The organism is Novipirellula galeiformis, from assembly GCF_007860095.1.
Classification (GTDB): Bacteria; Planctomycetota; Planctomycetia; order Pirellulales; family Pirellulaceae; genus Novipirellula; species Novipirellula galeiformis.
On the sequence record NZ_SJPT01000001.1, the window covers coordinates 488,569 to 546,239 of the forward strand.

The 57,671-nt window shown below is 55.6% G+C and carries 43 protein-coding genes, 1 CRISPR repeat array and 1 riboswitch (2 of these 45 only partly in view); of the genes, 14 read left to right on the top strand and 29 right to left on the bottom strand.

From position 1 onward, the window contains the following. On the bottom strand, positions 1–723 hold the 5' portion of the coding sequence (locus tag Pla52o_RS01690) for a CTP synthase (protein WP_146592849.1). It extends 897 nt beyond the left edge of the window; only the first 723 of its 1,620 coding nucleotides appear in the window; it begins with the start codon at positions 721–723; its stop codon lies off the left edge, out of view. Between the two features lie 59 nt (positions 724–782). After that, positions 783–1,643 (bottom strand): 3-deoxy-manno-octulosonate cytidylyltransferase, encoded by an 861-nt coding sequence (locus tag Pla52o_RS01695; protein ID WP_390620827.1) that lies wholly within the window; start codon positions 1,641–1,643, stop codon positions 783–785. A gap of 135 nt (positions 1,644–1,778) precedes the next feature. Further along, positions 1,779–2,067: riboswitch (cobalamin riboswitch) on the top strand. Positions 2,068–2,286: 219 nt separating this feature from the next. On the opposite strand from Pla52o_RS01695, the gene Pla52o_RS01700 reads away from it, so the two are divergent. The 3 genes from Pla52o_RS01700 to Pla52o_RS01710 all read left to right on the top strand — a co-directional run bounded on the left by Pla52o_RS01700 (position 2,287) and on the right by Pla52o_RS01710 (position 9,620). Next, entirely contained in the window at positions 2,287–3,165 is an 879-nt protein-coding gene (locus Pla52o_RS01700) for a DUF1559 domain-containing protein (protein ID WP_146592850.1), read from the top strand. A gap of 122 nt (positions 3,166–3,287) precedes the next feature. Next, a complete protein-coding gene (locus Pla52o_RS01705; protein WP_146592851.1) occupies positions 3,288–9,407 on the top strand; it encodes a DUF4465 domain-containing protein in 6,120 nt (2,039 codons plus the stop codon). Between the two features lie 6 nt (positions 9,408–9,413). Beyond that, the gene (locus Pla52o_RS01710; protein WP_146592852.1) at positions 9,414–9,620 is read left to right on the top strand and encodes a DUF1289 domain-containing protein; all 207 of its coding nucleotides are present in this window, start codon (positions 9,414–9,416) and stop codon (positions 9,618–9,620) included. Positions 9,621–10,143: 523 nt separating this feature from the next. Continuing rightward, a CRISPR array of direct repeats spans positions 10,144–12,396; the repeat unit is 36 nt; unit sequence GTGCTCAACGCCGGTTGGCGTTATCGGATCAATCAC. Positions 12,397–12,659: 263 nt separating this feature from the next. On the opposite strand, the gene cas2 is transcribed toward Pla52o_RS01710, so the two are convergent. From cas2 to Pla52o_RS01760, 10 genes are all read right to left on the bottom strand, one after another. Next, positions 12,660–12,959 (bottom strand): CRISPR-associated endonuclease Cas2, encoded by a 300-nt coding sequence (gene cas2 / locus Pla52o_RS01715; protein WP_146592853.1) that lies wholly within the window; start codon positions 12,957–12,959, stop codon positions 12,660–12,662. A gap of 14 nt (positions 12,960–12,973) precedes the next feature. Continuing rightward, on the bottom strand, positions 12,974–14,665 hold the full coding sequence (locus tag Pla52o_RS01720; protein WP_146592854.1) for a type I-MYXAN CRISPR-associated endonuclease Cas4/Cas1: 1,692 nt from the start codon (positions 14,663–14,665) through the stop codon (positions 12,974–12,976). Then, the gene (gene cas5, locus Pla52o_RS01725) at positions 14,662–15,330 is read right to left on the bottom strand and encodes a type I-MYXAN CRISPR-associated protein Cas5/Cmx5/DevS (protein WP_146592855.1); all 669 of its coding nucleotides are present in this window, start codon (positions 15,328–15,330) and stop codon (positions 14,662–14,664) included. Before cas5 ends, Pla52o_RS01720 begins: the two co-directional genes overlap by 4 nt. Further along, the gene (gene cas7i, locus Pla52o_RS01730; protein WP_146592856.1) at positions 15,327–16,235 is read right to left on the bottom strand and encodes a type I-B CRISPR-associated protein Cas7/Cst2/DevR; all 909 of its coding nucleotides are present in this window, start codon (positions 16,233–16,235) and stop codon (positions 15,327–15,329) included. Before cas7i ends, cas5 begins: the two co-directional genes overlap by 4 nt. 50 nt (positions 16,236–16,285) lie before the next feature. Beyond that, on the bottom strand, positions 16,286–17,938 hold the full coding sequence (gene cas8a1, locus Pla52o_RS01735; protein WP_146592857.1) for a type I-MYXAN CRISPR-associated Cas8a1/Cmx1: 1,653 nt from the start codon (positions 17,936–17,938) through the stop codon (positions 16,286–16,288). Then, positions 17,922–18,563: a type I-MYXAN CRISPR-associated protein Cas6/Cmx6 gene (gene cas6 / locus Pla52o_RS01740; RefSeq protein ID WP_197168937.1), complete on the bottom strand. Its 642-nt coding sequence runs from the start codon at positions 18,561–18,563 to the stop codon at positions 17,922–17,924. Before cas6 ends, cas8a1 begins: the two co-directional genes overlap by 17 nt. 72 nt (positions 18,564–18,635) lie before the next feature. Next, complete coding sequence (gene cas3 / locus Pla52o_RS01745; protein ID WP_146592859.1) at positions 18,636–20,966, bottom strand: CRISPR-associated helicase Cas3'; 2,331 nt, start codon at positions 20,964–20,966, stop codon at positions 18,636–18,638. A gap of 513 nt (positions 20,967–21,479) precedes the next feature. Further along, a complete protein-coding gene (locus Pla52o_RS01750) occupies positions 21,480–23,531 on the bottom strand; it encodes a PTS sugar transporter subunit IIA (RefSeq protein ID WP_146592860.1) in 2,052 nt (683 codons plus the stop codon). A 97-nt stretch (positions 23,532–23,628) separates the two neighbouring features. Further along, entirely contained in the window at positions 23,629–24,129 is a 501-nt protein-coding gene (locus Pla52o_RS01755; protein WP_146592861.1) for a hypothetical protein, read from the bottom strand. Positions 24,130–24,174: 45 nt separating this feature from the next. After that, entirely contained in the window at positions 24,175–24,369 is a 195-nt protein-coding gene (locus tag Pla52o_RS01760) for a Flp family type IVb pilin (protein ID WP_146592862.1), read from the bottom strand. Between the two features lie 316 nt (positions 24,370–24,685). Here Pla52o_RS01760 and Pla52o_RS01765 point away from each other — a divergent pair, with 316 nt between their 5' ends. The 3 genes from Pla52o_RS01765 to Pla52o_RS01775 are packed head-to-tail and all read left to right on the top strand — an operon-like array spanning position 24,686 to position 28,808. Further along, the gene (locus Pla52o_RS01765; protein WP_231612017.1) at positions 24,686–26,593 is read left to right on the top strand and encodes a hypothetical protein; all 1,908 of its coding nucleotides are present in this window, start codon (positions 24,686–24,688) and stop codon (positions 26,591–26,593) included. Then, on the top strand, positions 26,590–27,870 hold the full coding sequence (locus Pla52o_RS01770) for a CNNM domain-containing protein (protein WP_231612018.1): 1,281 nt from the start codon (positions 26,590–26,592) through the stop codon (positions 27,868–27,870). Before Pla52o_RS01765 ends, Pla52o_RS01770 begins: the two co-directional genes overlap by 4 nt. Continuing rightward, entirely contained in the window at positions 27,867–28,808 is a 942-nt protein-coding gene (locus Pla52o_RS01775; RefSeq protein ID WP_146592863.1) for a CNNM domain-containing protein, read from the top strand. Before Pla52o_RS01770 ends, Pla52o_RS01775 begins: the two co-directional genes overlap by 4 nt. Before the next feature lie 59 nt (positions 28,809–28,867). On the opposite strand, the gene Pla52o_RS01780 is transcribed toward Pla52o_RS01775, so the two are convergent. Together Pla52o_RS01780 and Pla52o_RS01785 are read right to left on the bottom strand one after the other, a co-directional pair. After that, on the bottom strand, positions 28,868–29,155 hold the full coding sequence (locus Pla52o_RS01780; RefSeq protein ID WP_146592864.1) for a hypothetical protein: 288 nt from the start codon (positions 29,153–29,155) through the stop codon (positions 28,868–28,870). Between the two features lie 253 nt (positions 29,156–29,408). Further along, positions 29,409–30,338, bottom strand: coding sequence for a tetratricopeptide repeat protein (locus Pla52o_RS01785; RefSeq protein WP_146592865.1), 930 nt, complete (start codon positions 30,336–30,338; stop codon positions 29,409–29,411). Between the two features lie 249 nt (positions 30,339–30,587). Between Pla52o_RS01785 and Pla52o_RS01790 the strand changes: the two genes are divergently transcribed. Then, positions 30,588–31,016, top strand: coding sequence for a hypothetical protein (locus tag Pla52o_RS01790; protein ID WP_146592866.1), 429 nt, complete (start codon positions 30,588–30,590; stop codon positions 31,014–31,016). Between the two features lie 223 nt (positions 31,017–31,239). Here the strand turns inward: Pla52o_RS01790 and Pla52o_RS01795 are convergent, their stop codons facing one another. The 3 genes from Pla52o_RS01795 to Pla52o_RS01805 form a co-directional block, all read right to left on the bottom strand. Next, on the bottom strand, positions 31,240–31,767 hold the full coding sequence (locus Pla52o_RS01795; RefSeq protein ID WP_197168938.1) for a Fur family transcriptional regulator: 528 nt from the start codon (positions 31,765–31,767) through the stop codon (positions 31,240–31,242). 184 nt (positions 31,768–31,951) lie between these two features. Next, entirely contained in the window at positions 31,952–32,224 is a 273-nt protein-coding gene (locus Pla52o_RS01800) for a flagellar biosynthesis anti-sigma factor FlgM (protein WP_231612019.1), read from the bottom strand. A gap of 626 nt (positions 32,225–32,850) precedes the next feature. Beyond that, positions 32,851–34,947 carry a fused MFS/spermidine synthase gene (locus Pla52o_RS01805; RefSeq protein WP_146592868.1) on the bottom strand — a complete coding sequence of 699 codons (2,097 nt, stop codon included), beginning with the start codon at positions 34,945–34,947 and terminating at the stop codon, positions 32,851–32,853. Between the two features lie 96 nt (positions 34,948–35,043). On the opposite strand from Pla52o_RS01805, the gene Pla52o_RS01810 reads away from it, so the two are divergent. Further along, positions 35,044–36,087: a cation diffusion facilitator family transporter gene (locus Pla52o_RS01810; protein WP_146592869.1), complete on the top strand. Its 1,044-nt coding sequence runs from the start codon at positions 35,044–35,046 to the stop codon at positions 36,085–36,087. A gap of 88 nt (positions 36,088–36,175) precedes the next feature. Here the strand turns inward: Pla52o_RS01810 and Pla52o_RS01815 are convergent, their stop codons facing one another. The 3 genes from Pla52o_RS01815 to Pla52o_RS01830 form a co-directional block, all read right to left on the bottom strand. Further along, positions 36,176–37,468 carry a porin gene (locus Pla52o_RS01815; protein ID WP_197168939.1) on the bottom strand — a complete coding sequence of 431 codons (1,293 nt, stop codon included), beginning with the start codon at positions 37,466–37,468 and terminating at the stop codon, positions 36,176–36,178. Between the two features lie 2,135 nt (positions 37,469–39,603). Continuing rightward, positions 39,604–40,179, bottom strand: a complete 576-nt coding sequence (locus Pla52o_RS27270) for a PhnA domain-containing protein (RefSeq protein ID WP_146592871.1) — start codon at positions 40,177–40,179, stop codon at positions 39,604–39,606. Between the two features lie 463 nt (positions 40,180–40,642). Next, positions 40,643–42,478, bottom strand: a complete 1,836-nt coding sequence (locus Pla52o_RS01830) for a TIGR03960 family B12-binding radical SAM protein (protein ID WP_146592872.1) — start codon at positions 42,476–42,478, stop codon at positions 40,643–40,645. Between the two features lie 143 nt (positions 42,479–42,621). Here Pla52o_RS01830 and Pla52o_RS01835 point away from each other — a divergent pair, with 143 nt between their 5' ends. Then, on the top strand, positions 42,622–42,936 hold the full coding sequence (locus Pla52o_RS01835) for a Rieske (2Fe-2S) protein (RefSeq protein ID WP_146592873.1): 315 nt from the start codon (positions 42,622–42,624) through the stop codon (positions 42,934–42,936). A 101-nt stretch (positions 42,937–43,037) separates the two neighbouring features. Here the strand turns inward: Pla52o_RS01835 and Pla52o_RS01840 are convergent, their stop codons facing one another. After that, the gene (locus Pla52o_RS01840) at positions 43,038–43,724 is read right to left on the bottom strand and encodes a metal-dependent hydrolase (protein ID WP_231612020.1); all 687 of its coding nucleotides are present in this window, start codon (positions 43,722–43,724) and stop codon (positions 43,038–43,040) included. Between the two features lie 34 nt (positions 43,725–43,758). Beyond that, entirely contained in the window at positions 43,759–44,985 is a 1,227-nt protein-coding gene (gene trpB, locus Pla52o_RS01845) for a tryptophan synthase subunit beta (RefSeq protein WP_146592874.1), read from the bottom strand. A gap of 134 nt (positions 44,986–45,119) precedes the next feature. Between trpB and mutM the strand changes: the two genes are divergently transcribed. Together mutM and Pla52o_RS01855 are read left to right on the top strand one after the other, a co-directional pair. After that, positions 45,120–45,983, top strand: coding sequence for a bifunctional DNA-formamidopyrimidine glycosylase/DNA-(apurinic or apyrimidinic site) lyase (gene mutM / locus Pla52o_RS01850; RefSeq protein WP_146592875.1), 864 nt, complete (start codon positions 45,120–45,122; stop codon positions 45,981–45,983). Between the two features lie 311 nt (positions 45,984–46,294). Continuing rightward, entirely contained in the window at positions 46,295–47,341 is a 1,047-nt protein-coding gene (locus tag Pla52o_RS01855) for a prenyltransferase/squalene oxidase repeat-containing protein (protein ID WP_146592876.1), read from the top strand. A gap of 334 nt (positions 47,342–47,675) precedes the next feature. Here the strand turns inward: Pla52o_RS01855 and Pla52o_RS01860 are convergent, their stop codons facing one another. From Pla52o_RS01860 to Pla52o_RS01880, 5 genes are all read right to left on the bottom strand, one after another. Next, entirely contained in the window at positions 47,676–48,995 is a 1,320-nt protein-coding gene (locus Pla52o_RS01860) for a PQQ-binding-like beta-propeller repeat protein (protein ID WP_146592877.1), read from the bottom strand. Positions 48,996–49,199: 204 nt separating this feature from the next. After that, positions 49,200–50,009, bottom strand: a complete 810-nt coding sequence (locus Pla52o_RS01865) for an RDD family protein (RefSeq protein ID WP_146592878.1) — start codon at positions 50,007–50,009, stop codon at positions 49,200–49,202. 153 nt (positions 50,010–50,162) lie between these two features. Continuing rightward, positions 50,163–52,109, bottom strand: a complete 1,947-nt coding sequence (locus Pla52o_RS01870) for an ABC transporter ATP-binding protein (protein WP_146592879.1) — start codon at positions 52,107–52,109, stop codon at positions 50,163–50,165. 76 nt (positions 52,110–52,185) lie between these two features. After that, entirely contained in the window at positions 52,186–53,067 is an 882-nt protein-coding gene (locus Pla52o_RS01875) for an ABC transporter permease (RefSeq protein WP_146592880.1), read from the bottom strand. Between the two features lie 4 nt (positions 53,068–53,071). Further along, entirely contained in the window at positions 53,072–53,959 is an 888-nt protein-coding gene (locus Pla52o_RS01880) for an ABC transporter permease (protein ID WP_146592881.1), read from the bottom strand. A 198-nt stretch (positions 53,960–54,157) separates the two neighbouring features. On the opposite strand from Pla52o_RS01880, the gene Pla52o_RS27275 reads away from it, so the two are divergent. The 3 genes from Pla52o_RS27275 to Pla52o_RS01890 all read left to right on the top strand — a co-directional run bounded on the left by Pla52o_RS27275 (position 54,158) and on the right by Pla52o_RS01890 (position 55,965). Then, positions 54,158–54,565: a hypothetical protein gene (locus Pla52o_RS27275; RefSeq protein WP_231612021.1), complete on the top strand. Its 408-nt coding sequence runs from the start codon at positions 54,158–54,160 to the stop codon at positions 54,563–54,565. Beyond that, positions 54,565–54,795, top strand: coding sequence for a hypothetical protein (locus tag Pla52o_RS27280; RefSeq protein ID WP_231612022.1), 231 nt, complete (start codon positions 54,565–54,567; stop codon positions 54,793–54,795). The genes Pla52o_RS27275 and Pla52o_RS27280 overlap by 1 nt, the downstream gene beginning before the upstream one ends. Positions 54,796–55,047: 252 nt before the next feature. Further along, positions 55,048–55,965 (top strand): alpha/beta hydrolase, encoded by a 918-nt coding sequence (locus tag Pla52o_RS01890; protein WP_231612023.1) that lies wholly within the window; start codon positions 55,048–55,050, stop codon positions 55,963–55,965. On the opposite strand, the gene Pla52o_RS01895 is transcribed toward Pla52o_RS01890, so the two are convergent. Continuing rightward, positions 55,955–57,397: a sodium/glutamate symporter gene (locus Pla52o_RS01895; protein WP_146592882.1), complete on the bottom strand. Its 1,443-nt coding sequence runs from the start codon at positions 57,395–57,397 to the stop codon at positions 55,955–55,957. The genes Pla52o_RS01890 and Pla52o_RS01895 overlap by 11 nt on opposite strands. Before the next feature lie 63 nt (positions 57,398–57,460). Continuing rightward, positions 57,461–57,671 carry the end of a FliO/MopB family protein gene (locus Pla52o_RS01900; RefSeq protein WP_146592883.1) on the bottom strand. Its footprint extends 491 nt past the window's final position, so 211 of the gene's 702 nt are visible here — the last part of the coding sequence; its start codon lies beyond the right edge, outside the window — the gene reads right to left on this strand; it ends in the stop codon at positions 57,461–57,463.

Genomic DNA, 57,671 nt, shown 5'->3' on the forward strand with positions numbered 1-57,671 from the left:
CTTGTCCTTTTCTTCGATCACGGCCTCGACCGGAACGTTGCAGAACAAGGCAATCTTTTCGCGGTCATCGCGGCTGATCGAGTGTTCGCAGCGACAAACCAGAACGTCGGGTTGGATGCCAATTTCACGCAGTTGACCCACGGAGTGCTGAGTCGGCTTTGTTTTCAGCTCGTCAGCGGCCTTCAAGTAGGGCACCAACGTTAGGTGCATGTACAGGCAATTTTCCCGCCCTACATCGAGCGAAAATTGGCGGATCGCTTCGAGGAACGGCAAACTTTCGATGTCGCCTACGGTGCCGCCGATCTCGGTGATGACCACGTCGACATCATCCCCCCCCATGCGCTTGATCACGGACTTGATCTCGTTCGTGATGTGGGGAATGACCTGGACCGTTTTGCCCAGGAATTGGCCTTTCCGTTCCTTTTCTATCACCGACAAGTAGATTTGGCCGGTTGTGTAGTTACAGTCTCGCGACAGCCGGCCGGAGGTGAACCGTTCATAGTGCCCCAAATCGAGGTCGGTTTCGCTGCCGTCATCGAGAACGTAGACCTCGCCGTGTTGGTAGGGACTCATCGTCCCTGGGTCGACGTTGATGTAGGGATCCAGCTTTTGCATGCGGACCCGCAAACCACGCTGCTCGAGCAGCATTCCCATCGAGGCGCTCGTTAGCCCTTTGCCAAGCGAACTAACAACACCACCGGTTACAAAGATATGTTTCGTCATGGAACGAAATCATAGCGAAATGAGCCCAAGACGGAAGTCGTCACAATTGACGAAGCGGGCTATTGGATCCGTTGGGCAAATGCTTGGAAATCGGCTTCGGTGTCGATGCCCGATGCGGCCGTTTCGACCCGGGCGACCACGATTCGCTTCCCCGCTTCGATCGCCCGCAGTTGTTCGAGCCGCTCGGATTGCTCCAGCGGACTCGGGGGTTGGGTGGAAAACCAGTCAAGAAATTCTCGTCGATAGGCATATAATCCGACATGGTGCCAATACAGGGGGGGCTCCATCGCCAGCGTTTCTGCGGTGATGCCCCCGCGGAAATGGGGGACCGGTTCGCGGCTGAAATAGATCGCCTTTCCCGCCAGACTACCCGGATCGTGGCGTTCGCCCCTGCGTTTATCTGCGGCGGTGGCTCCCAGGGCGAACCCGGCTCGCTGGGCGGATTCACCCTCCCCTGCCCTGCTCCGCCCCGTTGCGATCACGATTTTGACACAGCCGGGGTCCTGCAAGAGAGATTCCGCTCGAATGGGGGTTCCAATCGTGGCGATGTCGGCCTTGCTGTCATTGAGCAAGAGCGATCCGACCCGATTGATCGCCTCGGGATCGATCTCGGGCTCGTCCCCTTGGACGTTGATGAACACGTCAAAATCGGGGAATTGAGCCGCGACTTCGGCAATCCGATCGGTACCGCTCGGGCAATCGACGCTCGTCATCACCCAACGGCCACCAAATGCATCGACTTCATCGGCAAGTTTTTGGTCATCGACGGCGATTACCACTGCATCGGCGATTTCGGCCTTGCAGGCGGCGTTCCAGGTATGCTCGAGGATCGACTTTCCCTTGGCTCGGCGGAGCAATTTTTCGGGTAGCCGCGTCGAGGCTAAGCGGGCAGGAATGACGATCATACAGCGGTGGTTCATCGGGGGGGCGAGTCCTGATCAAGAGGGGGCGTTGAACTTCATGCCCCTCATGATCCCGTCAAAAGCCCGCTAAGGTAAGCGGGGGCAACGTTGAGGATGGGGCGTTTGACAACGATTTGGCAAGCCGATAGAGTCGTGCGCTAACGGTGAGCGGTGCCGCAAAGTCTGTGGATCTTGGATTTTGCGGAAACAGGGAACTTCGGTGAGATTCCGAGACGGTCCGGCCGCTGTATCGGATGTTGTTTGCTGAAAGCGTCACCGCGTGTGATTCATATTCGAACAGTCATCTCCCCACTCTTTCGTGCCATTGTTCTGCTGTTTGCGTTCCTTGCCAAACCGGCTTGATGCAACTCGCAGAATGAGAAGGCGGAGGGGGATGGCGTGCATCCTAAGTCAGAAGACCTACCGCGTCACCGGATGCTTTGGAATGCGTTGCTCGCAGCGTTTCTTGAAAAACCTTCTTGGATAGGGTTAGCGTCACAAATTTGCCGTCTCGCTGTGCAAAAGGCTTTTTGCAGTGGGCGGATATTAATTGGTTTCCATTTCCATGGCTGCGACCTCTCCCCTTTCCGTTGCATCGGCGATAAGCCAGGCAAAATCGTGGAGACGTGCACCAAGCCTTTGAATCGTTGGCGACAAGTCGATGAGGTTTCTCGATTGCAAACGAGTGACGCAGTTGTGCGATAGGCCTGCGGTCTGTTCGACGCACTTCATTCGCCCTACCCGCATATCCGCTCGATGCCGATCGCGATCCCGCGGCTTCACGTTGGTGGAATTGTTGGTCGTGATCTCGATCATTGGCGTGCTTGTCGCTCTGTTGCTGCCGGCGGTCCAGGCCGCTCGCGAAGCGGCTCGGCGAATGCAGTGTCATAACCGGTTGCACCAGATTGGGTTGGGGTTACAGAACTATCATGCGGCGTTCAACCAATTCCCGATGGGGGTGATCGAGCCTCGCCCGCTGTGGCCACAGGGAAAAGAGTTTGCTTGGTCGGCCTCGGTGTTACCGCAAATGGAGCAGACCGCGGTATGGGAACAGATCGATTTTGGGGTCGCCTACGACGATCCAAAAAATGCCGCCGCCGCGGCGGTCGTGATCTCTACCTTCCTCTGCCCTTCGACACCTCGGAGTGACAATCGGCGGCAAGGACGTGGGGTGACCGATTATGGAGGCATCTACGGTGAGCGAATTGTGTCCACCAACAATCCACCCTCGGGAGTGATGATTCACGACCGAGCAATCCGCTTTCGCGACATTTTGGACGGAACCTCGATGACGGTGATGGTTTCCGAGGATGCTGATTTTCCGGATGGTCAATGGATCAGTGGAAAGAACTTGTTCGATCAAGCCTTTGCGATCAATCAGGCGCCCCGTTTTGAAAACGACATGCGTAGTTTTCATCCCCAAGGCGTCAATGCTTCCTTTGCGGATGGTTCGGTTCGCTTTCTGAATGAAAGTATGGATTTGAACGTGCTGGCGGCGATTTGCACGCGGGCCGGTAAGGAAGTGGTCTCCGAATTTTGAAAACTGAATTGAAACAACGTGTGACGCTCGAGACTCGAGCCTGCACGATTCCGTGAAAGACGGAAGTGATTTTTGGCAGTTCCTAACGTCACATCGATACTCCCACAAGCTGAATAACTGATATGCGTCAACGAAAAAATCAACTCCGCAACCGTCGCCGATTGACCACCGAACGGTTGGAAGATCGCCGTTTGTTGGCAAGTGGTCCCTACGCACCCGCTGCGGGGCAGCCCAGCAGTACCGCGATCGCGATGGACGATCCGGCGATCGTGGCGTGGGCGACCGATTGGAGCCAATATGCCGTGGGTTCGGATGTCAGCGAGACGTTCCAGACGCCTGAAAAAGCGTTAGGCCCAGCCCAGGGAACCAGCTTCGACATCGTCTCGCTCGGCCGTGCCGGCGAGATCACGTTGCAGTTTGAGATTCCCATTCGTGATGGACTCGGTGCCGATTTTGCGATTTTCGAAAACAGCGTGACGGACAACTTTTTGGAGCTCGCCTATGTCGAGGTTTCCTCCAATGGCGTCGACTTCGTTCGTTTTGACACCGATTCGTTGACCGCGTCTGCCGTCGGTCCGTTTGGCAGCATCGATCCGACGAACATTGACGGGGTAGCGGGTAAGTATCGTCAAGGATTTGGGACGCCGTTTGACTTGAGCGAATTGGCCGGCGTCAATCCCGCCTTGGACGTCACTGCGGTGACCCACGTTCGCCTCGTCGATATCGTCGGCGACGGTGCACAGAAAGATTCGAGTGGCAAACCGATTTACGATCCCTATCCCACGGTCGGCAGCGCCGGTTTTGATCTCGATGCGATCGGCGTGATCAATCAAGCACCGTACGTGATTGCGTCGGTGGGATTCGAGGACGTGGGCCAGACGCTCTCCACGGAGGCGAGTTGGAGTGGTCACGTTCCCGATGGCACGCCAACCACGGGGCCCTATGGTGATCAGGTCGTGGTTGGGGAATTCCCTAGCGACGACGTCTACTTCCGTAATGCTTATTCGCTCGACTATGGATCTTGGTCGGGGTGGGCGTATTCCAATCAAACCAATACCACGACGGAAGGTTATTTGAACCAATTCAGTGCCATCACCGGTGGTGGTGCGAATGGTTCGGCAACTTACGGTGTTTCCTTCGCGTCGTCCTCCGCTGATGACACCTCCGCGATCCTCACCTTGCCGGACGATGCAGGTCCGTTGCACTCGATGCAAATCACCAACACGACTTACGCGGCGCTGTCGATGCGCAACGGTGACTCGTTTGCGAAGAAGTTTGGAGGTGACTCGGGAACGGATCCCGATTGGTTCCTGTTGACCATCGAAGGAAACGATGATTTAGGTGCAAGTGTCGGAACGGTGGAGTTCTATTTGGCCGATTTTCGCAGTGACGATCCGGCAATGGACTACATCGTCGACACTTGGGTCGATGTTGATTTGAGTTCGTTGTCGGGGGCAAACTCGCTCCGTTTCTCTATCACGTCCTCGGACGTGGGGAGTTACGGAGTGAACACACCGACGTACTTTGCAATGGATGAATTGGCGTGGTTGACCCCCAGTGTCGCGGTCGATGTGTTGGATCACCAGATCGCCGAGGACGCCGGGGCGGCGGCGACTACCGGACGTGTCACGCGTGGTCACGCGGATGTTTCGTCCGCCGTCACGGTCTCGCTCTCGAGTGACACCGCGGATTTAATCGTGCCACCCTCGGTCACCATTCCCGCGGGAGAATCGTTCGTCGATTTTCCGATCGGTGTCAGCAACGACTCGTTCGTCGGCGGTGACCGCCAAGCGTTGATCGCAGCGACGTTAGCGACGGGGACATCCGATCCGCTGCAAGCGACGCGGGCAATCACCATCCTCGAGGATGACGTGCCGACGTTCCATGTGGTCTTGGACGCAGAATCGATCGCCGAAGGATCCGCCGCTACGGCAACGATTTCGCGAGTGGGAGTCGATACGAGTCAAGCGTTGACCGTCGAGCTTTCCAGCGTTTCGCCAGCGATTGCCTCCGTCGGTCCCACGGTCACCATCCCAGCTGGAGCCAGCTCCGCAACCTTCGCGATTCTCGCGATCGAAGACGAGGTCGATCATGGTGGCTTGACCGTTCAATTTACGGCGACGGCGACCGGCTTCGAAACGCTCTCCTTTTCTGCAAACGTGCTCGACAATGATCAACCCTTCATCAGCGTTGTGACAAATGAAGACACGTTCAGCGAGTCCGATGCGATCCCAACGACGCAATTCGAAGACATCGGAGTCCGTTTGGCCGACGAATCTTTTGACAACGGTGCCGATGGCGGTGGTGGATTTGTCAGCGATGGATTGAGGTTGAACAACACCTACGACCCCACCTTTGGCTCTTGGTCGGGATGGGCGATTTCGAACACGACCGATGTGGTGACCCCCAGTTACTTCAATCAATACAGTGCGATTACTGGCGGCGGCGCACACGGGTCGCGCACCTATGCGGTGTCGTCAGGCTATGCGGCGGATCCACCGAGCATCACACGCGAAAGCGATCATGGCGTGGGGTTTCAGGAATTATCGATCACCAATGCAACTTACGCCGCACTCTCGATGGCTCAAGGCGATGACTACGCGAAGCAATTTGGCGGCGCCGATGGATCCGATCCCGATTGGTTCTTGTTGACGATCGAAGGAGTTAACGATCAAAACGAGTCCGTGGGAACGGTCGAGTTCTATTTGGCCGATTATCGTTTCAGCGATGATTCGCTCGATTACATCATCGAAGATTGGACCACCGTCGATGTCTCGTCATTGGTCGGTGCGGTCAAACTCGAGTTTGCCTTGAGTTCCTCGGATGTCGGTGATTACGGGATGAACACGCCAGCCTATTTCGCGGTGGACGATATCGTGATTGCCGAGTCGCCAACGACGAGCCCTGATGCGAAACCGTTTGTTACGGTAACGCGTCAGAAGATGGATTTGTCGGAGCCTCTCGACGTGGTGCTTTCGAGCAGCGATTCACTTCAACTGAGATTGCCCGCCGTGGTCACCATTCCCGCGGGGCAAGCATCGGTGGATGTACCGCTTCGAATCGTTGATGACATCGTCGTCGATGGTGACGCGGTCGTGACGATTACGGCAACGGCCGATTCGCTTTCTGCCAATACCTCGGTCACGGTCCAGGACAATGATCAACCCACGGTTACCGTTTCCCTTGGCTCAAGTGAACTCGACGAGTCGCTTGGCAATGCGCAAGCCGATTTCGAGGATGCCGGACAACGACTTACCGAAGATAGCCACTACAGCGGCCAGGATGGCGCGGGACAATTCCAGTCCGGCGATCTCGTCTTCGACAATCATTACAATCCCACGTGGGGTTCGTGGTCGGGGTGGGCATTGTCCAACGGTACCGACCAAACCACCGCAGGTTATGGGAACCAGTTTAGTGCGTTCGCAGGCAACGGCGCCAACGCTTCGCCAACCTATGCGGTGGGCACCGGGGTAACCGGCAACTCGGCTGCAGCGGTCCGCAAAACCAGTGACGGATTGTTCGATTCGTTGATGGTCACCAATACCACCTACGCTGCGTTATCGATGGCCCAGGGAGACGCGTTTGCGAAAAGGTTTGGTGGCGAATCAGGCGATGATCCTGATTACTTGTTGTTGACGATCGAGGGGTTTGATGCGGCCGACCAAGCGATCGGATCGGTCGAGTTCTACCTTGCTGATTTTCGCTTTGCCGATAATGCGTTGGATTACATCGTCCAGGATTGGACGCGTGTCGACCTGAGTGATGTCGCGGCGGCCGAGCGGCTTGAATTCTCGGTGACCTCGTCCGACGTCGGTAACTACGGAGTCAACACTCCCGCTTACTTTGCCGTTGATGATATCCGCATGAATCCGAGTGCGGCTCTCGTCGGCCAAGGGGTGGTCCATCGCAACGACGACGATTTGTCAAACGCGGTCACCGTGACACTGCAAAGCGATCAACCGGGACGTTTGTTGTTGCCCGCGACGGTGACCATCCCTGCCGGAAGTGCATCGGTCCCGTTTTCGTTTGATGTCGTCGATGACTCTATCGCCAGTGGGCATCAGGTGATTGCCGTCGCTCCGACGGCCGAGGGTTACACGCCGGTCGCGGGGATCGTCAACGTGTTGGATAATGATGAATCCCAACTTGGATTGTGGCTCGATCGGTTGGTGATCGGCGAAGGGGACGGCGCCGATGCAGTAACGGGCGTGGTCTCGCGAAACGATGCCGATTTGGACTCCGCGCTGGAAGTCACCCTCGATGTGGATGCCGCCAGCGGCATTGTATTGCCTGCGACCATCACGATTCCTGCGGGCAGTCGTTCGGTCGCGTTTGTCGGCGACGTTGTCTCCGATGGATTGGTCGGCGAAGATCAAACCGTTCAAGTGACCGCGAGCGCCGCAGGCGGGCTCGTCGATACCGTCGCCCTTCAAGTGACCGAAGCGGATGTGCCAAGTTTGGCGATCGAGTTTTCGCTGGCATCGGTCAGCGAGACGGATGGAGTCGCCGCGGTCAATTTGACGATTTCACGCAATCCGCTTGATATTTCCGAAGCGATCGTGGTGAGCTTGGTGGGCGTTGCGGATTCGAGCCTCCGTTTGCCTGAGTCGATTACGATTGACGCAAACCAACGCTCGGTGACGGTGGCTTTGGATTTGATTGACAATGTCCGTTCGGACGGCGATCGCGAGGAAGTGGTGACCGCGACAGGGGACGGTTTTGCAGACGGAGTGGCGACGATCCAAATCACCGACAACGAATTAGCGGCGATCGAGTTGATGGAGAGCGATGGGGTGACGCGAGTCAGCGAAACCGGGACCTCGGATACCTTTACCCTTCGCTTGACGGCTCAGCCGGAGGCCGACGTGGTGATCTCCGTCTCGGAGTCCGACGCCGGAGATTATCTCGTCAACGCGACTCGGTTTGTGTTTAACGCCGAGAATTGGAACGTTCCACAAACCGTGACGTTGACCGGCGTCGCCGACTTCAACGTCGAAGAAAACGAGTCACATACGATCCAAGTGGCCGTGGTTGCGGACGAGTCAGATCCCGCGTTTGCCGACGCGGAATCAGTCTCGATTGATTTGGCGATCGAGGAGTATGCGGTTGAGAACATCGAATTGGTGTTGCACGATGACAAGCTCGTGATTCGCGATGTGGATCTTGATCACACGTTCTCGATGGTCGGAACGGAAGCCGGGCTGCAATGGGGCGGCGACGATCGTGTTCAGCGGTTGGTGGTGGATGCGGCCACGCTCGGCGAGCAAGCGGTCCGCCTCGATTTAGCCGGCGGTGACGACGTGGTATCGCTAACGAACGTTTCGCTAACCAATCCGGGACCGCTGATGATCGATGGCGGCGACGGATGGGATCGCCTCACGTTGACGTTTTCAGGGGACGAATTGGATCTCGCTGCTTTTCTAGCGAATCAAATTAGCGGGTTCGAGGAAATCGTCATCACGACGACGGAGCCGACGCTGCTAAACCTTGACGCCAATGTGATCGCCCAGGCGTACGGCCAAGACGTCTCGATGACGCTTCGTGTTGGCATGTCCGAGATCATGGCGAGTTCGGATTGGACGCTCGACGCTCCTGCCTTTGTCTCCGGTGCGTTTGCTCAAGTGCTTCGGTTTGAGCATGTTGAAATCATGGTGGTCAGCGATTTGCCGTGGCGCAATGCACGCGATCGTTGGGATGTGAACAACAGTGGTTCGGTGAGCGCTGCGGATGCCCTGGCGATCATCAACCGGTTGCCGCTACAGATCGACGCAAGGCTGCCTGTGATTGAGTCCATCGGCGATTTTGTGGGGATGTACTACGACGTTTCAGGGGACGGAAAGGTGACACCTCTGGATGCACTGAATGTGATCAATCGACTCAATCGAAGCGTGGTGACTGCGCCCGCCGACCTGGACGCGCCCGCCGACCTGGACGCGCCCGCCGACCTGGACGCGCCCGCCGAGCCGGAAGCGCCCGCCGAGCCGAAAACGCCCGCCGAGCCGGAAGCGATCCCCGTGTTGTTGTCGCCCGTCACCGTTGATGCGGGCGAAGCTCGACAAGCCGACCCGCTAGAGTTCGTCGCGGTTGCCGACACGCGAGGCTCGGTAGCGGTTTCCGAAGCGTCGCCGCAACGAATGAGTGTCGTCGCGGGGATTGATGAAGTGATGCGAGAGTTCGAGAGCGATGACGTCGATGGCTTCGATTCGCCGTGGGAGATGCTCGATTATCAATTGCCCGAGTAATTCATCATGAACAATCCCTGCGAAGATGAAGGTCGCTGCGTTGCATCGCCGTGCATCGGAACGTGTGTGCTCGATCAAAGCGATCTTTGTGTCGGCTGTTTTCGCAGCCGGATGGAGATTGCTTGTTGGGGAGCCGCAGCCGAAGTGGAAAAGCAAAGGATCCTTCAGCAAAGCCTGCGGCGTCGCCAAGCACGCGAGTCATCGGCTTCCTAGAGCATTTTGAATTTGAATTTGATTTTGATTTTGATGTCGCTACCGTCGCGTTCGCGGTGGGCCACGTTCTGGGGAGCGCAGCGACGGTTTGAATCCCGCGTCATTTGTCAAAATCGTTCGAGGGGCCTCTCCGATTTTTCAGTCAATGTGTTCTCTCGATCGCCTGCGAGCTTGGGGAATGCTGACGCGATGCAATGTCCTGATAAACAAGGGAAGCGGGAGAGATGCACTTGATCGAGTCATCCCTAGGCGGCACCGTTCGCTATTTTTGTCTTCGGCAAAGGTAGGCGAAGAGCTAGCCTATTCACGGTTACCCAATGGCGGCAGCAGCATATAGACCCGTTTGCAAGCATGGGGGACCTTTGCGCCGGCACGTGCCACAATAGATAAGAAAATGGAGAGTGAGGAAATAGGCAGCCATTCCATTCACACCGCCGGGATCGGTCCCCCATATTTTGGCCCTTCGATATTTCAACCTATCAATCACTCCGCTGACTTCAATGATGACGATGCTGCCCGTAATGTGGTCAACGCCGGTTGGCGTTATCGGATCAATCACGCGAGGGCCACGGCGGAGAGGCATGAGGCCAAGACGTGCTCAACGGCGGTTGGCGTTATCGGATCAATCACCGACGCGGACCACTCAACATTTGCCCACCGCAAATGTGCTCAACGCCGGTTGGCGTTATCGGATCAATCACGCGGCGTTGCTCGTGCCGTAGATGATTTGCTTTTCGTGCTCAACGCCGGTTGGCGTTATCGGATCAATCACCGGATTATTCCGCGATCGGAGAATCAATGCGATTTTTTGTGCTCAACGCCGGTTGGCGTTATCGGATCAATCACGAAACTGTTGATAGTCAAAACTAGTTCGTTGATTTTGTGCTCAACGCCGGTTGGCGTTATCGGATCAATCACGCACATGGCATCCGCGAGGACGTGCCGCGAACATCGTGCTCAACGCCGGTTGGCGTTATCGGATCAATCACACTGTTTGGTTTCAGGAGCCCAGCCTTCTTGGCGTGCTCAACGCCGGTTGGCGTTATCGGATCAATCACCTGGTCGATGGATCAAAGCCGAAGGGCCAAGGGATGTGCTCAACGCCGGTTGGCGTTATCGGATCAATCACTCGTACCCGTCGTGTACGAGGACCAACCGAAAAAGTGCTCAACGCCGGTTGGCGTTATCGGATCAATCACCTTCGGGCAGCACTGGGTCGACATAACCATCGGCGTGCTCAACGCCGGTTGGCGTTATCGGATCAATCACACCGGTTTGGATCGCCTTGTCTTTGGTATCCGAAAGGTGCTCAACGCCGGTTGGCGTTATCGGATCAATCACGCGGAAGAGATCGACGAGTCGAAGGGAGTGGTCTAGTGCTCAACGCCGGTTGGCGTTATCGGATCAATCACCGTTCACGCGATGCGTTCGCGACGCGTCGGGCAAGTGCTCAACGCCGGTTGGCGTTATCGGATCAATCACGGTGAAAACTTATTGGCGCTCGGCAGTCGTTACAGGTGCTCAACGCCGGTTGGCGTTATCGGATCAATCACCGATCCGTTGACGTTCGACGTTGACGACGAGTCGAGTGCTCAACGCCGGTTGGCGTTATCGGATCAATCACTCTTTGTGAGGTGGGCTTTTCCGTTTCCTTGTGCTGAGTGGTGCTCAACGCCGGTTGGCGTTATCGGATCAATCACGTGGGTCAAGCAATCGGCAGGGAAAAGTAGCATTTGGTGCTCAACGCCGGTTGGCGTTATCGGATCAATCACTCCTGGCCTAGAGAGACACAATGGCAACCAAACTGTGCTCAACGCCGGTTGGCGTTATCGGATCAATCACGTGGCAGGCTGGCCGCGTAGTCGACCAGTGGCATCAGTGCTCAACGCCGGTTGGCGTTATCGGATCAATCACTCGCCACCACGAATGACTCAAATAGCAAAGTTCTTCAGTGCTCAACGCCGGTTGGCGTTATCGGATCAATCACCGCAGGTGATGGTGGCCAAGTCGGTCGAGACGTTGTGCTCAACGCCGGTTGGCGTTATCGGATCAATCACAAAACGTGGGCTTCGCAACCAGTCGAGCGGTTTTGGTGCTCAACGCCGGTTGGCGTTATCGGATCAATCACTTGCGGGCGGCGTTTTCCTACGCGGCCGAGTTGGAGTGCTCAACGCCGGTTGGCGTTATCGGATCAATCACCTTGTTTGGATTCGGTGCTTGATCGCGTCGCGTGACTGTGCTCAACGCCGGTTGGCGTTATCGGATCAATCACAGACTTCCCGTCCGCGTAAGAAACAAAGGATCTAAGTGCTCAACGCCGGTTGGCGTTATCGGATCAATCACTCGGCCTGTGCATGTTGACGAATCAGCGTTTGCAACTGTGCTCAACGCCGGTTGGCGTTATCGGATCAATCACTTCGTCAAACAATTTCTGCGACGACAAACGAGATCGAGTGCTCAACGCCGGTTGGCGTTATCGGATCAATCACCCGAAGCTCAAAAACGGTTCGACGTCTCTGGTCGAGTGCTCAACGCCGGTTGGCGTTATCGGATCAATCACACTGCTTGACGGGAGTCTCAGCGAAGCCGATCCAATTGTGCTCAACGCCGGTTGGCGTTATCGGATCAATCACCGGGTGGCTCGTCAACGTAAATCGATCTGGTGGGAAGTGCTCAACGCCGGTTGGCGTTATCGGATCAATCACGCCATTGCTGCAATCCAATCAAACGCACCGAGCAAGTGCTCAACGCCGGTTGGCGTTATCGGATCAATCACGGCACTTCACGTAAGTAACGGTGCAGGAACAACTTATTGTTTGCATTTTCATGGATGTCGGTATGGACGACACCAGGAGTGCAACGCATTCGCAAATGCTTTACCTCGAAACGGGATAAGTGACCTCACACCAACGACTTACAATCCATTCATGGATCGGGATGCGAAAGGTGACATTAAAAAATGATAGAAACAACCAGATTAACAAAGATCGATGCTATTAGCGACCCAGATCTGGCCCGCCAAACCCCAATGCTTGATCGTTAGAAGATTTCAAAACTGGGGGGAGGGTCACCCCAATCGCTGCGGTCGCCGCGTGAGTGATCGTCTACTTTCGTGGCACAGCGGTCGCATAGTGGAATGACGAGCAGATCGTCCTCGATGGCCATCAATTCGGAGAGTTCCCAACGCAATTTTTCCAATCGTTCCGTGGTTGCGCGGACACGGAATAGACTGTATTGCACCCGCTCACCGTAGCCTTCGAGCAGTTTCGCAACCCGGCGAAGGCGTTTGGGATCGCGGACGTCGTACGACACCAAGTTCCACTTTTGTTGTGAGCTCATGTAGGCAGTCTGTTCTATCGGATTCGAAGCTGACCAAACGCACCGCTGCTACCACTCCACTCCTTCTCAAGCAGACGCAGTTCTAATTCCACCATCCGACCGTACTCTAAAGACTGGTCGGTGTACGGGTGGCGATAGGATTCGGTCAAACGTGTTTCAAATAGAGTAATCGCTTTCTTGCGGCCTTCATCGGATAGCCAAACGTGCCCTGGGTAAATTTCAAAATCAGAAGTTTCGTCCCATTGGCCTCGGTTGAGACTGCCCACGAGCGGCATTTCCCAGAGTAGCGTACGGAACAACTCCATCACGTCCATCACTAGCGGTGGCGCGGTTGTTCGTGGTTGATGAAAATAGCCGAATGCCGGTTCAAGTCCAATCGCCAATATCGTCCGCTGGACAAGCCCAAAAATCATCGAATAGCCGTATGAAAGCAAACAGTTCAGTCGGTCTCGGGGCGGGTGTTTGGTGCGACCGTTCATGCGAAGGGATGCGGCAACACGATCAGAAAGCAGTTGATTGAAAGACGAAAAATAGTGACGTGCCGCGATGCCTTCCTCGCCTCGTAGCGAATCGAGCGATTCCGACTTTTCCGCTCGTGAGACGGCGCGGCGAATCATCTCAATATCCGCTTGCGCTGCAGCGCGAGCAATTTCGTTGCCGCGTGTGCCTCGCAATAAATACTGGAGCTGAAACTGAATTTTTGCCACGACGGTCACGCGAGCCAACTGCAAACAAATGTCTGATTGCGTAAGTGCGGTGTATTGTCGGATTCGCTGCCGGACTCGGCCTGGCGTTTCCACCATGCCAGTGACCCGTCCGCCAGTGGTCACCCACTGAACTGCGACCTTTTCGTGGACACAGGCCGCGATGGCTTGCGAAGTGATTTGCGCACCTCCATAGAGCACCACTGCATCGACTTGTTCCATTGGGATTTTCTTGGTGCCCTCATCGGTTTCGACATGCAATTGCCTCGCCGATCGTTTGACAGTCGCGGGCACGGTGGTCACGTGCAACGTGCGGCGATCTCGTCGGGAGGGAAACAACGTCGCGCGATCCCGCGCACCCTCAGGTTGAACGGTAATGCGTTCTTCCTCGGGAAGACAGATAACACGTAGACTGCATCGACGGCAAAGTTTTTCATTGTCCGACACGGGCGGTCGATCGCCCGAGCGACGAAGCCTGCGCATCATCTCGACGGCGGCACGAACTTCTGCTCGAATCAAATCGTCAATGGGCACGCGAACAGTCACGTTGTCTTGGTGATAGCGAATCCGACCTTGGGTGACTGTTTGTCCGAGTTGTTCTTCGAGCAGCATTGCATAGGCAGCAACTTGCAACCGGTCACTGGGCCAAGCCATCGGAGTTTTGTCACTACTACTCACTCGTTTGCAGCGTCCCTTCTTGTGTTCGTAGGCGACCCAGTCGCCATCGCGGATGCGCGCTGCATCGACTTTTCCGAACAATCCGAGCGACTCCGAGGAGACCTCGAACGACCGCAGTTCTCGCGAGTCATCGTCGAGTTTCGGAACCCGTTCCTCGTGTAATCGCCTCCCCGCGTATACTCGTTCATCGGCTTCGTATAGTCCTTCGACCTCTTCCAAGTAAAACAGCCGTTCACAATACAACAGCGCATGCAAAGCCATCACCCGAATCGGCGGTTCCTCGGGAGCAGCAACGGTGTCGTTAGAATCCAAATTGGCGGTCATTTGTTTGTGACCATCATTGGATTTTTGATTTGAGGTAATCTCTCGACATTGGGAGGTTCGAAATTTGCGTCCATCAAACGCCCCAAGGCGTTTCGTGTGCCGGAAGAACCGACGTGATCGACCCAAACAGGAAGCGTGAAGTTCCCACTCTTGTCGAGCAGGAACAAACGAACCGATTCGTCAGCCAGCTCTGGAGCACGCTCGATCGGCAATACTTCGTCGACCATATGCGTGCTTTCCCCCAAGCTCAGTCCACCGAAACGCGTGATGCGATGGCGGCCATCGTTTGTCAAGGACTCGGCCACTCGTTGCTGCAATGTGCCGACGGCTGGCTGTTCTTCTTCACTTGAGTCCAGCCAAATGACTAGACGGACATCGGTCAAAAGTTCTTGGTAATCCGGACGCACATTCGCGCCGTTTCCCAATCCGAGTTTCTTATCTTTAATTCGCCATAATTTGCGCAGAACGGTACTCTCGTGAGGATGGCCGATCACGCCCGCTGTGCAACGAGCACCGATATGACGTTCACGATCGACTTCACCAACCATCGACAGTAGGAAACCGTAAACCGTCGAGGGGGCGGGAAGCGGGAGCGTTTCCCAATACTCGCGAGCCGCACCGCGACGAAACGACGCAATGGGCACGGTCACATACAATCCAATCATGCCGACACCGTCGCGACGCGATCACAAACTGCTTGCGTGGCCGCTTTGATGCCTTCCTTTACGTCCGCCCCCAGTTCGGCTAAAGCTTTGCCAGAATCCGTAGTGGCTAATTCACCGCCAATGATCAATTCACTTGCCTCGATGTCGCCCGATCGCACACGACGGACGAGTTCGTCCGCCGACAGCGTATGGCCTGCATCCGGAGTCCCGAAGCAATACAGCAAACGCGGTGCAGGATCTTCAGTTACTCGAAACACAATCGCAGCAGGGGAAAAGTCGAACAAGAATCGGCCGTGGTTTCCTGCGACGGTTCGAAGGTTCGCAATCGCTTGCAGTGCTTTGGTTGCACGATCGCTTTGTCTCAGACGATCAGGGGTCATTGCGATCCCGTATTGATAGCGAGTCGCATGAATTTCCGCCCCATAGGGAACCGGATTATTGCCCTTTTTTGCGGCTGATGGCGTTGCGCCAGGTGAAGCGGCGTTAAAGGTCGTGTCGCCAGGCCATGGTGTTAGACTGACCGCACGAGTAACTTCTAAAACGGCACGACGCACCTTTGCCGATCCAGCTTTGCCTTCTTCCTTCGCGGCTTCCGCTGACATGTATCCAAGCAGGTCATCGTCGATGAACGTATCACCACCTTTCTTACCCCAGCCATCGAAACCAGGTTTTTGCCAGTCGTTGGTTCGCGTGTCCTCGTTCCAAGTTCGGTTCGTGCCGCCGGGCTCCATCGCGGCGAGATGTTTTCGTGTTTCAAACCGTATTGCTTCAGCGCTGACGGTGGTGTGAACAGCACCTTTCCAAATTAGTTTTTGCAGCGTGGTTGTGTTACCTTCGGTTTCACCGCGGTTGTTCGCGGCGGTTCCATAATCGGTGACAATATTGGCAAAAATATGCAGAGTCATTTAATAAGGTTCCTTGAAAATTGAAATGATAATTTAGATTGTGATTTCGCTTATGTGGTCAATGAATCCCCTGCCTCTGATGCTTCAGCCACCGCAGCGAGTTCCTTCGCTCCTTTACCTTGGTAACTCGCTAACGCCAATAACGCTAAGTCGCGTGCGTGCTGCCAACCGGATTCGTCTAGCCACGGAAGCACGTCGGTCCAGTTCGCTTGCAACTCTTTGTTTGCTGGCACTCGGCTAAACAGATCGCAAATTGAATGGCGGAATTGGTCGGCTGTTTTCGCGCCGGAAAAGGCCAGCCGCCAACGATCGTATTCGCCGCGAAACCGATTTTGCATGGCGGCTTTCTGATTTGCCGTTTCGCTGGCAATTTGTCCGTATCGTCCACGTAGCGCGTGATGGACGGCTCCGATTAGGGCCATCTGTCCAGGCTTGTCCCAGACGTCTGCTTTGATCATGTTTATCAATCCTGTTCGTTCAAAAGGCAAGCGATCACGAAATGGTTTTCCGTTTGCCGGATCGCGGTCAACAAACAGTTTTGTAAATCCAGCAAACCAATCGCGACGATGAGCCAAATTGTCAGCGATTAAAGGCCGCACGATACTATCACTCCAAAAGAACTCGTCGCGTTCGGTAGACTTGGCCAATTTGCCTTTGCCGGTTTTCTCGGTCACTTTTCGAGAGGCTTTCCGAGGTGCAAAGTAATCTTTTGCGTAACGGAATATTTCTAGTCGTCGGGCGTCCAGCGGCTCGATCTTGTCGGCAGCAACTCGCGATTTCTGTTGGCTGGCCCAAGCAGTGGGTCGGAACACAAACGCCGTCACGGAGGCGACGGCAAGTTTTTGTTGCGTGTCATCGCCTCGCAGCCGAGCGTAGAGTTGTAAAACTGCGTCGCCGCTGCCGCCGATCAGACAATCCCGGTAACTCAGAGGTGTGATCTTGCGTCGGTTGTCAGCGAACAGCAGCAGATCTTGTACATCCGGCACCAGCAATACGGCAGAGCCACGGTTGATCGGCAAAGCCAACGTTCCGATTGGGGCGAAATATGCAGCCAGCAGTTGCGACACGCTACCTTCGTACTTCGTTTGCCCCGCGAATCCATTGTGTCGTACGGCTGCACCTGGATAGAGCGTTCCAGGAAGCTCGGCAGTTTTTTTCGATAACGTTCCGCTCTTTTTGTTAACTAAATCTTGGTAGCCGTCTTGGTGCTTGTACCAGTCAATGCATCGTGTACTGAATTGATACGGTTTACCGTCGATATCGAGGTTGAGATCTGAGTCTTTTTTGTCACCGGTACGCGTCTTTCCGTGCTGCAGAAATGTCAGCATCAATCCGCGTTGAAGATTGATTCGCACTGATTGTGGTTGTTTGCCAATATAGGTCGTTGGCAAGTCGATGGCTCGCTCGTTCAAACCGAAGGCAATCCGGAAAATGGGCTTGAAAACATCTTCGACTTTTCCTGGATCAACGAAATTTAAAAGTATTTTGTCTGAATGCAATTTCCATGGAACACCTTGATCAACCCAAGACGCCGGGATTTCATCGTCATCGCATTGTTCGCTCTGAATCGAACGTTCGATCCAAAGCAACGTTGTTGCCAATCCGCCGATTCCCGCGCGAAGTAATAGGTCCATCTCAGGATCAAACAGGCTGACTTCCAAATGATCTGGAGGTGCAGTTTTCAATTTAGCTATCTTGGACATCACTGGTCTCCTGGCAAGGAACAAATACGCCACACCCCATATGCCGCCGCCCACCGATTCCGTCGGCGAGCACTTTTAGCGAAGACTCATCGTCGAGTTTGGATAACGTCGTCTCGAAACCGAGGATTTCGTTCTGTTTGACGCGAATCGTTCGTTGTCGCCCAACGCTGATCTCCGCCCCCGCAATTTCTAGTTTGTCGAGTTGTCTCTGTACGGCTTCCGTAAATTCCGTTGGTGCAAAAAAACCTTTGATCGTTACCAGTCGAGCACGCAATTGCGAAGCGGGGGCGATTTGCTGGACTGTAGGAACGCCAAGGGTGATAGAGCGTCCAGCTAGCGAAATCTGCTTGCCTGCGAGCGGAAGAAACTCGCCAACACGATCGACCGTTGTGCGAACGATCAAGCGGCTAGACCTTGTCAACGCCATCTGCCGCCCGCCGACTTGTCGACCTGGGATAGGGGCCAACGCAAACCCGTTACCACCGTGAACAGTTGGGATTAATTGAGTGACCGCTCCCAACAACGCATAGCCATGGTCAGCCGGGATTGGAGATTGTCCCAACGCTGGGAACGAGAGTTCAATTAATTGCATCAGGTTCAGCAATCCTTGGTTTGATTTATACATGTGTCGAGTACCTGCAATTCGGTTGTCAAGGTTCATGTTATGAAGCCCAGAAGGCGTAAAGACCTTCGGCGGTCAAAAAATCACGAACGTGCTCCAGACGGCACCAGTTTTGGGGCAATAATCGATTGCGGTTTCTGACGCGACAGGAAAACCTCCCTGTCGAAAGTTATTCAGTCTCCAGTTGTCACTGACGGGATAGTTCATGGGTAGCGTGTAGGCGACGACTGAACGATTGCGTTTAACATCTGGCAAATCGTTTTCGCGAATCACGGTAACTCCGTATCCGGCGGCGCGAATCGAGTCGACGAGGGTTTCCATCCCGCCAGTGAGCCAACCGCTTATTTCGGCTTTAACCTTGCTCGTGGTGTCGATCGCTCGCCAAGCGTCGACGAGTTGCGATTGAGAGATTGGCTCCTCGCCCAACCTGCTCAACCATGCTCGCGCCAGTTCAAGATCAATTTCGTCATACGGTGCCGAGGAAAATTCACCGTCGTCTCGTACTGGTTTGATTACGACGAATGGTCGAGGTGGACGTTCCTCCTCGGGTTGTCCTGGGTGGATCGCACGATTGAGTCGCCCGAGTCTTTGGATCAGTGCGGGAATCGGCGCAAGCTCGGTGACAAGCAAGGTCGCGTGCTTCAGATCCAATGACATTTCGGCGACTTGACTCGTCGTGGCACAGCCACCGTCGTGCGAATCAAACATGGCGGTCACTTCGTTGTGTCGGTCAACTCGATCTTTGTAAATGAAACGACTGTGGTAGACACTGGCATTGCAATCAGCGAGTTCGATGCCGAGTTTTCGGGTTCGTTCGACCGTGTTGCTGATCCAGAGCACGCGTCCACCGGAATCAAACTCGTCGCGAACAAGCTCTATTGCATCCTCTCGTGTAAACGACACGTCTGACTCATGGCGAAAGTATCGAGGCAGTTGCTCCAGATCTCTCGGCCCAGGAACACAGCGAAAGCTCCGCTTGGCTTTCTTGGCAGCTTTTTCAATGGCTTCTCGACGGGATATCGGAAGACTCGCCGTCATCAGGAGCACCGGGATCCCGGGCAGCTCACGGAGAAACGTTAATAGATTTCCGAACAGCACATCGTCATAAGAATGAACCTCATCAAACACGATTGCTGACTGCGAAATTGCGGGCCAGGAATACAAGCCGCGTCGTTGGTTTTGCAGAATCAAGAGCAGTGAATCAACTGTGCAAGCAACGATTTTTGTGTCCCAAGCCTTGAGCGATTCGACTCGCACTGAGGCATCATCGACGTTGTCGTCGAGTTCTCGCGTCCCGAGTATCTGCAGCTTGTCGTATTGCTGGCGACTATGAAACAAATCCGCCCCATCGATGACCGATTGCTTGGACGGATCATTTGTTTCCGCTTCCAATAGATAGCTTTGAAACCCTGCTGTTGCGGTGCCAGTCGTTGGGTAGCAAAACCATAGCCGCCGCCCAGTCTGTTGTTGGTTGGCCCACATATAGGCGGCGACTGTTTTGCCGCTACCGCATCCCGCTTCGACCAGCGTAATACTGGCGTCAGAATCGGCAATCGCTTTTTGGAATTCACGTGGGGAATGGCTTCCGAGGCGATTGGTCACGATCGAATCGATTTCTCCTGGTGCTGGGCGTCGATTCAAAGTTTCAGCGATCCAACTTTGTCGCTGCGGCGCGGTGTCGATGTGTTCCCACAAAGCGGACCCAGCGACGTCGCTGGCGACAAGACAAGCTTTCGCACATGCACAAAACCGTCGCCACGTAGGATCGGAATTGATTTCGTTAATGAAAAAATCGGTAAGCCGCTCAACCATTGCACAGAACTGGACAGGGCTTTTATGGTCTTTAACGCCACCAAAAAGAATGGATGGTATTTGAGAGGGCGGTTTGTTAAGCCCAAACTGCGCTTGGATCTGCAATAGACAAGCGTGAAAATCCCGGTGTTCGACAAAGACTTCAATTGGCTCGCTATTGAATTCATCCATCTTCGGTGAGCATCTACCGTGTTTCGGATGATGTCCCGCAACGGCTGCCATCGCGACGTGCCAGCATCGCTGACAGCCGTCAACGGCAGGCAAGAGCCAAGCTTTCACAGCGGGTTGCTCAGCCAGCCAAACCGAAATCCATTCGTGACGAACCGCCTGTTGCTGCGGATTTCCTCCGATCATTTGCTGGAACTGATTGTTGGCTTTACCTAAATCGTGGATCGCTGCAGCCAAAAGTACGGTCTGACGAAAACGGTCCTGCCACTGACTCGGCGCCAGTCCAAACGCTGACAATTGATCGTGTCCGCTCGCGCTGATGATACCGATTGCTGAATCGAAGACATCTGTAAGGTGCTGTTGCAATGTGGCATGTTGATAAAGATCGGTTCCTTCAACACTTTTCGCGAGCAAACGTTCTGGCATCGGTATATTTCGAAGTGCGATGTGCGACAAATTTGGCGAAAATAAATCATTTTCGTGCTTGGATTTGCCGCATGGGTGAACGTAGTGTACCACCTCGAGTGACACGTTTGGTCACGGTCGTTAGGATTCAAATATATGGCTGGTTTTCGACCGGTTAAAGCTGTTCTGCTTTATTCACTCCTTTGAGTGGCGGTGCGACGGGAAAGACGCGGGCGATCGCAACCTAGGGTTGCGGCTTACTCGCTGCGCTCGCAAGACGTTACCCTGGACAAGGTTGTTCAACGCCGTTGGCGTAAGTCGAAACGAGGCGTGATGGAAACGCCCCTTGGAATTAAAGCAAATCCCGCGTCAAAACCGGAGTTTTAGCAGCCCAGTGCGAACCGTCCGATTTCAGCAAGCAAAACGGTCGAATTAGAGCATTTTCAATTTTGATGTCGCTACCGTCGCGTTCGCGGTGGGCCACGTTCTGGGGAACGCAGCGGCGATTTGAATCCCGCGTTTTTTTAAATGCGCTTAGCCCGGTAGACTGCTCGACGATTCGTTAGGCGTTTCAGCGGCGTCGAGTGCGGCGAGGTGTTCGGGCTTGAAAAAGCGACCGGCGACGATGCGAATCGGCACCAGCAGCGTGATGAATAGCGGAAACAGGATCGCGATGGCGCTGCTCTTGATGATCCACAGGACCGCCAAACAAGTGATTTGGAGGGTGGTATAAAGGTGGACGGTCCGCTGCGGAACGCGTCGCATGTAGTGCGTTTGAGGATACAGGCTGCTTTCCATCGGAAACAGCGCCAAGCGTTCCAGGAATTGGTTGCCTTTCATCGAGACTAATCCCATGAATAGGAAAACCCCGTAGAGCACCGCCATCGGAACCATCTTCAGCAATGACAAGGCAATTAACGAGCCTCCGATGCCCATGTGAATCGCCAATCCGGTCAGCCGTGTTTCGCGAACATGGATCACACGGTCGCGTCGATCGCCGCTACGGGTCACCACTTCTTCAACGTCGGCCAAGCTGCGAACATGGTTTAGCGATCGCACGGTAGCGGCGACCAACCACGGCAGTCCGAACAGACTGAACACCGCGGTCAAAATCCCAATCACGCCCAAGTCCCAGTGGTAGGCTGGGCCTTTCTGCAGTCGATGGTCGGGGCTGTTCACCAAGCGAGCGGTAATGTTTTGGTCGAGATAGATCAGCACGGCGCCGAGCAGTCCAGGGATTGCCGAAGCGAACCAAACCCACACCGGGGCATCCATTGGATTGACAAACCAGTCGCGACCCTCATGCAGCGAGGGAGCGAATTGGCTGGGAATATCGAGTTTGGCGAGTTGCACGTTGTTGAGCCAGATTGCGACCGCGCTCATCGCTACTAAGGCAATCGTAGGGCCGAAGTCGCCCAGCAGTTCTCGCATCCAAGGAAACAAGAATCGGCTGCGTCGAAACGCTTGTAGGTTCATTGCGAGGTACAACGTGCCCAGCGCCAAGAGCAGCGTTAGTAACGCGTGCGATGGGTTCGCAACGTCGTTGATGTCTTGTGACTCTCGGGCCAGTGATGCGATCGCCTCGTAGATGTAGATCAGCGAAATCAACGCGGCAAAGATTTCATCGGTAAACCGTGTGAAAAAACGCATCAGGACGCTGGCGTCGGTCACAGCGAACAACAGCGTCAATCCGCCGGCCCACAAGCTGACGCAAGCGTAGGTCGGTAAAAATGGCAATTGAAGTTGCACGCACAAGCCGTAGAGCGTCGTGATAAAAACGAGTAACGGGCCGGTGGTCCCGATGATATTGAGCGGTTGCCCCGAGAACAGTGCGTAGAGGATGCCGCCGATGGCGGTCGCCAGAATCGTTTCCACGGCCCCGATTTGGCCGTGGGTGGCCACTCCGATAATGCCGCCAAAGGTGACCGTGGGGGCCAAGCACGCGAAGAACAGAAACATGATCGACGCGATGCTCTTGGCGTGCAAACCGTCGCGGAAATCGGAGACGTAGGATGGTAGCCGGCGGCGAAGATCGTCACGCAACCCGCCCGCAAATCGCCCCGTCCAATGCATCTCGTCTTTGTGAAAATCGGTTTCACGAGGTTCTTCGCTCGGGGCGACTCGAGCTTTGAAATGGAGAAAGGCTTCGGCAAGGTCCGTGGCGTCCTTTGCGTGGCGAAGCTCATAGCGAGCTTCCGAGTCGCTCATCAAACGGGCGATGGCCGCGAGCGTATCGATATGTTGTCGTGCCGCCTTTTCGGGACCGACCAACATGAATACGTAGGAGACGCCGACACCGTCCAACGCGCCGGCATTGATCGGGTGACTCAGACGAGCGAAGGCAACCAGCGGTTCGGTCAACACTTCGCTGTAAGCGTGAGGGACCGCAACGGCTTGTCCGATCGCCGTCGCAGCACTTCGTTCGCGTTGTAAAAGCTGCGAGACGAGAGGGTCACGCTGATCCGGGGTCAATATCCCGCGGCGCGTGAGTTCGTCGGCAATCTTAGCCAAGGCATCGTCGAGACCCGATGCTTCGAGATCGAGAACACAACGATCCGCGCGGAACGATTTTTCGAGCAATTCCATGCAGTCTTGTCCACGGTCGCGTTGGGGCGTTTAGAAGAATGACCGCGAGTATGGCATATTTAGCCGCATACGGCGATTGTAGGGGCCGATGGCGGTTCTAGATCAGCACGTCCGCGACTTCCTTGGGAGCACTCTTGGGCGATCGCGGTTCAACGTCTGGACTCGATTGAGCTCGCAATTCGAGTAGTTCTTCGCGGACCTGGTTGAACAATTCAGCGATATCGGTCCAGTGATCGTTTTCACGAAAATTTAACGGCTGCGGGCTTTGCCCCTCGATCAACCGTTGCAATTCGCCTCGCAATCGACAGATCGGACCGGCGAATCGATTGGTGGTCGCGAGCAGATCGTAGGCGGCAATCGGCAAGATCACCAACAGACCTGGGATCCAAGAAATCGCGTCATCCAAACAAAGCAAAATCTGGTCCGTCACTGTGCCCTCGGGATGAGAGCCGAAAACGGTAAAGCAAAATACGACGCAGTAATACAAAATGGCAGCGAACGCATAGAGTCCGACGCGGCGTAGAATGGCGCCTTGAACGTGACCATCGGCGACAACGTATCTGCGAGTCGAGTTCGACGAAAATTGCTTGAGGTTCATCGCGTTTTATCCGTAGGGCGAAGACGTGACTTCGCACGGGGCTCTTTAGCTACCGAATGCGCCGGTGATCGCATCTCCCGAGGAGACGAAGCTCTCTTGTGTCTTGGTCGCCATGACCGAGACCGAGCTGATGCAGACGGCAATGATGAGAGCAAGCATCACAGCGTATTCGACTGCGGTCGGCCCGTCTTCTTCGAGTAGAAACTCGATGATTCGACTTTTTCGAGATGGCTCATTCATGATGTTGGCATGTATCCGTATTCTGCTTAGCGTGTTGATTTGCCCCAAGTGCTAAGTGGAAAGCGCTCACTTGCTTTCTGTAAAACTTGCTCCTGTTATCGAAACCATAGTGCGCCGAGGCGCGTAGTAACGGTTTACTCGTGACGGGTCATATTGATTTTGAGCGGTGTAGGTTCGGCTAGGCTCGATTTGCGGATTAAGCGGGTCAATCGGGAAGCGCGTCCCGCCGGCCAAGGCGATGGAGCCAAGACGATGAAACCAAGGCGATGGAACAAAGGCGATCGAGCCCAGGCCTTCGCGAGCCCGTTTTGCCAACATGGCAGTCCCGTGGGGGGTGTCCGTTGGTCTCAAGTTCTTTTCTACCGTCAATCCCGCTGGTGGCTGTATCGTCTCGGCCTGTTTGTTAATCTGTACCGTTCGTTTTCCTCCTTTCAACCGTCGCGTTAAAACCAGCATGCTCGGACCCGTATTTAACCGTGAAGCGATGGTCGTTCCGAAACGGCCAAAGACTTACCTCAGTCGAGGGGTATATGTGCTCGTGCTGTTTTTGCTGCTCTGCACGGGGTACTTGGTTTTGGACGGATCCCGTTCGTTGCAGACGACTGCGGATTCCGCCCGTTTTGGCGGTTGGATGTTTGCGTTGCTGTCGCCACTGCAATTGTTGGTGCTCAGCAGTTTGGCGGCCGTGGGGGCGGCGAGTAGCGTCGCTCAGGAGAAAGATCGCCGGACGTTGCTGTTGCTGCTGATGACGCGGCTCAGTGGATTTGAAGTGGTGGTGGGAAAGTTGACCGCGAGTCTGCTAAGTCCGCTTTCGATGCTGGTTTGTGCCTTGCCGCTATTTTTGGTACTGCCGCTGCTCGGCGGTGTTTCGCCGGCGCAAGTGCTAAGCGTCTTTGTCGTAACGGCCGCGACGATTGTGTTTGCCGGCTCGGTCGGCACCGTCGTCGGGTTATGGCGCGAGAAGACGTTCCAAGCAATCGCGCTGACCGTGCTGTTGCTTTTGATGTACATGGCGATTGCCGAGCTCCTTACGATCGGCGGTCGGTTCGCGGATTCAGTGGCGTTAGCGCTCAGTCCTCCGCGAGCCCTTTTGGCGGCGGCGTCTCCCTTGGCGAGTCTATCGAGCGAGACTGCGATCGGGATTGGTTACTTTGTGGTCGTGTCGATTTTGATGTCGATCGCGATCTTGGTTTTCGGCGTGCTCAAGGTTCGTGTTTGGAATCCCTCGCGTGACGTTCGTTTGAAAGCACCCGAGGTGGAGACGTCCGAGGAGATGCAAGGTTTAGCGGAACCGGCGAGCTGGAAAGTGCGTCAAGCACGCCCAGTATGGAAGAACCCCATTCTGTGGCGCGAGATCATGACCTGGGCTTATGGCCGCAAAGTTGTGGTCATTCGAGTGGCGTTCGTGGCATTGTTTTTGTTGGTTGCCGGAGCCCTTTACGCTCAGATTCAAAGTGGCGTGGCGATGGAACCGGCGGGTCGGATCGGTCGTGCACTTCCTACCGCAACGTTGCCGTTGGCGGCACTCGGTGTGGTCAGCTTGGTGCTCGTCAACGCGCTCGCCGTCAACGCCGTTACCGGGGAGCGTGACGGACTCGCACTTGACTTGTTGCTGGTGACGGATCTCTCGCCGAGCGAATTCGTGTTCGGCAAGTTGTTGGGGGTGCTGTATGTGGCCAAGGAGATGATCTTGTTGCCGCTGGCGCTGGTCGTTTATATGGCCGCCAACGGGGTGATGACAATTGAAAACGCGGCGTATGTTTTTGTGGGGGCAATGACGCTGTATGTGTTTGTTTCAATGCTTGGTATCCACTCGGGGCTGAATTACGTGGCCGGTCGCACCGCCACGCTGGCAAGCCTCGGAACCGTCTTTTTTCTCTGTGTCGGCATCGCGATTTGCATGACGATCATGGTCAGTTTTCGCGGCGCGTTTCAGCTTCAATTGGCCCCGTTTTTAGTCATGATTCTCGGGGGCGGGGCAGCCTTGTTTGCTTCGCTCGGCTGGCGAAACCCCTCCTCGGCAATCTTTGCCGCCTCATTCCTGTTGCCGTTGATTACGTTCTATGCGATCACTCAATTTTTGCTGCAAACGGACCATCTGTTTGTCGTCTTCGCATTGGTGGTCGGTTATGGATTTACCACCGCGGCGATGATGATTCCGGCATTGAGTGAATTTGATGTGTCGCTTGAGCGAGACCGCGGCGCCGGGGGAGATTCCGCTTGAGTGCTCTGCTGGCGGCGTGGGGATGGCTCCTGGTGATGGGAGTGCTGATCTTACTGAGTGCACTGTTTAGTGGAAGCGAAGCAGCGTTTTTTTCGTTGCCGCATCCAGAGCGTGTACGGCTGAAACGCCGCGGCGTGAGTGGCCGCATGGCAGCGTCCCTGTTGGATGATTCGGATCGTTTGCTGTCAGCAATTCTGTTCTGGAATTTGTTGATCAATATGACCTACTTTGCGATCGCATCGATCGTGGGAACCAAGTTGCAGGAAGATCCTGGGGGTGGTTCCTCGTTGGCGATCGGCTTCACCGCGGGTAGCTTGGTGGTGATCATCTTCTTTAGCGAAATGTTGCCCAAAAGTATCGCGGTGCTCGCTCCCGCTCGGCTCTGTTTGCTCGTGGCCCCGCCCATGAACATCGCGGTCAAGATCGTCGGCCCCGTTCTACCATTGGTGAAAGCAACCAATCTCGCGGTCCTCCGTTTGATTTGGCCCTCGTTCCGCCCCGAACCTGAAATCGACCTCGCCGATATTGAACGCGCGATCGAACTCAGCACCGATGATGCCGCGTTGTTGCAACGCGAGCGGATCGTGCTTTCGGGCTTGGTCGAAATGGCTGAAATTCGAGTCGGTGAATTGATGCGGTTGCGAAGCAAAATGCAGCTCTGCAACGCCGACGAAGTCCAGCAGATTTTTAGTGAGCCAATGCCTCCGAGTGGCTACGTGTTAATCACCGGTGATGACGGCGAAGTCATCATTGGAGCGATTGGGATTCGCCAACTGCGGCCCAGTCAGATCGACGATGTCACCGCTGCGATGGAGCCGGTAATCTACGTGCCCTGGTCCGCCCGCGTGTCGCAAGTGCTCGATCAACTCAACGATGATGACCGCAGTGTTGCCATCGTCGTCAATGAGTTCGGTGAAGTGTTGGGGGCCGTAACGATTGACGATATCCTGCAATCGATATTCACCTCTCGACACAACGTCGACGATGACACGATGGGAGAAGCATCGATTCAATTGCTCGCGGAAAACCATTACCGTGTTCACGGTTCCGCCAGTGCTCGAGCGCTCGCCAAACGCTTGGGGATTGAAACGATCGAAGAGGGCGTCACCACGGTGGCTGGTTTAATTCAGCGTCACAATGAACGACTGCCGCGGGTAGGCGATCGTGCTCCGTTAGACCGCTTTACGTTAGAGGTGATTGAAGAAAACGACGACACCCTCTGGATTGATGTTAATTGTCATCCGAGTCACCCCTCATCGTCGGAGACTCCCTCATGATCGTGGCACTGCTTGTCTTTGTCGTCGGGATGATGCTGAGCGCCTTTTTTAGCGGCAGCGAAACGGGGTTGTATCGTGTCTCACGGACCCGCTTGGTGCTCGACGGATTGAGCGGATCCAGGATGGCTCGCGGGGTCGTTTGGTTGTTGAATCATCCCGCGATCTTTGTTGCCACGATGTTAGTTGGCAACAATATTGCCAACTATCTCGTCAGTTTTGCCATCGTGATGGCGGTCTTGATTTTGTTTGGTGAGAACACCAGCGCCGAGATTATCGGCCCCGTGATGATGACACCGGTGGTCTTCGTGTTAGGCGAATTGTTACCCAAGTATTTGTTTTTCCACGCACCCTACCGTCTGTTACACGCGACCCGCCCTGCCCTGTTGCTCGCGACCGTGTTGTTCGCACCGGTGACGATCTTGCTTGGCTTTCTCGGAAATGCGCTGCGGATGATCACGGGGGAAACTCCCTTTCGCGTCCGCTTGGCGATGGCGCGAGGTGAATTGGATCAAGTCTTGAGAGATGGGCATGAAGCTGGGATTCTGGCCGCCGGTCAACGCGTGTTGGCTCAAAATCTATTCGAAGTCGGAAGCCAACCTGCGGTCTCCTATGGGGTGCCGCCGCAACGGTTGGCGGTCGTGGAGGCTCCCGTCAATCTGAAGGAAGCAAAGCAACAGGCCAGACGTCGCAATCACCCAATCTTGTTGGTCCAGCGTGGGGGGCGAATTATCGGATTTCTACGGTATGCCGACCTCTGTGTTGCTAACGCAAAGGTCGAGATCAAACCGGTTATCCGCGGCCGCGTCAGTGATCGACACCTACGCATCCTATTGCGGCTCTACGATGCCGCAAGCGATGTGGCAGTGTTGTTCGATGATCATGGGGATATGCGATCGGTGGTGACCCGTCGACAATTGCTGCAACCCTTGATCAAGTAGCCTCGCCCGAGAGTGCGGTCCACGCTGCGTCGCAGAACGTTGACACCGCGACTTTAAAACTACTTGGAATAACCCAGCTTCTCGATCACCGTTAACATCTCATCACAGGTGATGTAGCGGCGATGATGTTCGAGTTTGTATTGGTCGATCGCGATTGCCAATTGACGACCGTTATCGGTCAGCTCGTTGTGCGCGCTGCCGAATTGACGGCGTTCGCCACCCGTGGCACCGGCATTGCTCGTTCGGCGATCGACCACGGGTTCCGATGCGGATGATGGCTGGCTCGAAACCGAAAAATTTCCCAGAGCTGCCGCTGAATAGTTGTTGGGTAGACTCGAGTGTGACATCAATTAACTCTTCTGCTGAGGGAGCGTAGTAGTCCGTTGAAACCCTAGCTCGCAAAATGGAGCGGTGTCGTGTTGCAATTAGGTGAAACTGTGTTTCCGCCTAAGACTTAACCGCGATCCACCGGTAGGACCGATCCATTGGGATCCTTCGGCATAACCGAAACATCGAGAATTACCCGCACAACCGAGCGTTCGCTGCAGACGTTCCGCGATGAAACGACCGCACAAAATGCCACCGGTCATAGGTCTGGGACTATCGCAAACGGGCGGAGTTGTTGACCCCGTGTTCTTCGTTGGCAAGACGCGCTTGTTGCTTTTTGATTTCGTTGTCCCAATGAGGGTCTGCCGAGGCATTCGGATTGAGGGTATGGGGGCTGAGCGAGTTGGGGTTCAGCTTGAGCGCCATCGCGAGTGACTGTTTTGCGGATTCAACGTTTCCCTGGTCGAGTGACAACGTGGCCAGCTCTAAGTGGGGCGTTGCATCGCTGGGGTCTTTCTCGGTGGCGCGAGCGAAGCACTTCTGCGCCTCGTCGATCCGCCCCAACCGTCGCATCGCGATGCCCTGCAGCACGTCGGCGCGGGCGGGGGTCGCGTCACTGCCCACGCCATCTTGCAAGCGGTCCAGGGTGGCCAGCAAGCGGCCGTATCGTTGCGATTGGTGATAGATCTCGGCCGTTTGCAATTGGACCTCGGGAAAGTCGGGTTGCAGTGCGAGGGCGCGATGGTACGCCGCCAAGGCATCGGGCAACTGTCCTGCCGCAAGTAAGCAATCCCCTCGCAACGCCCACACGTCGGCGGAATTGCGCGCCGTGGCCAAGGCCACCAGACTTTGCTCTTGAGCCTCCTGGTCGCGTCCCACTTCGAGGTACATCCGTCCGAGTCGCTGGACACGTTTAGGGTCGCTTGCACTTAAGCGGACGGCTTGTTCCATGTGCTCGATCGCCAGATCATATTCGCCTCGTTGCCAAAGCGATTCAGCCAATCCCCAATGAGCGCGGTCATCGGCCCGTGAAACATCCAGTGCGTCGCTAAAGAGCGTCTCGGCAACGTCCCATTGGTTGTTGTGCATGGCCTTGAAGCCTTGCCCTGAGAGTCGACGAGCGGCAATCGATTGCCGACTCTCGCCGATCCGCCGAATCGAGCGGCAGCCGGGTAACGCCAGCACCGTGATCAGCAGTATCATGAGGGCGAAATTCGATTTCATAAAATGTCGACTGCGTTGAAAAGAACGTTCCTGATCCCTTTTAGCAAGTTTTCCCCGCCTAAAGCAATGTAGACATGCAAATCCAAGCGGAGACATTTAGGAGGCAGGGGGGCCACGTGATTCGGCGTGATTTCAACCTTGATGACGCTTCAACGCGGTTTTCTAGCCCGTTCACTACCGGCATCGCAAGCGAGCCGCTCGCACCACACAAACATTCAAAAAGAGACTATGCCAGCAACCTTTGACGACTTCGGTGTCCGCTTTCTGTATCCCGACAACTGGCAGGCTGTGGTCGATGAGGTTGACGGTGGAAATAGCGTCACCTTGCAATTGCCCAGTGGCGGGTTTTGTTCGATTCTCCGCGACCAAACGCAAGATTCGAACGAGCAGATCGTCGATCAAATTCGCGATGCGATCATCGTCGATTACAACGAAGTGGAGACCGAACTGCTGAAAATTGAACCCTTTTTCGACGCGGGTTTAGCGTTGGACCTCAAATTTTACTATCTCGATTTGCTGATCATCTCACGGACCATCGTGACTCGAATCGCGGGGCAACGGTTCGTCATCCAATTGCAAGCCGAGAGCCGCGATTTTGACGCCAATGAGCCCGTCTTCGCGGCGATCCTGAAACAGCTCCGGGAGTGCGATTTGTAGTCCCGCTCGCTTTCCGGCTCGCCGCAGCAATGTTCCGGCGCGCTGGGCCGCTGCGCTAACCCAACGCGTCCGTTGTGAAGTGGCGTGTGTTCCACCCGCAGCGTCAGCGCGGGAAGATCACCGTGGGCTCAGTCTCTCGCTGACGCGTCGGGTGCAGATTTGCTAGGTGAAACGGCAACAGTGCAATTTCAAAACTGATGCGTCGAAGCATCGGCGATGCCGGCTAGACCAAATCTTGCTTGCGTTTTTTGCGGCGGCTCTTGCTGCATTCACGACAGACGCCGTGAATGATCATGCGGTGGCCCGCGATGCGAAATCCATGCTCGGATCCCACTTCATCACGCAACTTCGTTAACGCTTCGCTTTGAAATTCGAAGAGTTTTCGACAACGGGTGCAGTACAGATGATCGTGTTGGGGGTAGCCGTAATCATGCTCGTAAACGGTACGGCCTTCGAGCTGAAAGCTCTTTAGCAGCCCTGCATCGACGAATTCACGCAAGGTGCGATAGACCGTCGCACTGCTGACGTAGTTTTTGTCCCCGCGGCGAGGCAGCCGGTCGATCAATTCGTCGGCATCAAAATGGTCGTGATGACTAAACACTTGATCGACCAACGTTTTACGTTGGCTCGTTTGTCTCAGTCCACGCGTCTGCAGATACTCTTCAAAACGTTCTTGAGGAGTGAGCGAGACGTCGATCGGTTGAAGCGAAGGAGAAGATTCAGACACGGCAACAAATTTTAACAGTGACATAGCCGCCTCCAAGAGAGAGCGGGCGGCTATCAGAACGTTGAAACAGCTCGCAGGTGAACTCTCAAAGGGTACACCATTTGCGAACTGTTTGAATGCCTATCACTGTCTTACCGCAAATCATGGACCTTGACCACGCCGAATCGGGAGGAAACCGAGTCGGTGGGGGCGTGCGGCGTGAGAATCGCTACGCGAGTTGGTCTAACATCCGATCCAAGGCGGCGTCCAACTTCTCAGGCGTGTCGTAGTTGCCGCTGGCGATTTGGCGACGAAGATCGGCGACGCGATCGACGCGAATCTCCCCACCACCGGCGATGGCGCCTTCGAGTCGGTTGACCCCAGAGGCAGCACTGCTGAGGTCGAGCTGATCCACAGGAGATGCGGATTTTTTCGGCGTCGTGAGGTTGGGGGAAGGGGTTTGGGTTCGCTGGGCTCCGCCTGCGTTTTGCGAGGCGGACATACGAAATGGGCCATAAATCTGCATGATCTGATTGCTCCCGTTTGGGACGAGTGACTCCCATTAAACCATCCGTAACTCCGTTTGGAGTCGCCATGGGTCGGTTTAATGGATGCAAAAGCGCGTTAATTGACCGGGCCTATCAAGTAACCTCTTCCTTGAGATGACTCAAATGTGACCGTTTCCGCGTCGGTCGTCAGCGCCGCTATCCTTGTCCCAGGATGCAATCCGTCGTAGCGAAAAGAGACTTTCGTCAGCGCGAATCGGGCGGAAACATTTGTTTCATCGTCCATCGACCGCGGTAACTTCAATCAAATGATCACCCTGCGGGGCACAAATTGAATCCTCGGAACACTGCGGAGATTAGCAAATGCGTGAAACAGCGGGCAAGAGCGTTTTTTAGAGCTGCTTGAGCCAATTCAGAAAAATAAGCACTCTTTTTTTTGTACCCAAACTTTTTAACCGTGTGCCCGTTTAACGGTGCAACCAGCGACGGATCGCCCGCATGTGACAAGAATGACGACGTTTCGTCTCTATAGAGGGGGGCATGGGGAATGACGCAAGGTTCCTGCCGACGCCGCGCCCGCTTGGCCATGGGGGCGCACCCCCTGCCACAGGTTAAGCGTGCTCTACCATAGGTTGAGCACGCTGACCAAGTTGTGGTGTTGGTCGGTCCACAACGGAGCGCGTTGTAGTTCGTCCGAACTTGCCGGTCGAGCCGTTGCCATCGTCGGGTGGTCCCAGAGCGGATTGCTGGGGGCCGCCAAAATGACCCAGCTCGAATTGCGGACGTGGATCGAATCGTCTCCGGTCCCGTACACGACTCGGCTCTCGAGCGATGCATGTTTCGCCAGCCGATGAACCAACGGAACGAGATCAAGATGGTTGTTCGAGACATGCACGGCGAAGACGCCCTGTGTGGCAAGACGCTCACGATAGAGTTCGAATGCTTCGGTGGTGAGCAGGTGGGCTGGAATCGCATCGCTGCTAAACGCATCGAGTACGATCAAGTCAAAGCGTTGCTCCTGCATCCGCTCCATCACCAAGCGGCCGTCCCCTAGATGGTGCCGAATCGTCGATGGGCAATCTCGCATGAACGTAAAGTGCTCGTTGGCGATTCGTTGGATCGCGGGATTGATTTCGATCATGTCGAATTCATCCTCCGCTCGGCCGTAGCTGGCAAGCACGCCGCAGCCGAGACCAATCACGCTGGTTTTGATCGCAGGGGATCGTTCTTGCAACACCGAAATCACACGTCCGATGCCGCTGTCGTAATAATAGTAGGCGGTCGGTTCCGACGCCGCCGCGCCAGCACGTTGCATTCCATGAATCGTTCGGCCATGTACCAAGTGGGTGCCTTGGTCGTCGCGATGCACACGCAGGACTCCGAAGAAATTTCGATCCGATGCGATAGCGGATGCGTGATCTTTCATCGACATGTCAATGATCGGCAGCGCCATCACCACCGCCACCACGATCTTAACTCGTCGTGCCGCGTTCCAATCGTAGTCGGTCAAACGCCAGCCGCGGCTGGCAAAAAAGATCACCATGATCAGCGCCGATGCAATTGACAACGCGAGTGGAAGCTCGCTGAAGTTGTTGAACACCAAGGGACAAACGATGGCAACAATGATGCCGCCGATCGCCCCGCCGGCGGACAGCAATGTGTAGTATTGGGTCAACCACTGAGGCGAGGGTTTGATGCGCACGACTTCACCATGGCACAGTAAACAAACCCCTAATAACAACACCATGTAGGACAACGCTTCGCTGATCAGTTGCAACGAAAACGGCAGCATTTGTTTGGTTTGAATCGTAGCGATGGCCACGATACTGACCAAAGCGATCCATTTTGGCTTGTACCACTGGGGCGAATCGAAGCAGATGATAAAGCTGAGCAAGTACAAACTTAGCGGTAGCACCCACAGAAACGGAATCACGGCGACGTCTTGGCAAACATGGTTGGTCACGACCAGCAAAAAGGTCGAGGCAAACGCAGGTAACACAACCCAGCTGAGACGGTGTTGCCACAGGATGGGAGATGCTGGGGACGCGTCATCCACAGGTGGGGCCGGTTCGTTGCGTCGGCGATCGATCACGCGAAACTGGCCTATGGCAACGAAACCTTGGATTAAAACAAAAGCACAAAACATCAACGACCAAATGACCGATTGATGCGAAACCGATAAAAAGGGTTCCACCGCAAATGGATAGCTCAATAGGGCTAATAGCGACCCGGCGTTCGAGAGCGCGTAGAGTCGATAGATCTTGTCACTTGAATCTTGATAGCTCAACCAAGCTTGGATCAACGGCCCGGTGCTCGAAAGTACAAAATAAGGCAGTCCGACGTGACACAGCAGCATCCAGAGTAGGTACAGCGTTGGGGACTCCGCACCATTGGGCTTCCAAGCGTCCGAGGGTTCAATCGGCAAACTGAGTGCGGCGGCGGTGAGCAGCGATAAATGGATCGCACCTTGAATGCCAGGTCGAAAATAACTTTTCAGTACATGGGCATACAGGTAGCCGGCGAACAACAGCAGCTGAAAAAACAGCATGCACGTGGTCCAGACCGCGGGCGTGCCACCGAACCAAGGCAGCACACATTTGCTGATCACCGGTTGGACTTGGAATACCAAGAACGCGCCAAGCAGCGTGGTGGCGGCGAACCAGAGGGTGGGCAAACCGCTTTGTTCCGGTTTTGCAGGCTGGGAGGGGCGATGGCTCATGGATTTGTTTTCGCAAGCAACGGTAGAGGCAGGCAATGTAAGGAAATGCGGACACACGTTGAAAAAAGGTAGGTTACGGTTCGCCACCGTGGGGGGATGAATCCGGAAATCGCCCTGGTTCAATTGAAATCGTTTGGCGGTACGATAAGTCTGAAAATTGACGTTCATCGAACGCGTCGAGCGTCCACCCCAGCCTGCGAGTTCTCGCCTTTGTCGATTACACCTCCTCGAGACGAAGCCAGCATTGCGGTGCGTCAACGCGTGTACGTCGACGCGGGCCGCGCGGCGGTTTGGGGATTGGGCGTCAATGTTGTCTTGGTCATCGCAAAGATGACGGGCGGGATCGTGACCGGATCCGCCGCGTTGATTGCCGACGCCGTCAATTCGATCGGAGACGTCGCCAGCGCGTTGGCGGTCCGCGGAGCATTAAGCGTCGCCCAGCGCGAAGAGGACGACGATCATCCCTACGGTCATACCAAGGCGGAATCGATTGCCGGTTTGTGTGTGGCGTTGTTGGTGGCGTTTAGCGCAGCGCTGTTAGCGATCGAAACGGCAAAGCGATTCGGTGGTGAATTGCGAGTCCCCGGATTGTTGGCGGGGTGGATTGCGGCGTTTTGTGCCTTGGTCAAAGAGGTGACGTATCGGTTCACCGCGCGGGTTGCGAAGCGACTCGATTCATCGGCGCTGCGAGCGACCGCGTGGGATCATCGTAGCGACGCGCTCGGTTCGGCCGCCGTGGCTGCCTCGCTGCTTCTCTCGCCTTATCTCGGTGCCTGGGGACCGTACATCGACCCGATTGCGGCATTGTGTGTTTGTGCCATGTTGATGGTCACCGGAATTCGGATTTTTACCAGCACCGCACGCGAGATGATGGATCAGCAAGCGGACGAGGCGACCGTGGCACGCGCCCGTCAAGTCGCTGAAGCGGTCGCCGGGGTGTCGTATGTCGAGAAGTTGCGGATCCGCAGAAGTGGACTCGAATTTTTCGTCGAGATCCATGTGCAAGTTCCCGGCGAAATGTCGGTTCAAGAAGGCCATCGGATCGGCCACGATGTCAAAGACATGTTGCTCATCGAGATGCCGCGAGTCCGCGACGTCCACGTCCATATCGAACCCGACACCCACAGCGGAGTGTCGTAAAGCAATCACTCAGGCTCGGTTCGTTTCTTCTTGATGGCGTGGAAAGCCGAGCGGCGATGTCCGCTCGGAGCTGAAATCTAAATTGCAGCTAAAAACTAAATTGGATCTGCGACCGGAAGAGCCAGCCGCGATTTCCCGCCTCAATATCGAGCGATTGCGAACGGAGGGTGGCTCCGTTCAGATGGGTTGCATCGACGACTAGCTTGGCGTGGTTCTCGCGAAAGTACCAAGCAACTGCCCCGGCAACCTCTTCGGAGCTCTGGTCACCGAGGCCGAGTGTGCCCGAGTCCCCTTGCACGCGGGACCAACGGGTGATGAGTTCGAGCTTTCCTGGCACGACGAACTTTCCGAGTTGAAACCAGAAACCATGGTCGAGTAACTCGGGGATCGCGGCGCCGCGGATGTCGCCAAGATTTCGAAAGTAGTACTCAAGCGTCGAAGACCAACCTCGATATTTAAACGAGGCGTCGACCGCATAAAGTGAGACATCGTAGCCCGACACCGTCGCAGGGGCAACGTTTGCGAAGGCCGCCCCTGAGTCAACGACACGAAGACGATTGAATTCTGTGTTTCCGGAGCGTTCAATCGTCGACCGTGCGAATCCGCCTCCGACCCGCATTGCCAAGCGATCGTGATGTTCGAGATCGGCTAATTTAGACTTTCCCCAATCGCCGATCGGGTGGGCGTGCACGCGTCCTGAGTAGGCAAAGTTATCGTCCAAGCCACCGCGGTTGCCGGTTGCGGCGCCACCCGTGGCAATGCCGTTGAAGAGCGCGACGTCCCAGTGGATCGGCACCGCCCATTGCTTCGCCGTGCCGTGCAATCCCACTGCAAAGCTGCGATCAACGTCGAAAAAGATGCTGGACATGCTGCGGTCGGCAAACTCGAAATCTCGCCCCGACAACCAACGCGACATCGTGAACGGCATCTTGTACTTGCCCGCGCGAAATGCAATCGTGCCTGGCTCGAGTTCGAGTTGGTCGTTGCCCAAGTCGTAATCAATGTAATAGTCGAGCAGCCGAATGTCATCGCCATCGGTGCTGCGCCCATCGAGCTGCATAAAGTAACTGAAGTTGGGATTGAATGCGTTTCCGGAGAAGACCAAACGCCCCCGTTTGAGTTGCAGTTGGTTGAGGTCATCTTCGGGCAGCGAAAAATCGCTGACGGTGTGTCGCAGCTGTCCCCAACCGTTGATTTTTAAAAGGTAGGGCGAGCGCGCGGTATCCAACTCCAGTGCACGGCTGCTGGCGATCACGAAACCGTTGTCGTAACCCACTTGGACGCGTTCCAACCAGTCGAGTGCGGGCTCGTCCGTGATCGGCGACGAAGGTTGGATTTCGATCAAACCAAGCTCCGTCACCGCCGCGTTTGCGTTGCCCATTTGCCCACTGCATCGAGACGCAAAGAGAATGAGCGCACAGCAAATCGTTAGAGCGGCGAGAACACGCAAAACCACATCCATAGGTAAAGTCGGAACAACGCGACTCTTCGTTTCATCGGCAACAACCCTCAGCACCGATAGAGTCGTACCGCAAATTGCGCTGGGGCGGGCTACGTAAAGTTTGCCGGTTGCTTGAGGATGGTTCTTGCACCCGGACTACGAAAACCGGTTCGCATGAACATCACAACCCGAAGCGTGAGCGAGGGAATATTGATCTTGTTTGGGTCCCTCGCTGACGCGTCGGGTTATGATGGTGATTGCTCAGCGGCTGCAGGAATGACGAGGTTTCTTACGCCGGGTGCACCCGGACTACCAAAAATGTCTTCATCGTTCACTTAACAAAGCGTTACGGCTTTTGCATGAAAATCACCATCCAAAGCGTCCGTTTTGAAGTTGCGTTTTTTTATGCGTTCCGGGTCGAAGCCCCAGCAATTTGCTTAGCCAAGTCCAACTGGCTTTTGATTACCCACGAAATCGATTACGCCGGAGGCGTTGCCAGGCACTAGCCGGCGGTCGAACGAAGCGAGAATCGCCGGAAGCCGATCGAAATGTAAACGCCGGTCCCGAAGGTGGTCGCAGATCCATCATCAAGGATGCTGCGATTTTTGGCAGGCGACGGGATTCGTTTGGAGGGATAACCGCAGCTGACGCTGCGGTGACCTACGGCTAGCATCCGCAATCGCTACCGGCTGCTATTGGGTAATCAGCAGCCCGATGGGCAAGCTCTTTTTCTCAAGCAGCTACTTAGCGCGAACCATGCCTTGAAGGATGGATTATCGGTTTGAAACCGGCTCGGAGCGCCTGGACCGTGCTCCTCGGCGTGTGGACTTTCACCTGTTGATCCTGCGTTGCGGGTCCGAGTCGATCGTATCTACCCGCTGACCAACGCAACAGGCTTCGATCGACCCAAAGGCAGGGAGCGGTTTCGTTTGGGAGGCTGACAATTACTCCACCGGGGAGACTTCCTAGTTCGGTTTGGAAGGTCTTCTGCCCGACTTCTTGATCCCACCGGTCTTGCTGAAGCACGGCATCGATCTGGTCAATCGAGCATGGGTGACCTAGCTGGTGCTGAGGATTTCCAGTGAGCCAAGCTTTCTTGAAATCGTTGTATGCTTGGCGGCGGCATTCAGCACACGGTCGATGCCCTGCGGCCAAGGCAGTCGCTTCATCAAGAAAGAACAGTTCGGTGTACTGATTCGGGGTCATCAGTGAGCGTCGTCGGTCCCTGAACTGCAACTGGCAAATGATCCACCGTTTCACACTGCACACCGGACGAACCAACTGCTTTTGATCGTTGTGTAAACAGCCACGGTTGCCCATGAACAATCCGCGATCTGCGACGGCAATGATTTCACTGGCGGGTGTGACCCGGTTCTGCAACGGCATCGTCGTACGAACTCCGGTTTCCAAATGCAAGTGTTGAGCAGGGGAATCGCGAGAAGGAGCATCCAATTGAACCAGCTGCAAACGACCCGGTTCCTCTTTCTAGCCTTTCGGTTGTTTGGGGGCCAAGTCGCATTCGAATAAAGCAGGCCGAAGCTAGGCTGAAACATAGGGGCAAAAGATGCCATGCTCAAGTCGCGATGGTCATTCTCTCAACTGGCCGTCTCTCCAATCTTTTCAGCCCGTGTTTTATTCCGATCGACTGCGAACGGAGGGGAATGACGGCTCGATGCAATGTTTTGAAAAACAAAGGAAGCGGGAGAGATGCATTTTATCGAATCTGCCCTAGGCGGCTCCGTTCGCCGCTTTGCCTTCGGTAAAGATAGGCGAAGACTTAGCCTATTCACGGTTGCCGCAATAGCGGCGACAGCATATAAGCCCGTGTGCAAGCATGGAGGGACCTTTGCGCCTGCACGCGCCCCAATCGATTAGAAAATGGCAGGTTCGAAAATAGGCAGCCATGCCATCCACACTGCCGTTATCGGTCCCCCATTTTCTAACCTTCGATTTTTTAACCTATCGTTCAAGAGTTTTAACAATTAATGGGACATCCCCCTAACCGATCCCGTCTCTTGGCGATTGCCGAAAGTCGCTGCGAGTGATTCCCAAATTCTGATCCCGTCACGTTGGGCTTAATTGGCTTTTTTGAGGAAGTTGGCGACCAGCACGATCTGGGTTCCGTTGACGCGGCCTTCGATGTGCTCGGGATTCGAAGTCAACGAGATGTTCTTCACCATCGTGCCTCGCTTCGCAGTGAATCCGGCCCCTTTGACTACCAAGTCTTTGATCAGGGTGACGTTGTCACCGTCCAGCAGTGGAGTGCCGTTGCTGTCCAGCGTCGGTGGGTCGGAATCATCATTGTTGGCGATTCCAGCTTCGGCCCACGCTTTCGTTTCGTCGTCCAAGTAGAGCGTCTCAAGCAGTTCTTGCGGCCAGCCTTCGGCGCGTAGTTGATAGAGCATTCGGTAAGCCAGCACTTGAATCGCCGGCACTTGGCTCCACATGCTGTCGTTCAAACACCGCCAATGATTCGGATCGACCGATTCAGGATTGTCGAGTTGGCTATGACATTCGCTGCATGTCATGACGCATTTTGCTGCGTCGGCTTCGCTGGCAACATCCACCGGATGAACCACTAGCCCTTCACTGGATCCACATAATTCGCACTTGGATCCCGATCGTTCTTGTAGTTCGTTTTCGACGCTCATCCGTAAATTTCTTTCGTAGGGAGGTTTGTGGTTGTGTAGAGGATAAAACGAGCTTGTCCGCGACACCTCATCGTTCAACTCGCGGGAATGGGGAAAGAATGTTATCACAAACACCCCTTTTTCCATATCAGGGGGGCGGCCTCGTGTCCGACTGAGCCGGAATCCCAGGCGGCTGCGCTAGCCTTTAAACAAACGAACGTTTGGAAAGAAATGGTATCGGAGTCAGCGATTGAGGTCGTTTTTTGCGCAGGTGCAGTTGGTTGTAGCTTTCCGTGTCGAAACGGTGGCATGGCTGTGCCCACCTTTTATTCTTGCTCTCAACCCTAATCGTCTCCGCTTGGTTTAGTCCCTCGCTGACGCTTCGGGTTGTGATCTTTACGGCGTGCATCACTCCGGGTCCGGTGCAAGCGGTTGATTGTTTTGGGGGGCGAGCAGCGAGCAGCGAGCACGTTTGCCACTTGCCTTAGGTCGCGTCGGCCATCGCGGCCAATTGCACCGTTGCCCTGCCCTGCTCTTTTTCTAAGTACGCTCGACCGAATTTCACGTTAACGTGATCCCACGGCAATTTGTCCATCATTTCGTACTTGTCATGGACTTGCCGCTCGACGTCCAGCCCCGCATCTTCAATCGCAGACCACCAACGTTGGGGATCGAGGTATTCCGTCCATCCGTCCATGCGGGCACCACGCTCCCACGCCAAACGGACCACTTTTCCGGTGCGGCGATCGCCTCGGCTCAGCACTCCTTCGAGCAAACTGGTTTCGATATCGTGGCACTTGATATTCACGCTGCGAATCTTGCGACGGTGCCACAAGTACTTGTGAGCCCACTGGAAATACTCGCGTCGCTGCATCCCATTCCACTGGTACGGCGTATGAGCCTTAGGAACAAAGTTGGAAACCGACGCGGTCACGCGCGGGTAGCGGCCTTTGACCTGTTTGCCCACGGTCGCAATCTCTTCGGCTAGGTCGACGATGCCATCCAAATCGACGGGGCGTTCGCCAGGCAATCCGCACATGAAGTACAGCTTCACCGCATCGTAGTTGTTCTCAAACGCAGCACGACAGCCCTCGATCAAATCGCTGTTTTTGATCTTCTTGCGGATCTGTTCCCGCATGTCGTCGCGAGCGACTTCGGGAGCCAGCGTGAGCGAACTGCGACGCTTGTTGCCAATCAATTGAGGCAACGTGCGAAGTTGATCGTTGACTCGCAGACTCGGTACGCTGATGTTCACGCCGAGAGGCAAAAAGACCTCATGCAAACGATGGATCAGCGGTGCAAAGTGAGGATAGTCACTGCTGGAGAGCGAGAGCACGCTGATTTCGTTGTAGCCGGTGTTGCGATAGCTCTCGATCGCAGCATCGACAATGGTATCGACTTCGCGGATTCGCAAAGGACGTTTGATCACGGTGCTTTGACAAAATCGGCAAAGATGGGGACACCCACGCATGATTTCTAGAGCGATGCGGTCGTGCACGCATTCGATGTAGGGCACGATCGGCGCGGTGGGCAGCGGGATGCCGTCGAGATCGCTGATCACGCTCGGCGCGATCGTTGCGGGAACATCGTCTCGGGTGCGAGTGAGCGAGACGATGCGATTGCCATCGTACTCGGGTTGATAGAACCGCGGCACATAGGCGTAGGCCAGTTTTTGAGCGATATGGGCAACCGCCTCTTCGCGTTGCGAGCGACCTTCGGCTCCCTCGGCAAACGTGCCATCGTCGCGGCGATAACGCGCTCGCAACTCGATCCAAAGATCGCAGATTTCGGGCAGCGCCGGTTCGCCATCGCCCATGATCATGACGTCAAAATAATCGGCCATCGGTTCGGGGTTTTGGCAACAAGGGCCCCCGGCGATTAGCAGCGGATCGGCCATCGTGCGATCGACCGATTCAAGCGGGATTCCCGCTAAATCGATCATCGTCAGCACGTTGGGCGAGCTGATTTCGTACTGAAGGCTCAGTCCGATCACGTCGAAATCGGCAAGCGAGGTGAACGTTTCGAGCGAATAGAGCGGGATTTCGTGTTTTCGCAGCAACGCTTCCATATCCGGCCACGGCGTGAACACGCGTTCGGCACACCAATCCGCGCGGCGATTCATCAGCGAATACAGGACTTGTAGTCCATGATGGCTCATCCCGATCGTGTAAGCATCGGGAAACCCTAGGCACAAACGGCCTCGCAATTGGCGATGATCTTTAACGACAATGTTTCGCTCCCCCCCGACATATTGGGCGGGCGTCTGAACATGCGGCCAAACCCGGGACTCTAGCAATCGGCGGCGCGGGTGATTAATCATAGTCGCTGAATTCCGTTCCTTGTCAGGTAGGGTGATCGCGGCTTCATCGCTAAAGTAGATGAAGTATCGATAAGCAATGGATCGAGCTCAATTGATTGACTTGGGCTTAATCTAAAACCATAACAAAATAGAAGGGGATTTGCGTGAGCGATTTTGAAACGGTGGGCAAGGTCAGTGACTTTGAAGAAGGCGTCGGACGCGCGGTTCCGGTTGCTGGCCGAATGGTCGCGATCTTTCGCAAGGGCGAGGAGTGGTACGCGATCGACGACCTGTGTCCTCACATGGGAGCCTCGTTGGCCGAAGGCCATGTCGATCCCGAAACCGACGTGGTGACCTGTCCCTGGCACGCATGGCGCTTCTGTATTCACGACGGAACGTGGGAGGATAACCCGCGAGTGAAGGTCGATTGCTTTGAAGTCAAAGTCGTGGGGGATGACGTCCAAGTTCGCGAGAAATAAGTGTCGCTGATCGCTTCGCGATCTTGGCGTTAGTTCAAGCTTTTGCCTTGCATCAAGCGAGAAACGATTCGAGGATGCTTCTTGGTTAGCCCCTGATTTGCTTAGACGGTAAAACTTTCGCCGACGCCCAGCACGACCGGGACCGCGTCGGTTTGGGCGTTAACGCGTTCGGCCCATTGGGCCGCGTCCTGTTGGATCGGAGGCCAAGTGTTGTAGTGGGTGGGCAAGACACATTTGGGCTCAATCAATTTGATCGCCTCGATGCTGTCGTCGATTCCCATGGTGAACACGTCACCGATCGGCAGCACCGCGACATCGACTCGGTGCGCGTACAAACGCATGTCCGAAAACAATGCGGTGTCACAGGCAAAGTAGATCCGTTTCCCGTCGATCTCAAGGACAAAACCGGCCGGATTGCCGCCGTACGACCCGTCGGGCAATTGGCTGCTATGGAGTGCGGGAACCATTTTCACCGTTCCGAAGGGAAGTTTTGCCACGCCGCCGAGATTCATCCCGAGTGTTGATTGCACTTGCTGTTTCTCCGCAAACCACTGGGCGATCTCAAAGATCGCCACCACGGTACTGTCGTCGCGATGGGCAATCGCAGCGGCATCGGCCACATGATCGAAGTGGCCGTGGGAAATCAGCAGATGGCTGATTTCGGGATGGTCCTCGATCGTGGTTTTGGCGGCTGGGTTGTCCGTCAAAAAGGGATCGAGCAAGATGCGATGCGCGCCGGTTTCGATCAACCAGCAGGCGTGGGAGAGCCAAGTTAGTTTAAGCATCATGAATTTCGCTGCGAAGCGGAAGAACGGAGAATGGTTACCAGGTTTCGCCGCGGAGACGAGCGATTTCCATGGCATCCTTGTCACCGCGACCAGACAAACAAATGACCAAATGTTGGTCAGGTTTCATTTCGGCGGCCAACGTCATCCCTTTGGCAATCGCATGACTCGATTCAAGGGCTGCGATGATTCCCTCGGATTGCGCCAATCGATCGAACGCCTTCATGGCGTCATCGTCGGTGCATTCGAGGTAGTCGACCCGCTTGGTGTCTTTCCAATAGCTGTGCTCGGGGCCAACGCCGGGGTAGTCCAATCCGGCGCTCATCGAATGCACGTCACAGGTTTGTCCATCGTCATCTTGCATCACGTAGCTGTAGCTACCGTGCAACACGCCTGGGTTTCCGTAGGTGAGCGGTGAGGCGTGGTCGCCTGGAGCGGTGCCACGGCCGCCCGCTTCGACGCCGACCATGCGAACGCCGTCATCTTCGACGAACGGATAGAACATGCCGGCCGCGTTGCTGCCACCGCCGACGCAGGCGACCACACAATCCGGTAGTCGGTCGAACGTGTCGCGGCACTGTTCTCGTGTTTCGCGGCCGATCACCGATTGGAAATCGCGTACCATCATCGGGAACGGGTGCGGCCCAATCACACTGCCGATGATGTAGTGGGTGTTCTCGACCGACGCCATCCAATCTCGCATCGCTTCATTAACGGCGTCGCGAAGCGTTTTGGAGCCGCTTTCGACCGGACAGATGGTGGCGCCGAGCAACTTCATGCTGAACACGTTGGGCTTTTGCCGGCGAATGTCTTCACTGCCCATGTAGACCGTGCAAGGCAACCCAAAGTGGGCACATGCGGTGGCGCTGGCCACCCCGTGCTGGCCGGCTCCGGTTTCCGCGATCACTCGCGTTTTACCCATCCGCAGGGTTAATAGAGCTTGGCCAATCGTGTTGTTGATCTTGTGGGCGCCGGTGTGGTTGAGGTCTTCGCGTTTGAGCCAAATTTGGGCACCGCCGACCGCATCGGTCAGCCGTTTGGCGTGGTACAGCGGGCTGGGGCGTCCGACGAACGTCTTGAGCAGCGAGGTCAGTTCGCGTTGGAATTCAGGATCTTTTTTGGCTCGATCGTATTCTTCGGCCAGTTGATCGAGGGCACGAGTCAGCGTTTCCGGGACAAAACGTCCACCGAATTTACCAAAACGCCCCCGTTCATCGGGAACCGACGCACTGGCGTGGGGGGCTGCGGTTTCTTGCAGGCTCATATTGGGGCTCTAAATCGGGATCTCAAAAACGGGGGCTCTATCAAATGCAATCCATTTTCTATAAGAGTGCTCAGAGATTGTCACCCGAGGGCAATCGAAGGTCAATGCAGCGATCGCGAGCCGAAAGAGAATCTGTGCCTGAACTACCCGAAGTGGAAACGATGCGGCGGGGGGTGCTGCCCATCGTTGGCAGCCGGATCGATGCCGTGATTCGGCCCCCCTGCGATCGTAAACCGATTTTGATGACGCCGCGAATCGATGCCATGGATCGCCGGCTTCGCGGAAAACATATCGTCGATGTCGGTCGTCGTGGCAAACGCGTGATGATCAACATCGAAGACGAGCAAACGATGGTGATCGAGCCGCGAATGACCGGCTTGGTGCTGTTGGCCGATCCGCCGACACTCGAGCATCTGCGGTTGCGAATCACACTCTCGGGGCCTGCGGGGGACCAATTGTTGTTTTGGGATCGGCGCGGGCTGGGGACGGTGCGATTGTTAACGCCCAAGCAAGTCGAAACGCTTGTCGACGCCAAACTCGGAGTCGATGCGCTCGCGATCACGGCGGAACAGTTGAAGGCGAAACTCGGCAAAAGCCAACGCGCCATCAAGGTCGCATTGTTGGATCAAGCCGTGGTGGCGGGAGTGGGGAATTTGTATGCCGCGGAACTGCTGTTTTTCGCCGGCATCGATCCTCGCACCCGTTGTGATCGGCTCACCCAAGTTCAATGGCGGCGGATTCAAGCGGCGATGCGTCAGGTATTAGAGGAAGCGATTCGTTATGAGGGCAGCACTTTGGGGGACGGGACGTACCGCAATGCGCTCAATGGCGAAGGCGGCTACCAAGCCCATCATCAGGTTTATGCACGTGCCGGGGACCCTTGCCCACGCTGTTACGACGGCGTGATTCGGCGAATCGTGCAAGCCCAACGCAGCACGTTCTTTTGCCCCGTATGCCAGCAAAAGCGTGGTCTACACCGTCTCGTCGTGCCGATTTAGGGTTAAATTTGAGAACCCCGCTCAAAAATCACCACCCGAAGCGTTAACGAGGGACTGAGTCAAAATCGATATTCCCTCGCTCACCCTTCGGGGGATGGAAAATGCGCCACGTCAAAACGGATGCTTCCGGCGATGCAATATTCGCGTTAGCGGCGGGTTACCAAGTTGCTCGGCGAACGCATTGCCCCCGTTTTTGCGAATAATCAAGGTTGCCGTTCGTCGCGGTGAGGTGAATCGCTAGAATAGGAGCGTGCGTGAATCGCTGCTGCCGATTCACGAATTTGTCCCTTTAAAACGTCACCGTAATCCCTATGACGCAAAAAACATCACGTCGAGACTGGCTTCGCGCCGCCGCGATGCTATCGGCTGTCGGAGCCACTGCGGCGAGTGCCCGGCCGGCACTCGCGGCGCGCGATCCACGCTGGAACGACTCCATCACCAAGGGACTCAATTGGCTCAGCCGCACGCAATCGTCTCGCGGCCAATGGAACACCCAGGCTTATCCCGCCGCCCTGGCGGCGCTGGCCGGTACGGCGATGATCGGCAGCGGATCGACGACGACTCAGGGGCCGTACGCCAAAGAGATCGCGCGGGCGGCCGACTATTTGATCAGCAAAAGCCGTGATAACGGTTTGATCGGTGACCCCCAGTCCGATCCCCGCTACACGTATGGACACGGTTTTTCGATGCTGTTCTTGTCGCAAGTGTTGGGCGAAGAAGGATTGCTCGATCGTCGCGAAGAATTGGTCGAGGTGTTGACCAAGGCGGTTGAGTTCAGCGGCAGTGCACAAACGGCGGCCGGCGGATGGGGCTACGTCTCGGCGCGTGAAGGAAACGATTTCGACGAGGGCTCGACCACCATCACTCAGGTGCAAGGGCTGCGTGGTTGTCGCAACGCAGGGATTCCCGTCAGCGCCGATGTGATCACGCGAGCGAAGGAGTACATCTACGAATGCAAGAATCCCGACGGCGGGATCAGTTATAGCAGTCGCCAAAAGGGGAGCAGCCGGCCGGCGATCACGGCTGCCGCGCTCGCCGCGCTTTACAATGCTGGCGATTACGACAGCGAGCATGTGCCCGAGATGTTGGCCTATACCAAGGAATCGCTGCATGACATCAGCGATTCGACTCGCGCGTTTGGCCATTGGCATTACACGTATTTGTATTACAGCCAAGTGGTCTATCGCCAAGGCGACGAATTATGGACGACGTTCCGTGACCGGTTGTACGATCGCATCGTCAGCGAGCAGCGTCCCGACGGGTTCTGGGAGGGCCAGATTCATCCGGTCTACGTGACCGCATGCAACTTGATCATGTTGCAGCTGGACCACGGCTATTTGCCGATCTACCAGCGTTAGCAATGTGGGAAAGGCCTTCGGCCCTGAACGAAGTTTCTTAATCCTAATCTTGCTCTTAATCATAATCCGCACGATGGCCACGACGGCAACGTGCGGGCCAGTTAATTGTTCGGGCCAGTTGATTGTTCGGGCCAGTTGATTGTTCCCGGACGCAACATTGATCGTGATTCCGTGACCTCGATGCAAACGCAGCGTCGCTACTCTTGATGATTAAGATTAAGAGTAGGATTAAGATTATGAACGGTTGCCCAGGATCTTCTTTAACAAGATCCATTACGCCAACCTATAGGTTGGCAATTTTTCTAGCATGAGATCACGTTAACGCGCGATCACATTAACGGGCAATGTCGAACGCAAAAATCAAGTCCTGGTCGCGGATGATCAACATCTGGTCGGCGACTACCGGATGCGCCCAAATGGCTCCCTTGTCTCGCGGAAGCTCGGTTTCGCGTGGCAGCGTCAATGTGCCTTTTTCGGTCCACGCTTCGCGGCTGGGCTGGACCAGGTTCACCGAGCCCTCCTCGTCGTTGTAGCAATACAGCATGCCATCGGCAAAACAGATCGAACCGCTGTGGTTAGGGCGTGCTTTTTTCTCCCACAACGTTTCGCCGCTTTGTAGGTCTTGGGCCATCCACATGCCGCCATTGGCCTTGGTGCATCCGTAGATCACCCCTTCATGAAGCACGACGCCACCGTGATGGTTCATCATCGATTTGCCCGCCAAATGGTAAATCGATTCCGCGTCGATCCCATCTCCGGCCGCATTGGGTTTTAGCTTTAACAGCGTGTTGCCGGCACCGTAATCGCTGGTGTGGTACAGCAGATCTTCACTCAAAATGGCGGTTGGGATGACCGCGACCGTATTGCCCGTCGTGGTGTCGCTGAACACTTCCTGGCCCGATTTCGTGTCGAAGGCGAACAGCCCCGGTTTGCTGGCGTTGACGTAGAACGACTGGTCGCCGAGCTTGCCTTTGATCACCGAGTTGTATTGGGCGGGAGCGTTGACGCCTTGGCTGGACCAAACCTTTTCGCCGGTCTTGCGATCCAATGCGACCATAAAATTGGCTTCGCCGGGCGTGACCACGACGCGGTCGCCGTCGACGAGGGGGGATTCGCTGTATCCCCAAACCGGGATTTTGCCAGCGTGATCGGCGACGAAATTGGTCGTCCACTGAACGTCTCCATTGGACTTCGACAAAGCCGCGAGTTGTCCAATGTCGCTCAAGACAATGACTTGGTCGCCATCGACGGTCGGGGTGCTGCGTGGTCCGCCGCCCCAGCCATGGTTGTAGTCGTCGGCGGTGCCAGCACGCGCGACTTCGGTTTCCCAAATGGGGGCGCCCGTTTGCGCATCGATGCAAATGGCAAAGCACTTGTCGTCATGCGTTCCCATCGTATAGAGCCGTCCGTCGACCACCGAAACGGCCGAGTAGCCGCGGCCCGCGCTGGTGAATGACCAGCGGAGTTGAGGGGCGTCGTCATCCCATGACTTTTTCAGCTCTTGCGGAGCGGCGTGCCCATCGCGGTTCGGGCCTCGCCATTGAGACCAATCGGCATCGCCGGCAACCGCGAAAGTGCCCAGCAACAGACTGGATGCGCTCAGCATCGAAACGCAGATCAACGAAACGCATGCAACTTTGACAATCGATTTCATGGGGCGGCTGAGTTTTTCAGGGAGGGATGGAGAGGTGGGTGTCGAGTGTGCCCACTATACCAAACCCCAGGTCTGGTGGGCCAGCGAGATCGGGATGCATCGGGGATGCTCGGGGGCGGTGCATGGCAAACGCGGAGGACGGCTTTTCGGCCGCGGCGCATCCGCCAGCGTAGGCGGCGAGAGTGACGAGCGAGGGATCGCGGATTAGGCTTCGACCACGATGGTTTGGGCGAGTTTATCGTGCAAGGTTTCGTGCCCCTGAGTGAACAAATAAACGAGGTCAGCAATCGCAATGAATCCGCCGATCACGGGGATTGCTGTGATCGCGCCAAAGCCAATGTTTCGTATCAGCACGCCATGCAGGAAGCCAACTTGGACCCCGGTTTGTTTGTCCACGATTCGCGTTTTTACGATCTTCTTGCCGAGGCTTTGCCCGGACATCGAGATCAGCACCATATTGATGATGAACGGAATGCTTCCTAGGAAGAATAAGGCAAACATCAAGACGAGGCCGATTCCGGCCGCGGCTTCATCGCCGGCACCGTCTGCCGCCGGCGCCACTAACATGACGACGAGCATTCCCGCAACGAATCCGGTCATGTTGAACAAGCCGTCAATCACGGCGCCCGCAATTCGCTGGCCGATGCTGGCGATATTTCCGCTGTTTCGCGAATGTGCCGATCCCGCCGCGCCGACTGCGTAAGGGTTTATGCCACCCGTAGCGGCCCCCGGACGCGATGCCGCACGCACGGGTTGTTGCAAGTCGTCGTCGGTCAACTCGTCAAACATCGCCGGGTCAAGGTCGCCCATCGAGGATTCGGCGGATTGCGGTGCGGGACGCGCCGCGGCAGGTCGCGAGGGAGTCGCGGCCCCGGACGGGCGTGCCGCTACGGCTGGTTTGGCTGCACCGCCGGGAGCCCGTAACTGTTTTCCACAGGGGCATTTAACGACTTTTCCCGCAGCGGATTCTGGGATATTCAAGACCGCAGAACAGGCGGGGCATTTGATCTTCATGAGCGGAGGGCAAACAGGAGGCAATGGGAATGCAGAAAAGTAGAGAACGCAACAGTGATCGCGTTTATATCTTAGTCCCTTTTCGGCAGTGGAGCACTGCTGATTCGATCTTGGTTGCCCAACACAAATGGCTGTTCAAGACGAACGAGGGACTTAAGGCGAAAGCGTGGGAACCGACTCATTCATTTGCAGATGAATCATGTCGCGATAATGACCGACTCGGCTGAGCAATTGCTCGTGGGTGCCCACGTCGGCGATCCGGCCATCTTCGAGCACGACGATCTTGTCGGCGCCCACGATCGTGCTCAAGCGGTGTGCGATCACAAACGCCGTGCGCCCTTTCAATAGATCGCCGAGACTTTGCTGGATCAGCCGTTCGCTTTCGCTGTCCAGATTACTGGTCGCCTCGTCCAGAATCAAGATTCGCGGATCGGCGAGGATCGCGCGTGCGATTGCTAACCGTTGACGTTGGCCTCCGGAGAGCTTGACGCCGCGTTCACCGATGATCGAATCGTAGCCCTTCGGCAATGCGTTAATAAACTGATCCGCCGCGGCAGCTTGAGCGGCTTCGGCGATCTGTGAATCGGTCGCGTTGCGTCGCGCGTAGGCGATGTTTTCACGGATCGTACCGTCGAACATAAAGACATCTTGCTCGACGATGCCCAGCAGTCGGCGATAGCTTTCAAGTTGAATGTCCTTTAAATCACGCCCATCGAGCTGGATCGAGCCGGTGTTGGGATCGTAGAAGCGAGCGATCAAGTTGGTCAGCGTCGTTTTGCCTGCGCCGCTGCGTCCGACCAATGCCACCGTTTCGCCCGCATTCACCTCGAGCGTGATGTCGCTGAGCACCTGAGTCTCGGACCCCGGGTACGAGAATGAGACGTTGGTGATCGAGATTTTTCCCTCGACTCGATTGCGATCGAGCGTGACCGCTTCGGCGCGGCTCGGCAACTCTTCTTCGATCTCCAAAACATCGAGCACGCGATCGAGCCCGGCCAGATTGTTTTGGAAACCGACGGCGCTGCCGGCCAATGTGGCCAGCGGGTCGAGCAGCATCGTCAAGTAAACCAAGAACATCATCAGATCACCGAGCGTCAATTCGGAATGGATGATTTGATAACCGCCATACAGTAGTAGCCCGGTCGAAGCCAATGGGATGATGACTTCCCAAACGGTCTCGATGATCCGTGTCCACCACCATGTGAAGAGTTGTTGGCGAACTAGATAGCTGCCCTCACGCACAAAGCGAGTCGATTCGCTACGGCTGCGCGCGAACGTTCGCACGACTCGGATGCCACCAAACGTTTCAGTCGCGGAGGCATCGATCTTTTGCCGCTGCATGCGGATGTCTTTGTAGAGCGGCCGAATGCGGTTGATCCAAGTCCGATGCGTGACCCACACCACGGGCAGCAACAGCAGTCCGCCGAGCATCAATTTCCAATCGACCAGCATCAGGATCACGAGGCTGCCGATAAATTGGACGATTGCCCGCCAGGGGTTATACAGGATGCTGAAGATCAGTTCGGCGACACCGCCGGCGTCTTCGCGAATCAGGCTGGCCACCCCACCGCTCTTCATGTCGTAAACGTTTTGCAGCGGCAATCGGATGGCGTGATCAAACACTCGGCGACGGATGCCGACTTGGGCCTGGTTGACGGCCTTGGTCGCGATCCAGCGGCTCGATAGATGCGCGATGGTGGCCAGGATCGTGACGAGGGTCACGATGCCCGCGATCGCCAATAGCAGCGAAAACGGTTCGCTCGGTAAGCCGAGCCCCGATGTCCAACCCGGCAGCGGTTTGTGGGGCGTGGAAAGAGCCGAGTCGATGGCGAGTTTTGTGCCGACCGGCGGAATCAACCGCAGCACAATGCCAACGGTCAACAACCCAATCGCCCCAGCGATTTGTCGGTGATAGCTGCTGATCAGGCGAATGAATTCGCGAAACAGTTCCCAGAAACCTCGCTCGCGGGTGCCGAGTTTACGGGCGCTTCGTCCCGAGCCATGATGGGAATGGCTCTCGGCTGTTTTGGCGCGCGATTGGCGCTGGCGAATTTTTTCGCGGTAACTGGAAAAACGGCTGCGGCTTGGCTCGATAGGCATCCCTTATTGGTAGTCAGGATGGCCAAAATTGGCAACGGGCCTGTTTGGGGGCGAGTGGTTTTAGTAGTCCTTCCCGTTACGAACTGGCACTGCGGTAGCTCAACAGGGCTTTCTTAAATACCCAGCGGCTTAGCAGGACGCTCATCAACGTGGCGGCCACGGCCCACACGACTAGCATGATCTCCCAATCGGTGCGCGGCTGGATCGGCTTGGCTAACAGCCGAGCGGGAACGTTGACCACCAATAGCACTGGCACCACAAAGGTAAAGAATCCGTAGAGCGGGGTGCCCCAACCACGATTGTAAATTTCCATCGGGTAGCGGCTGAAATTGGTGATGTAGAACCAAAAATTGTACAGCGTTTGGTTGCGACCCAACCAAATGCTCGTCGCGCTCAACGAGATCATCAAGCTGTACATAATCGCCACACCACAGCCGATAAACACGACGTACAACACCGCCGATAATAACGTAGGAACCATCGGATTCACTTCACGCGTCGCCAAGGAGTAGAGCGCGGCCACCAAAATTACCAATCCGGCTGCGAAATTCGATAGCGCGCTCCAATCGATGCGTCGGAACGAAATCAGAAATTGAGTATCAATCGGTTTAAGCAATGCGAAGTCCAAGCCCCCGGTGCGAATCAATTCACTGAACTCTTCCGCATTGGGCATGAAGAACGCTTGCACCAAACTATTGATAAACCAAGTCGTCGCGAGAAAAACGAAGAACTTGTCGCGGTCCCATCCCGATCCCTCCCCGATCGTATTGGTGTACTGGAAAATGATCATGTAAAAGCCAACGTTCATCAACGTCCAACCGACGCTGCTGATGCACTGCAGGAAAAAATTCATGCGAAACGTCATGTCACGCACGAGCGAATTGCGTGCAAACGTCAAAAAGACTTTCCAGTAGTTGGGAGCAATTTTTGGGGGAGTTTCCGCGGGTTTCGATGTCATGACGTTAACCTCCGTATCCGCTGTAACGTTTCATGCCACGCGAATAAGCGAACCGGCATACGACGATGAAGAAGATCAACCACGCGAATTGAATTCCCATTTCCATCGGCAATTCGTCCGCATCCACCTTGCCCAAGAAAATGGCGGCAGGGAAATACGCTAGATACTTAAAAGGCAGAAACTGGACGAACGGTTCAATGCTGTCGGGCAGCAGGGTCAGCGGAAACATGTGCCCCGACAAAAAGAAACTGAATAGCATGAACACAAACAACAGCGACGAAACTTCCAGGAACCAAAAACCGATCATGCCGATCGCCGCTTCCATGAAGAAGCCGATCAAGAAACCCATGATCAAGGAAGTCACGAACGCGGCAATAATGGGTAGGGGAGGCCAACCGTCGACGAAATAGCCGCGGCACAGAAAAAACACCAACGCAAACGGCGCCGCGGCAACGATGTAGTAGGTCAATTTGTGCGCGATCCGTGTCAATAACAGAAATCCAATCAAGTCGATCGGTTGCACGAGATAGCGTTTGATTTCTCCCTCGCGAATCTGTTGTGCGATCCCAGAGGCCAGGTTTGGCATACTGGAAAAGGCGCGTGCGATCATGGTCAGCAAGTAATACGCGATAATTTCCCGAAAGCCAAATTTGCCAATCGTAACCTCTTCACCGCTCTTGTTTGGCGAGATCGATTCGAAAACGGCGTACCACAGGAACACTTGCGTGATGATCGGCAAGAACCGCATCAGGGTGCCGAGGGCAAAGTCGCCTCGATAGACCAGTCGTTCTTCGAGCGCGGTTCGCAGGATCACCCACCAAGTCGACAATCGCCATCGCAAACCGCTGTGGTGATGCGGCGGGCTCCATGCTTCTTCGGCGGTGGCGGACATAAAAGGGCGATTTTTGTGAAGGTCAATGGCTTGGAAGGCATCCTCAAACAGCGAGGCTGCTCGCGTATCCTACCCAAGCCGCGTTCAGAAAATAAGTGCGACAAATTTGGTTCCACTCCCCCGGGTGGCAATGTCGTTGATCGCTCCTGCGATCAAAACGTGGGGTAGAATGATCGGTTGAGAGTGGAACGATTTTTCTTGCTTTTCGTTATGATCGCGGGAGCCATCAACGACTTTGACAACGACTTTGAAAGGACCGTCATGCATGGCGAGCTTTTTGACCCCCAGGCGGAGTTGTTGGTGCATGATCGCTTGCGGCCGCATTGGTCTCAGTCGGGGGCGATTGTGTTTGTCACGTTTCGCTGTATCGATTCGATCCCCAAAAGCGTGCTGCAGCGATGGGATCGCGAAAAAAATGATTGGCTCCGCCGACGTGGCCTACTGAAGTCACGGCACTGGTCCGATGTTCTCTCGACGCTCGAAGCACCACGGTATGTGGAGTTTAGCAAGCAATTTAATCGCTGTCGGGAGGATTCCTTGTCACTTGTCGCGGTCGTTGCCTGTTGCGTCGACCTGAGTTGGCAAGGATCGTTGGTGACGCACTGATGCATTTTGATGGCGAACGTTACGCCTTGGGTGACTTTGTCGTGATGCCCAATCATGTGCATTTACTGGCGGCATTCCCGGATGCGGATGCCATGGAAAAACAGTTTGGTTCGTGGCTTCATTTCACTGCGTTTCGCATCCATCAAGCAATCGGTGAACGAGGTCATTTTGGCAACAAGAGCCCTTCGACCACTTGGTCCGCAGTCTCAAGCAATACGAGTACTTGGTAAAGTACATCGAAAGAAATCCAGAGAAGGCGGGCTTGAAGCCCGGCGAGTACGTCTACCGTCGTGGCCAAAGTCGTTGATCGCTCCCGCGATCAAAACGTGGGAATGTCGTTGATCGCTCCTGCGATCAAAGCGGGGATTACACTGGTCGTTAGCGGGGCAAGAGGATTCTTGCTTCGCGTTATGATCGCGGAGCGATCAACGACTATAATGCCCTGCCCTGCCCTCCCCTGTTTTTTACTGCAAGGACTTTCCATGACCCGACCGCCCCTGTTGCAATCCCTCTCGTTCTTAGTTTGCCTGTGCTTGGCAAATTCCTCGGTCGTATTCGCCGAACAGCCGGCGAATACGACCGAGCCGCTTTGGCCCGCTGGGATTCCTGGAGTCGAGTTGACCGGGGACGGCGATGTTCCAAGCTTGATCATCACCAAGGCCGAATCGGACACACCCACCGCGGCGGTTGTGATCTTGCCGGGCGGCGGATACGGAGGTCACGCGATGGGACACGAGGGGCATGAATTTGCCGCTTGGTTTCATTCGATGGGAATGTCCTCGGCGATCTGTACCTACCGCTTGCGTGGCAAGGGGAACGACGGGAAAGGTTATGGGCACCCCGCCCCGATGCAGGATGCTCAGCGTGCGATCCAAACGCTGCGGGCTCGCGCCAAGGAGCTGAACATCGACCCGAATCGGATTGGCGTGATCGGTTTCTCCGCTGGCGGTCATCTCTGTTCGACCGTTTCCACTCATTTTGCCGAAGCGAACGAGGCGTCCGAAGATCCGGTCCAACGTGTCTCTTCGCGGCCCGACTTTAGCATCTTGTGTTACGCCGTGCTGTCGCTCGGAAAGCCGCACACGCATAAGGGAAGTCAGCGGAATTTGTTAGGCGTGAATCCTGCTCCAGAACTGCTTGCTTCGCTCGACACGCCGACGCAAGTCAGCGCCAAGACTCCACCCACGTTTTTGTTTCACACCGCACAAGACACCGCCGTGCCGGTCGAAAACAGCTTGCTGTACTACCGGGCCTGTGTGGAGCACAAAGTGCCGGTCGAAATGCATTTGTTCAATGATGGTTCCCACGGGCTTGGGTTGGCCAAGAAGGTGGATGGAGCGAATCAGTGGCCAGCGCTGTGTCAAACTTGGCTCACGCGTCTGGGGATGGTCAAACCGTAGCGGTTTGTTGCCAGCGCCGTCCCACGACAATCAGACAGGCCACGATCGCAGCGGCCGCCAGCGACGTGATACCCAGTGGGATTCGCTCGAGCACCAGTAGCGGCAACCCGATCGTCAACATTCCGCCTCCGATAAAGGGGGCGGAAAGCGGGGCCGCCAGTGCGTAGTTCTCCGCGGCGTCGGTTTCCAGATCGGGATCGACCAGACGCAGCAGAACAAACCCGGTCGCGGTCACGCCGGTCGACATCCCGTAGTTGATCAAGCCGAGTTCAAACCAGTGGTCACGCGGTAAAATCCAGCGGGAAATCAGCAACAGGCAGACGCCGGTCCAGATCGCACCGACAATCGCCAGGATCGAAAAGGGAACGATCATCGTCGCCACGGCGGCAATGTTCAACGACGCAATCGCGGCGACCACCAACACGTCCATCGCCGCGGACGAGAGCCGGCCGATTGATTCGCTGTCGATTCGATCTTCACATCCCAGCAACCGGGTACAGCGGCGGACGATCAGCCCGCCAAACAAGGTGTAGATGAACAGCGGAAAGTCGAGGATTCGCGAAAACGACAACCGCGTGGACAATTGTTGGTTGGCAGCGTCGCGTAACGTGTCACTGGCAAACCAGTTGTCCGCGGCCCCAGCGGCCATCAGCACCACTTGCTGCATCGCCATCCCAATCCCAAACGCCGTCATCAACCACAACGCTTGCAGTAGCAGTGGATCGAGAGTTTCACCGCGAATGGTTGCGTAACCGATGGGCACGCGGGGCGGCGGCGGCGCGGTAGCGTCGCTGGAAAGCGAATCGAGCGGCGAATCGAGCAGCGGAGCGTTTTTGTCGATGCGGGTTGTCGGAAACCATCCTCGCCGTGCCCCCAGATTGATCCATCCAATCCCGCTGATCACTCCGTACACGAGTCCCACGGTGGCCATCAGAATGCCGAGATCGCGGCCTCCGATTAATGCGATCGATTCGTGTGTGAACACCTCGCCCATCGCCGCGGCCGTACCATGCCCACCGGCGAACCCGGTTTCGATCAGCATTCCAAACGAATTGGGAAGATCATAAAAAGGTTGGATAAAGATCCACGTGGCAAGCAAGCCAACGGCGGTTTGTCCAAGCACGATGATCCACACCATCAACGCTTCGCGGCCCACGTCGCCCACGTTTTCCCTGTGTTGTGCAGGTTTGCGTTCTAGCAGCATGCCGGCAAACACCACCGCGATTAGCACGTTCGGCCAATCGCTCAACGTGCCGGCAATCGCTGCGGTGCTGACGCTGGCGGTTGCCGGAGCGAGTTGGATGATCGCTAACCCTAGCATTCCCGCGATCACGGATGCGGGGATATAGAGCCACTGGAAGATCCCAAATCGCACACGCAGTGCGACTCCGACTAGCAGCAGAAAGGTGACAAAGAGAAGTGCGGCAATCATGGCCGCGATTGTATCGGGTTTCGGTTCGATTGAAACGCGTCACTCCACGAACAAAAACGCGTCTTACGCACTGGCGAACAAGCGGCCGCGACTGCGGGGCGACTCTGGCGACTCCGGCGGCGTGCCGACAAAACCCTTTTCCACAGGTTCGTGTTCAAACTCGCGAAGCGTGCTCGCGAAATTGCGTTTCGAGTCACCGATGCATGAAGCCGTTAGTTGTTGGACTTCATTGGGGTCGGTGATTTCCGACAACGGATGAATCCCCGTCGCCGTT

What these genes read in the sequence shown, in the direction of transcription:
- Pla52o_RS01760 (WP_146592862.1), bottom strand. Translation starts at nt 24,369, where the DNA reads ATGAATGAGCCATCTCGAAAAAGTCGAATCATCGAGTTTCTACTCGAA.
- cas2 (WP_146592853.1), bottom strand. Translation starts at nt 12,959, where the DNA reads ATGAGCTCACAACAAAAGTGGAACTTGGTGTCGTACGACGTCCGCGAT.
- Pla52o_RS01890 (WP_231612023.1), top strand. Translation starts at nt 55,048, where the DNA reads ATGACCCGACCGCCCCTGTTGCAATCCCTCTCGTTCTTAGTTTGCCTG.
- Pla52o_RS01810 (WP_146592869.1), top strand. Translation starts at nt 35,044, where the DNA reads ATGAATCCGGAAATCGCCCTGGTTCAATTGAAATCGTTTGGCGGTACG.
- Pla52o_RS01875 (WP_146592880.1), bottom strand. Translation starts at nt 53,067, where the DNA reads ATGACATCGAAACCCGCGGAAACTCCCCCAAAAATTGCTCCCAACTAC.
- Pla52o_RS01775 (WP_146592863.1), top strand. Translation starts at nt 27,867, where the DNA reads ATGATCGTGGCACTGCTTGTCTTTGTCGTCGGGATGATGCTGAGCGCC.
- Pla52o_RS01720 (WP_146592854.1), bottom strand. Translation starts at nt 14,665, where the DNA reads ATGACCGCCAATTTGGATTCTAACGACACCGTTGCTGCTCCCGAGGAA.
- Pla52o_RS01755 (WP_146592861.1), bottom strand. Translation starts at nt 24,129, where the DNA reads ATGAACCTCAAGCAATTTTCGTCGAACTCGACTCGCAGATACGTTGTC.
- Pla52o_RS01840 (WP_231612020.1), bottom strand. Translation starts at nt 43,724, where the DNA reads ATGATGCTTAAACTAACTTGGCTCTCCCACGCCTGCTGGTTGATCGAA.
- Pla52o_RS01700 (WP_146592850.1), top strand. Translation starts at nt 2,287, where the DNA reads ATGAGGTTTCTCGATTGCAAACGAGTGACGCAGTTGTGCGATAGGCCT.
- Pla52o_RS01795 (WP_197168938.1), bottom strand. Translation starts at nt 31,767, where the DNA reads ATGTCACTGTTAAAATTTGTTGCCGTGTCTGAATCTTCTCCTTCGCTT.
- Pla52o_RS01750 (WP_146592860.1), bottom strand. Translation starts at nt 23,531, where the DNA reads ATGGAATTGCTCGAAAAATCGTTCCGCGCGGATCGTTGTGTTCTCGAT.
- trpB (WP_146592874.1), bottom strand. Translation starts at nt 44,985, where the DNA reads ATGAGCCTGCAAGAAACCGCAGCCCCCCACGCCAGTGCGTCGGTTCCC.
- Pla52o_RS01785 (WP_146592865.1), bottom strand. Translation starts at nt 30,338, where the DNA reads ATGATACTGCTGATCACGGTGCTGGCGTTACCCGGCTGCCGCTCGATT.
- Pla52o_RS01790 (WP_146592866.1), top strand. Translation starts at nt 30,588, where the DNA reads ATGCCAGCAACCTTTGACGACTTCGGTGTCCGCTTTCTGTATCCCGAC.
- Pla52o_RS27270 (WP_146592871.1), bottom strand. Translation starts at nt 40,179, where the DNA reads ATGAGCGTCGAAAACGAACTACAAGAACGATCGGGATCCAAGTGCGAA.
- cas5 (WP_146592855.1), bottom strand. Translation starts at nt 15,330, where the DNA reads ATGATTGGATTGTATGTGACCGTGCCCATTGCGTCGTTTCGTCGCGGT.
- Pla52o_RS01800 (WP_231612019.1), bottom strand. Translation starts at nt 32,224, where the DNA reads ATGTCCGCCTCGCAAAACGCAGGCGGAGCCCAGCGAACCCAAACCCCT.
- Pla52o_RS01705 (WP_146592851.1), top strand. Translation starts at nt 3,288, where the DNA reads ATGCGTCAACGAAAAAATCAACTCCGCAACCGTCGCCGATTGACCACC.
- Pla52o_RS01780 (WP_146592864.1), bottom strand. Translation starts at nt 29,155, where the DNA reads ATGTCACACTCGAGTCTACCCAACAACTATTCAGCGGCAGCTCTGGGA.
- Pla52o_RS01805 (WP_146592868.1), bottom strand. Translation starts at nt 34,947, where the DNA reads ATGAGCCATCGCCCCTCCCAGCCTGCAAAACCGGAACAAAGCGGTTTG.
- cas6 (WP_197168937.1), bottom strand. Translation starts at nt 18,563, where the DNA reads ATGTATAAATCAAACCAAGGATTGCTGAACCTGATGCAATTAATTGAA.
- cas8a1 (WP_146592857.1), bottom strand. Translation starts at nt 17,938, where the DNA reads ATGTCCAAGATAGCTAAATTGAAAACTGCACCTCCAGATCATTTGGAA.
- cas7i (WP_146592856.1), bottom strand. Translation starts at nt 16,235, where the DNA reads ATGACTCTGCATATTTTTGCCAATATTGTCACCGATTATGGAACCGCC.
- Pla52o_RS01765 (WP_231612017.1), top strand. Translation starts at nt 24,686, where the DNA reads ATGGCAGTCCCGTGGGGGGTGTCCGTTGGTCTCAAGTTCTTTTCTACC.
- cas3 (WP_146592859.1), bottom strand. Translation starts at nt 20,966, where the DNA reads ATGCCAGAACGTTTGCTCGCGAAAAGTGTTGAAGGAACCGATCTTTAT.
- Pla52o_RS01870 (WP_146592879.1), bottom strand. Translation starts at nt 52,109, where the DNA reads ATGCCTATCGAGCCAAGCCGCAGCCGTTTTTCCAGTTACCGCGAAAAA.
- Pla52o_RS01895 (WP_146592882.1), bottom strand. Translation starts at nt 57,397, where the DNA reads ATGATTGCCGCACTTCTCTTTGTCACCTTTCTGCTGCTAGTCGGAGTC.
- Pla52o_RS01880 (WP_146592881.1), bottom strand. Translation starts at nt 53,959, where the DNA reads ATGTCCGCCACCGCCGAAGAAGCATGGAGCCCGCCGCATCACCACAGC.
- Pla52o_RS01865 (WP_146592878.1), bottom strand. Translation starts at nt 50,009, where the DNA reads ATGAAGATCAAATGCCCCGCCTGTTCTGCGGTCTTGAATATCCCAGAA.
- Pla52o_RS01830 (WP_146592872.1), bottom strand. Translation starts at nt 42,478, where the DNA reads ATGATTAATCACCCGCGCCGCCGATTGCTAGAGTCCCGGGTTTGGCCG.
- Pla52o_RS27280 (WP_231612022.1), top strand. Translation starts at nt 54,565, where the DNA reads ATGCATTTTGATGGCGAACGTTACGCCTTGGGTGACTTTGTCGTGATG.
- Pla52o_RS01710 (WP_146592852.1), top strand. Translation starts at nt 9,414, where the DNA reads ATGAACAATCCCTGCGAAGATGAAGGTCGCTGCGTTGCATCGCCGTGC.
- Pla52o_RS01815 (WP_197168939.1), bottom strand. Translation starts at nt 37,468, where the DNA reads ATGGGCAACGCAAACGCGGCGGTGACGGAGCTTGGTTTGATCGAAATC.
- Pla52o_RS01695 (WP_390620827.1), bottom strand. Translation starts at nt 1,643, where the DNA reads ATGAACCACCGCTGTATGATCGTCATTCCTGCCCGCTTAGCCTCGACG.
- Pla52o_RS01855 (WP_146592876.1), top strand. Translation starts at nt 46,295, where the DNA reads ATGACGCAAAAAACATCACGTCGAGACTGGCTTCGCGCCGCCGCGATG.
- Pla52o_RS01860 (WP_146592877.1), bottom strand. Translation starts at nt 48,995, where the DNA reads ATGAAATCGATTGTCAAAGTTGCATGCGTTTCGTTGATCTGCGTTTCG.